The organism is Ruegeria sp. D3 (genome assembly GCF_056534465.1).
The window spans coordinates 448,628-497,578 of sequence record NZ_JBQFPK010000001.1 but is presented as its reverse complement, the minus strand read 5'-3'; the positions used below and the strand labels follow the sequence as shown (position 1 = coordinate 497,578).

At 56.4% G+C, this 48,951-nt stretch carries 40 protein-coding genes and 1 tRNA gene; 23 read left to right on the top strand and 18 right to left on the bottom strand.

Annotation, left to right across the window (positions count from 1 at the left end):
* The coding region (locus ACR0DX_RS02440; protein ID WP_480845045.1) for a YfcC family protein at positions 1–1,199 on the bottom strand (1,199 nt) is incomplete at its 3' end.
* Between the two features lie 188 nt (positions 1,200–1,387).
* On the opposite strand from ACR0DX_RS02440, the gene ACR0DX_RS02435 reads away from it, so the two are divergent.
* From ACR0DX_RS02435 to ACR0DX_RS02420, 4 genes are all read left to right on the top strand, one after another.
* Positions 1,388–4,126: a cation-translocating P-type ATPase gene (locus ACR0DX_RS02435; RefSeq protein ID WP_170354746.1), complete on the top strand. Its 2,739-nt coding sequence runs from the start codon at positions 1,388–1,390 to the stop codon at positions 4,124–4,126.
* A 433-nt stretch (positions 4,127–4,559) separates the two neighbouring features.
* The gene (locus ACR0DX_RS02430; RefSeq protein ID WP_068340474.1) at positions 4,560–5,033 is read left to right on the top strand and encodes a phosphate-starvation-inducible PsiE family protein; all 474 of its coding nucleotides are present in this window, start codon (positions 4,560–4,562) and stop codon (positions 5,031–5,033) included.
* 103 nt (positions 5,034–5,136) lie between these two features.
* A complete protein-coding gene (locus tag ACR0DX_RS02425) occupies positions 5,137–7,269 on the top strand; it encodes an adenylate/guanylate cyclase domain-containing protein (protein ID WP_170354743.1) in 2,133 nt (710 codons plus the stop codon).
* Between the two features lie 272 nt (positions 7,270–7,541).
* Complete coding sequence (locus ACR0DX_RS02420; RefSeq protein ID WP_170354741.1) at positions 7,542–7,901, top strand: group I truncated hemoglobin; 360 nt, start codon at positions 7,542–7,544, stop codon at positions 7,899–7,901.
* A 114-nt stretch (positions 7,902–8,015) separates the two neighbouring features.
* Here ACR0DX_RS02420 and ACR0DX_RS02415 read toward each other — a convergent pair whose 3' ends face one another.
* A complete protein-coding gene (locus tag ACR0DX_RS02415) occupies positions 8,016–8,942 on the bottom strand; it encodes a DMT family transporter (protein WP_170354739.1) in 927 nt (308 codons plus the stop codon).
* Positions 8,943–10,069: 1,127 nt separating this feature from the next.
* Between ACR0DX_RS02415 and ACR0DX_RS02410 the strand changes: the two genes are divergently transcribed.
* Positions 10,070–10,155 (top strand) — tRNA-Leu (locus ACR0DX_RS02410).
* 336 nt (positions 10,156–10,491) lie between these two features.
* Here ACR0DX_RS02410 and ACR0DX_RS02405 read toward each other — a convergent pair.
* Positions 10,492–10,989 carry a hypothetical protein gene (locus tag ACR0DX_RS02405; protein ID WP_170354738.1) on the bottom strand — a complete coding sequence of 166 codons (498 nt, stop codon included), beginning with the start codon at positions 10,987–10,989 and terminating at the stop codon, positions 10,492–10,494.
* Complete coding sequence (locus ACR0DX_RS02400; protein ID WP_170354736.1) at positions 10,982–11,722, bottom strand: helix-turn-helix transcriptional regulator; 741 nt, start codon at positions 11,720–11,722, stop codon at positions 10,982–10,984. The genes ACR0DX_RS02405 and ACR0DX_RS02400 overlap by 8 nt, the downstream gene beginning before the upstream one ends.
* A 599-nt stretch (positions 11,723–12,321) precedes the next feature.
* Here ACR0DX_RS02400 and ACR0DX_RS02395 point away from each other — a divergent pair.
* The 5 genes from ACR0DX_RS02395 to ACR0DX_RS02375 all read left to right on the top strand — a co-directional run bounded on the left by ACR0DX_RS02395 (position 12,322) and on the right by ACR0DX_RS02375 (position 20,944).
* Positions 12,322–14,793: a serine-rich family protein gene (locus ACR0DX_RS02395; protein ID WP_170724387.1), complete on the top strand. Its 2,472-nt coding sequence runs from the start codon at positions 12,322–12,324 to the stop codon at positions 14,791–14,793.
* A gap of 139 nt (positions 14,794–14,932) precedes the next feature.
* On the top strand, positions 14,933–16,870 hold the full coding sequence (locus ACR0DX_RS02390) for a type I secretion protein (RefSeq protein WP_480845040.1): 1,938 nt from the start codon (positions 14,933–14,935) through the stop codon (positions 16,868–16,870).
* A gap of 179 nt (positions 16,871–17,049) precedes the next feature.
* Positions 17,050–19,134 carry a type I secretion system permease/ATPase gene (locus ACR0DX_RS02385; RefSeq protein WP_480845038.1) on the top strand — a complete coding sequence of 695 codons (2,085 nt, stop codon included), beginning with the start codon at positions 17,050–17,052 and terminating at the stop codon, positions 19,132–19,134.
* The gene (locus ACR0DX_RS02380; RefSeq protein ID WP_170354729.1) at positions 19,134–20,486 is read left to right on the top strand and encodes an HlyD family type I secretion periplasmic adaptor subunit; all 1,353 of its coding nucleotides are present in this window, start codon (positions 19,134–19,136) and stop codon (positions 20,484–20,486) included. Before ACR0DX_RS02385 ends, ACR0DX_RS02380 begins: the two co-directional genes overlap by 1 nt.
* Before the next feature lie 80 nt (positions 20,487–20,566).
* Complete coding sequence (locus ACR0DX_RS02375; RefSeq protein WP_170354728.1) at positions 20,567–20,944, top strand: rhodanese-like domain-containing protein; 378 nt, start codon at positions 20,567–20,569, stop codon at positions 20,942–20,944.
* A 75-nt stretch (positions 20,945–21,019) separates the two neighbouring features.
* Here the strand turns inward: ACR0DX_RS02375 and ACR0DX_RS02370 are convergent, their stop codons facing one another.
* A complete protein-coding gene (locus tag ACR0DX_RS02370) occupies positions 21,020–21,778 on the bottom strand; it encodes an alpha/beta fold hydrolase (RefSeq protein WP_170724389.1) in 759 nt (252 codons plus the stop codon).
* 91 nt (positions 21,779–21,869) lie between these two features.
* Between ACR0DX_RS02370 and ACR0DX_RS02365 the strand changes: the two genes are divergently transcribed.
* Entirely contained in the window at positions 21,870–22,244 is a 375-nt protein-coding gene (locus ACR0DX_RS02365; RefSeq protein ID WP_170354726.1) for a hypothetical protein, read from the top strand.
* A 48-nt stretch (positions 22,245–22,292) separates the two neighbouring features.
* On the opposite strand, the gene glyA is transcribed toward ACR0DX_RS02365, so the two are convergent.
* Entirely contained in the window at positions 22,293–23,588 is a 1,296-nt protein-coding gene (gene glyA / locus ACR0DX_RS02360; RefSeq protein ID WP_170354725.1) for a serine hydroxymethyltransferase, read from the bottom strand.
* A 166-nt stretch (positions 23,589–23,754) separates the two neighbouring features.
* Here glyA and ACR0DX_RS02355 point away from each other — a divergent pair, with 166 nt between their 5' ends.
* Positions 23,755–24,516 carry an NAD kinase gene (locus ACR0DX_RS02355; protein WP_234899338.1) on the top strand — a complete coding sequence of 254 codons (762 nt, stop codon included), beginning with the start codon at positions 23,755–23,757 and terminating at the stop codon, positions 24,514–24,516.
* Between the two features lie 259 nt (positions 24,517–24,775).
* On the opposite strand, the gene ACR0DX_RS02350 is transcribed toward ACR0DX_RS02355, so the two are convergent.
* From ACR0DX_RS02350 to ACR0DX_RS02340, 3 genes are all read right to left on the bottom strand, one after another.
* Positions 24,776–26,215, bottom strand: coding sequence for an amidase family protein (locus ACR0DX_RS02350; protein ID WP_170354723.1), 1,440 nt, complete (start codon positions 26,213–26,215; stop codon positions 24,776–24,778).
* 81 nt (positions 26,216–26,296) lie between these two features.
* Positions 26,297–28,189, bottom strand: a complete 1,893-nt coding sequence (gene prpE, locus ACR0DX_RS02345; protein WP_170354722.1) for a propionate-CoA ligase PrpE — start codon at positions 28,187–28,189, stop codon at positions 26,297–26,299.
* 280 nt (positions 28,190–28,469) lie between these two features.
* Positions 28,470–30,743, bottom strand: a complete 2,274-nt coding sequence (locus ACR0DX_RS02340; RefSeq protein WP_170354721.1) for an NADP-dependent malic enzyme — start codon at positions 30,741–30,743, stop codon at positions 28,470–28,472.
* A 185-nt stretch (positions 30,744–30,928) separates the two neighbouring features.
* Here ACR0DX_RS02340 and ACR0DX_RS02335 point away from each other — a divergent pair, with 185 nt between their 5' ends.
* From ACR0DX_RS02335 to upp, 7 genes are all read left to right on the top strand, one after another.
* Positions 30,929–31,597: an HAD family hydrolase gene (locus tag ACR0DX_RS02335; protein ID WP_170527045.1), complete on the top strand. Its 669-nt coding sequence runs from the start codon at positions 30,929–30,931 to the stop codon at positions 31,595–31,597.
* On the top strand, positions 31,572–32,663 hold the full coding sequence (locus tag ACR0DX_RS02330) for a cupin domain-containing protein (protein WP_170354719.1): 1,092 nt from the start codon (positions 31,572–31,574) through the stop codon (positions 32,661–32,663). The genes ACR0DX_RS02335 and ACR0DX_RS02330 overlap by 26 nt, the downstream gene beginning before the upstream one ends.
* An 89-nt stretch (positions 32,664–32,752) precedes the next feature.
* Positions 32,753–33,139 carry a cytidine deaminase gene (locus tag ACR0DX_RS02325; protein ID WP_170354718.1) on the top strand — a complete coding sequence of 129 codons (387 nt, stop codon included), beginning with the start codon at positions 32,753–32,755 and terminating at the stop codon, positions 33,137–33,139.
* A 3-nt stretch (positions 33,140–33,142) separates the two neighbouring features.
* Positions 33,143–34,450 (top strand): thymidine phosphorylase, encoded by a 1,308-nt coding sequence (locus ACR0DX_RS02320; protein ID WP_170354717.1) that lies wholly within the window; start codon positions 33,143–33,145, stop codon positions 34,448–34,450.
* Complete coding sequence (locus ACR0DX_RS02315) at positions 34,447–35,658, top strand: phosphopentomutase (RefSeq protein ID WP_170527047.1); 1,212 nt, start codon at positions 34,447–34,449, stop codon at positions 35,656–35,658. The genes ACR0DX_RS02320 and ACR0DX_RS02315 overlap by 4 nt, the downstream gene beginning before the upstream one ends.
* Positions 35,655–36,641 (top strand): adenosine deaminase, encoded by a 987-nt coding sequence (locus ACR0DX_RS02310; protein WP_170354715.1) that lies wholly within the window; start codon positions 35,655–35,657, stop codon positions 36,639–36,641. Before ACR0DX_RS02315 ends, ACR0DX_RS02310 begins: the two co-directional genes overlap by 4 nt.
* Positions 36,638–37,270, top strand: coding sequence for a uracil phosphoribosyltransferase (upp, locus tag ACR0DX_RS02305; protein ID WP_170354714.1), 633 nt, complete (start codon positions 36,638–36,640; stop codon positions 37,268–37,270). Before ACR0DX_RS02310 ends, upp begins: the two co-directional genes overlap by 4 nt.
* 6 nt (positions 37,271–37,276) lie before the next feature.
* Here upp and ACR0DX_RS02300 read toward each other — a convergent pair whose 3' ends face one another.
* Complete coding sequence (locus tag ACR0DX_RS02300) at positions 37,277–38,290, bottom strand: hypothetical protein (RefSeq protein WP_170724392.1); 1,014 nt, start codon at positions 38,288–38,290, stop codon at positions 37,277–37,279.
* A gap of 148 nt (positions 38,291–38,438) precedes the next feature.
* Here ACR0DX_RS02300 and ACR0DX_RS02295 point away from each other — a divergent pair, with 148 nt between their 5' ends.
* Both ACR0DX_RS02295 and ACR0DX_RS02290 read left to right on the top strand, forming a co-directional pair.
* The gene (locus tag ACR0DX_RS02295; protein ID WP_170354712.1) at positions 38,439–39,374 is read left to right on the top strand and encodes a DMT family transporter; all 936 of its coding nucleotides are present in this window, start codon (positions 38,439–38,441) and stop codon (positions 39,372–39,374) included.
* Positions 39,371–40,030: a sulfotransferase family 2 domain-containing protein gene (locus ACR0DX_RS02290; protein WP_170354711.1), complete on the top strand. Its 660-nt coding sequence runs from the start codon at positions 39,371–39,373 to the stop codon at positions 40,028–40,030. The genes ACR0DX_RS02295 and ACR0DX_RS02290 overlap by 4 nt, the downstream gene beginning before the upstream one ends.
* 83 nt (positions 40,031–40,113) lie before the next feature.
* On the opposite strand, the gene ACR0DX_RS02285 is transcribed toward ACR0DX_RS02290, so the two are convergent.
* From ACR0DX_RS02285 to ACR0DX_RS02250, 8 genes are all read right to left on the bottom strand, one after another.
* Positions 40,114–42,315, bottom strand: coding sequence for a 3-hydroxyacyl-CoA dehydrogenase NAD-binding domain-containing protein (locus tag ACR0DX_RS02285; protein ID WP_170354710.1), 2,202 nt, complete (start codon positions 42,313–42,315; stop codon positions 40,114–40,116).
* Positions 42,312–42,797, bottom strand: coding sequence for a cupin domain-containing protein (locus ACR0DX_RS02280; RefSeq protein ID WP_170354709.1), 486 nt, complete (start codon positions 42,795–42,797; stop codon positions 42,312–42,314). Before ACR0DX_RS02280 ends, ACR0DX_RS02285 begins: the two co-directional genes overlap by 4 nt.
* Positions 42,797–44,008, bottom strand: coding sequence for an acetyl-CoA C-acetyltransferase (locus ACR0DX_RS02275; protein WP_170354708.1), 1,212 nt, complete (start codon positions 44,006–44,008; stop codon positions 42,797–42,799). The genes ACR0DX_RS02280 and ACR0DX_RS02275 overlap by 1 nt, the downstream gene beginning before the upstream one ends.
* A gap of 10 nt (positions 44,009–44,018) precedes the next feature.
* A complete protein-coding gene (locus ACR0DX_RS02270; protein WP_170354707.1) occupies positions 44,019–44,657 on the bottom strand; it encodes a glutathione S-transferase family protein in 639 nt (212 codons plus the stop codon).
* 79 nt (positions 44,658–44,736) lie between these two features.
* Positions 44,737–44,949, bottom strand: a complete 213-nt coding sequence (locus ACR0DX_RS02265; protein WP_170354706.1) for a hypothetical protein — start codon at positions 44,947–44,949, stop codon at positions 44,737–44,739.
* A gap of 53 nt (positions 44,950–45,002) precedes the next feature.
* On the bottom strand, positions 45,003–46,784 hold the full coding sequence (locus ACR0DX_RS02260; protein WP_170354705.1) for an acyl-CoA dehydrogenase C-terminal domain-containing protein: 1,782 nt from the start codon (positions 46,782–46,784) through the stop codon (positions 45,003–45,005).
* Between the two features lie 50 nt (positions 46,785–46,834).
* Entirely contained in the window at positions 46,835–47,236 is a 402-nt protein-coding gene (locus tag ACR0DX_RS02255) for a MerR family transcriptional regulator (RefSeq protein WP_170354704.1), read from the bottom strand.
* A 295-nt stretch (positions 47,237–47,531) separates the two neighbouring features.
* Complete coding sequence (locus ACR0DX_RS02250; protein ID WP_170354703.1) at positions 47,532–47,900, bottom strand: MerR family transcriptional regulator; 369 nt, start codon at positions 47,898–47,900, stop codon at positions 47,532–47,534.
* Between the two features lie 113 nt (positions 47,901–48,013).
* On the opposite strand from ACR0DX_RS02250, the gene ACR0DX_RS02245 reads away from it, so the two are divergent.
* Both ACR0DX_RS02245 and ACR0DX_RS02240 read left to right on the top strand, forming a co-directional pair.
* Positions 48,014–48,433 carry a PaaI family thioesterase gene (locus ACR0DX_RS02245; RefSeq protein WP_170354702.1) on the top strand — a complete coding sequence of 140 codons (420 nt, stop codon included), beginning with the start codon at positions 48,014–48,016 and terminating at the stop codon, positions 48,431–48,433.
* Positions 48,433–48,951, top strand: a complete 519-nt coding sequence (locus ACR0DX_RS02240) for a PaaI family thioesterase (protein ID WP_170354701.1) — start codon at positions 48,433–48,435, stop codon at positions 48,949–48,951. Before ACR0DX_RS02245 ends, ACR0DX_RS02240 begins: the two co-directional genes overlap by 1 nt.

Genomic DNA, 48,951 nt, shown 5'->3' with positions numbered 1-48,951 from the left:
GAAAGCGTGGCCAGCCCTGACGAGGACGGCACCAGGAATGACATCAAGATCTGAATGCCAAACATCGCGTTGATAAAGGCAAACTCGCTCAACCCCGAGACAAACCCCTCGGCTGCAGCAAGGATCGTGTCGGTAATTTTGCCCGCGTCCATAATGACGACAACACCGCGCGCGACGCCAATGATCAGGGCCACGCCCAGCAAATCGCGCGCGCCATCAACGAAGGTTTCCACAAAAGTCCCCTCGTCCATTCTGGACCCTTCATCCGCTTTCCCGACCCACCAAACGATGATGGACATCACCAGGAAGAGACCGGACATTTCGGCCATCCACCACCCCAGCGCGACAACACCATAGATCATAATGGCGAAGGTAATCCCGAACAGGAGCAAGATGGTGGAACGGGTTCGAGTCAACTCTGGCAAAGCGTCATCGCCGGCCGACCCTTTGAGAAAATGTCTTCTGTTTTCCTCGGCTTGATCCGCAACCACAGATGCAGAAGGATCGGCCTTTACTCGCTTTGCGTATCTCATGACAAAAGCGATACCAGCTGCCAGGCAGAGAATGAGGATAATGAACCTCAAAACGATGCCAGTCGTAAATGGAATACCAGCGCCTTGCGAAGCTACGACTGTTGCAAACGCGTTGAAAGTCGAGCCAAGAGTGCCGATTCCAGCACCTAGCATGATCACGGCAACACCGGTCAGTGAATCATATCCCGCGCGTATGAAAACCGGAATTATGAGAGCATAAAACGCCAGTGTTTCCTCAGCCATGCCGTAGCTTGTGCCGCCAAAGGCAAAAGCGATCATCAGAATCGGGATCATTAAAATCTCGCGGCCTTCAAGCCTATGCAGCAACCAACCAATGCCAGCATCGATAGCCCCTGTTTTGGTAACGACCATCAGGAAACCACCAATGACCAGTACAAACATAGCGACATCAATTGCTGCACTTGATGAACTTCCCAGAAGCCCAGGATCATACATACCTGCAATCGGGGCCAGGATGACGGCCGTAAGCCCCTGAGGGTTAGACTCGACTTCGTGATAGGTGCCCGGAACAGGAGCTTCGCTGCCCAGAGCTTCGTTCATCTGACGGTCATACTCACCGGCTGGAATAACCCAAGTTAGCACGGCGACAATAGCGATCAGAGCAAACAAGATTGTGAATGCAGTAGGAAACTTGAATTTGGACATAACTAACTCTCGCGTTGAAGGTACAGCGACGCAAAAAAAACGAGCATGTATCTAGATTCGTTTCAATTTTTGGCGAGCCAAAATGGCTCAACGGAAAGTGAAAAATCGAGGGCAGGAAGTAGACTAGCGATGATTCGCGCTACGTTTGCGCGAAAATCTGCACCCAGATTTAAACGAAAGGGGCTTCTATGCAGCATGCTTTCCATGCCACGGATGACGGAGACACACTTCCTACAGCTCCTTGGGTGATCGAGAAAACTGCGTTAACCGAAACACTAGCTGTAGATCCTAAACGCGGTTTGAGCTCGGAAACCGCAAAGGAACGCCTCTCCCGATACGGTCTGAACCGTCTATCCGAAACCGAGGCTGAACCGGCGTGGAAAATGCTGCTCGTTCAATTTAAGAGCCCACTCCTAATAATCCTTATGGTGGGTGCGGTTATTTCAGCTTTCACCGGACATTGGATCGACGCCGTGGCGATCTTCGTGATCGCGATCTTCAATGCCTTCATCTCGTTTTGGCAAGAGTTCAAGGCAGAACAATCACTCGCCGCACTTCGCGAGATGTCAGCACCTCAGGCTTTGGTAAGAAGGGATGGTGACCAGGTACAAATAGCCGCTTCTGATCTGGTCCCAGGCGACATATTGATAGTTAAAACAGGCGATATCCTTGCCGCTGACATTCGCTTTCTCCAAGCCAACAGAATGCAGGTTGATGAAGCTGCACTAACCGGAGAGTCCGAACCTGTGGACAAACATGATCGCAAGATCAACGACCAGGAGGTCGTTCTTGCCGACCGTCTCAACATGGGTTTCATGAGTACCCTTGTCACTGGTGGAACCGGCGAAGGCGTAGTGGTTGGAACTGGCATGAGAACCGAGGTTGGCCATATCGCGGATCTGATGTCAGCAGCTAAGGAACCAAAGACGCCGCTGCAGCTCAAAATCGAAGCACTTTCGAAGGTACTTATTATCGCGGCCCTTATCGTCGTGGCTATCGTCATTGGTATCGGCGTTATAAACGGCATGGACCTCGCTGAAATGCTAAATACCGCGATTTCTCTGTCAGTAGCAGCCATTCCAGAAGGCCTACCAACTGTCGTCACAATACTTTTGACGCTCGGATCTCAGAACATGGCTTCGAATAACGCTCTAGCCCGAAAACTGTCTTCGGTGGAAACGTTGGGCGCCACTTCTGTTATCTGCTCGGACAAAACTGGAACTCTTACACAAAACCAAATGCAGGTGATGCGCATTTGGGCGGGGGGTGAAACCTGGGAGGTAAGTGGCGCTGGCTTTGATACGTCAGGGGAATTTCTAGACTCGAAAAACGAAGCCACAAAGGTCGAAGAGGGGACATCGCTATGGCCTGTGCTGATGATCTCAGCTTTTTGCAATGATGCCCGGCTGATTGGTGAAGGTGCTGAGACCTCAGTGCAAGGTAACCCGACTGAAGGTGCGCTTCTGGTCGCTGCGGCAAAGGCTGGAATTGATGTCGAAGAACTGAGGGCTCGTCGGAGCGAGGCTCTTCAATCCTTTCCATTTGATTCAACAAGAAAAATGATGTCCGTCTTCGCACAGCTTCCCGACGGGCGGACTGTTTTGGTCGCAAAAGGGGCGCCTGACGTGATTTTGTCGCGAGCGGTTAAGGTCCGTATCGGCGAGGAGGAGCGGCAAATAACGCCTGAACTACGAGCTGATATAGAAGATGTCATTGACAGCTTTGGCGAGCGGGCTCTCAGAACTTTGGCGGTGGCGTATCGCGAAGTTTCCCCAGACGAACTGGATCACGACAACCCCGAACAGGAAATCGTGCTCGCCGGTATCCATGGTATCATGGATCCCCCCCGACAAGAAGTGCCGCATGCCGTAGCAGAAGCCACTGGTGCCGGAATCCGTACGGTTATGATTACTGGTGATCACGCCGTCACCGCCAAGGCTATAGCCGAGCAAATCGGTGTACTGTCGGGTTCACAGCAAGCCGTATTCACGGGTGCTGAGCTCGATCAAATGAAAGATGAAGATTTAAGTAACGCTGTGAAGAACGCAGCTGTGTTTGCGCGCGTGACGCCTGAGCACAAACTTCGCATCGTCAAAGCACTTCAGACCAATGGTGAAGTGGCCGCGATGACTGGAGATGGCGTGAACGATGCGCCAGCGCTTCGCGCGGCTGACATCGGTGTCGCCATGGGGATTACCGGGACACAGGTTGCCAAGGACAGCGCCGCGTTGATTCTTCTGGATGATAACTTCACGACTATTGTCACGGCCGTTCGTGAGGGCCGTAGAATCTTTGACAACCTACTGAAATTCGTCCGGCAAGCTCTGACTGCCAACGTTGCGGAAGTTACCACTATACTTTTCGCTTTCCTGCTAATGGGCGCAGACCCCCTCCTTCCGATCACACCGCTTATGATCCTCTGGGTGAATTTAGTTTCTGATGGCTTACCAGCACTGGCGCTGGGATTTGAAAAAAGCGAGCCGGATCTAATGAGACGCCCGCCACGCCCGCGCGACGAGGACATGTTTGGCGGCGGAATGAAAGAGCGGATTCTGATTAGGGGCAGCGCATTGGGACTTCTGACCTACTACGTGTTTCAAGAGTTTCTCGAACGCGGTGCCTCTCTGGAACACGCGCAAACAGCTGCCTTCATGACGCTCATATTTGCGCAAATCTGGCATGTCTTTGATGCGCGAACTACAACGACACTCTACCGCAAATCGCCGCTTGGCAACACCATGCTCCTAGGCGCAGTTGGCATTTCAATCGTTTTATCGTTGTTGGCAATTTATTCTGCTCCGGGCCATTTCGTTCTGGGCACGGTTCCTTTGCCTCTTTCACATCTGCTGGGAACGTTCTTTGTCGCGGCGCTTCCAACACTCGTGCTTTCCGGCTTCAAGGAAATGTTCAATCTTAAATTCGTTTAAGCGGAATAAGTGTGGTTAAATTGGCTAATCCAAAAATAGTGGTCACGTGTTTTACTAGGAAAGGAGGATCTTACTAGGCTTGTAGATGGAGTGATTTAATCTTTTTTTAGCCTGTCTGATTAGTTTGCGGCGCGTTTTGAAGCGAACTCAGGAATAGTCATCGGCTTCTGCGGATTGGCAAGTCGCGCCATAAACAGATCGAGGTTTCTTTTGTGGTTGGCCGTGTGGATTTCGGATTTTTTTAACCGGGCTAGCGAGCCAGTCCTGCGGGAAAAAAGACATTTGGCGCTAGAGTGACGCTGAAAATCGTCGAGGTGAGCTCGGCTGAAATGAAACACTGATGGTATAGGATATTTCCGTTGGGGAGCAAGCGATGGTGGCGCAGAGAACGCCCGCTTGGTGTCCTGAAGTAGCAAAGAGGGGGAGGTGATAAATGGAACACAAGGATCCATTTGTAGAAAAACTTCAGGTCGTAATTCGGTTCGCCGTCCGTATTCTGGCCGTAATGATGGTTCTGGTTATACTACTTGGCGTCTTGGATGTGGCCTGGACCCTTTATCAGAAACTAATCAATCAGCCTGTCTTCATACTGACAATCTCTGAAATATTAGCGACTTTTGGCGCCTTCATGGCGGTGCTAATCGCTATCGAAATATTCGTAAACATCACAATTTATCTTCGCGACGATGTAATCCATGTGAAGATAGTGGTTGCGACGGCGCTCATGGCCGTCGCGCGGAAGGTCATTATACTCGATACAGAAAAAACTAGCGGACTGGATTTGGTCGGCTTGGCACTTCTAGTGATTGCTTGTTCACTCGCGTATTGGCTGGTTCACGATATGCCGTCCTTTAGCGTTCGGTTTGGGCGAACCAAAAGCGCTGAAGAAGCCAAGGAAGAACAATAGTGCCAATACTTTTCTGTCTTCAGGGGGAAATGCACTCAAGATACTCATTTGTGTGGCGACGAGTGGGTGGACTTCTATTGCTACATTTTGACTAATTGAGGGTATGAAAGTACGTCTTCATATCGGCGTTGCGACGTTATTCACGTTCCTCACCTTAGCCGTAACAACATTGCTTGTTGCCATTCTTTATTTTGGCAACAAAGAACTCGCCATTCGTACCGCGAATGAGCGGATGACCGAGGCCAGAAATCAGTCAGTCGAAGAGATGCTAACCGTAATACGCGGAGCGGGAAATGTCGTATCTTCTGCGTCCGTCTTTCTTTCTAAGTTTACGGAGTATGCTGGCTCAAGTGCAGGTTTGGAAGTGCTCTATTCGCAGATGCAGGGTAATGAGCACTACTATGGTTTATATTTTGGAGAGGAAAAATCCGGCGACTTTTTCCAAAACATAAACTTGCCAAAACATTGGAAAACCTTTGGACCGAGCGCTTTGCCAGTGCCGGAAGGAGTAGACCGCGTCCAACGTATAATCGCCGATCAATCTGGCGAGCGTGTCGAAACTTACTTTTGGTCCAATGCCAATTCGCTGCCCACACCATTTCTTAGTGGAACCACTGTCTACGATCCTCGAACGCGCCCTTGGTATCGCGGGGCGTTGGAGCAAAGCGATATTTATGTTTCACCGCTTTATCAGTTTGAGAGCACAGGACGTCTGGGTGCAACGTTCTCAAAAACCGTGGTCGACAACGAAGGTAAATTGCTTGGCGTCGTCGCGCTCGACATAACAATATCGGCACTTTCGCAAATCCTAGACGATATCAGGATTGGCGATCATGGTTTGGTTTTCATGCTAGATCGCGAAGGTCGCCTACTTTCGTACACCAGCACGCGATCCAAAGGTGGAGAGCCGCGCTTCGTGAGTTCCAATACGAATGGGTCAATTGAAGGCAGTAGCAAAATTATTGACAGTGTCATTGATGAATGGCGAGCAAACCAGCAGGATTTTTTTCGCATAGCTCCAGCATCCGATGGAAGAAGCTATATCGCATCTGTGATGCCAATCCCTGAAGTCTTCGGTGCCCAACCTACGCTCGGGCTTATAGTGCCGGAAGATGAGTTTATCGGAGACATAAAAAGAAATACGACCCGTGCTATGCAATTCGGCGTACTTGCTTTGACCCTGGCCGTCGCATTTACCTTTGTTGTCGCTCGTCTGTTGAGCAAAAATCTTGTGCGCGTGGCAGCTGAAGCAAGAAAAGTCAGTAACTTTGAACTAAGTGAGGACTTGAACCTGAAATCAAATATTCAGGAAGTTGCCGAACTCGAAACAGCGATTGCAAGTATGAAAGCTGGAGTGTCGAGTTTCGGTGCGTTCGTACCAAAGGAGTTGGTGCGCTCTATCCTTTCAAAAGCAGAGAGAATTAGCGTTGGGGGAGAGTCGCGCGACGTTACCCTGATGTTCGCCGACCTTAAAGGGTTTACGCGCCAGACCGAGGGACTTGAACCAGAAGTTCTGATGCCTGCTTTGTCCGAGTATTTCGAAGCAATGGAAAAAGAGATATCTGGTAATCAGGGTACAGTGGATAAGTACATTGGAGATGCCATTATGGCTCTATGGAACGCTCCGCTCGATGATACTGATCACCCTGTTCACGCTTGCCGAGCAGCTTTGGCGTGTTTGCAGGCTGAGGCGAGTCTCAATTCTGATAATGGAGCGTTACCGTTGCGTCCGTTGCAAACACGTTTCGGCCTACACACAGGTCGCGTAGTTGTCGGCAACGTTGGGTCTCTTTCGAGATTGCAATACACAGCACTGGGTGCTGCCGTAAATTTTGCTTCCAGACTGGAGGGGTTGAACAAAGTTTACGGTACAAGGATTCTCGTGTCGTCAGATGTGGCCGTTCATGTCGAGAGCATGTTTTTGCTGCGCGAAGTTGACCATGTTGTGCCTGCCGGAACTAGTTTTCCTAGTCGTATCTTTGAACTAATCGCGGAAAAAGATGATGAGAGTGGCTTTCTGGCAAGCGTAGCCAAGAAACGCGAACTCGAAGAATGGCGTGTATGCTATGACTTGTATCAGTCTGGAAAATGGGCCGATGCATTAGAAGCCCTCCAGACGCATCGAGAAATTGCAACTAACAAGCTTGTTGTAGATGTCTTTATCGAACGTTGCAGCCGTTTCGCGTTTAAACCACCGGCCGCTTGGGATGGCGTTTACCGTTTCGAGAAGAAATGAATTTGCAGCGCATGAAGCAACCATCCTGATGGGTCTCAGGCCAATGATGCGCTTACAATCAAAATGGGCCGGTCAAATCCGACCAACCAAAAAACGGACATTGCTTCAGGTAACGGCGTTCGTCGGTTGTGAGCTCAAAAAAGACATCGCATTTGGTGATGGATTCCGATGAAAAAAATCGCCTAAATGCTATAGATTTGGCGCCAATCAGTGCGGCATGCTAGCATTCACAAGAGATCGAGGTTTGAGGTGAGCCAGACACGGGGGGCACCATGTCAAAGACGCTATATGAACGTTTGGGAGGAACGGATGGTATTCGGCGAATAGTCGACGTTCTGGTGGACAATCACTCTAAAAACCCAGTTGTCGCTGCACGATTTGCGGGAACTGAGATGGAGCACCTCAAACAAATGGCAGGAGACTTCTTCATTACTGGTTCTGGCGGGCCTGAGATCTATACGGGCAAGGATATGGTTGCTGCGCATCAGTACATGAACATCGGCGGAGATGAATTTGTCGCTGTTCTGGACGACGCCATGAACGCCCTAAAGGCCAACGACGTCGGCCAACGGGAACAAGAAGAGGTCTTATACATTCTATATAGCTTCAAGGACCAAGTTGTAGGTATCTGAATTTCGCCACAACCGGGTAGAGTCGGCAATCTTCAAAATCTTCAATCAAAGCTTGTTTTCCCCGCATGGTGGTCGTTCGCGAAATTTAGACCAAAGTCTTCCTTGAGCCCAGTACTACCGCTTCGGTGATTTTGCGAGCACGGTAGATACGGTGCGCGTCTTTCTACTTCTTGTGATCGCGATTGCGCCCAGCACTAAGGCACATGCCAAAGCTTGAGGTAAAGAGATGGCTTCGCCAAAGGCAAGATATCCCACGGCAAACATCGTGGGCAATTCGATGCTTCCGACGACCGCCGTTTGGGAAGCCCCAATGACAGGTGAGCATATCGTGTAGATAAGCTGGGGCACGAAAGCAGTAACCAGACCAATACCAACAATGAAAAGCCAATCGGATTGTTCCCTTGGGAGAAGCTCTCGAACCTCAGCACCAAGGATGAGCGGTGCGAGGCCCAGTACAGACCCCAGAGAAACTGACGCGATACGTGCCAACGGCGTAATCCGTGACAACTTATGTACCAGGACACAAATTCCGAAGCCAAACCCAAATGGGGCGGCAAGGGATAGCAGCAGCGTCGGTAGATGTTCCGCAGCCACTGACGCAGGTGAGCCAGCAATGACAGCTGCCACCACAATCAGGCCAGCGGCCAACACGGCGCGTCGCGTGGGTGCATCGCAAAACACAGCCCAAGCAATAACTAGGGTGAACACCGGATAGGTCATGTAAAGCACACCCACTGTCGATGCGGGCAGTTTCTCCAGCGCTGTTACATATCCGATCCAACCAAGCCCCATTACGGCTCCGGCGGAAAGACCCCAAGTGATCTCTCGCCATTCTTTTCGGTGCACGATGAGAACGGGAAGCAGAAGAAGAGCTGCAACAATGTAGCGGTAGAATGCGACCGCATAGGGTGCAACACCCTGTTCGGTTAGGCTGCGGCTGAAGTAGGGAACCAGCCCGAAACAGATTGAAGCAAAAAGAACACCAACAACCGCAAATGCGTAAGGGATGGGCGTTCGATTTCGCGCAGATGCCGTGGCCATAATCTGGAGCTATCACGCATTTGCTTCTTCGTCTTTAGAGATTCTACGAATGACTGCTTTGTCCGCACAGCGGTCACTAAAGCATGCATCTGCGATTGATCAGATTATATACTTCAATGTTCAAACCTATAAAGCTGGCTCGTTGCCAGATTGATCCCAAAGCTCGTGTCATACTAACGACTATTTTTTTTGAGGGCGTAGCTTTGTTCGAGGTCAAAATTGACTTCTAAATGGTGAATCGTCGTCGCAAGTACACTGCAAGTGCAGGCGAGGCAATTTTGCCACTGGGGGTACTATTCGGGGTATCGTATGGTATGTGTTTATGTTTTATAATTTAAAAATATATATTTACTTTGGTTTGTGTATTCCGTGTGGGGCACCACTTCCCTTGTCAACTCATTGATACACATCGGCTTCTTAAGAAAGCTGCGCAGGCAACGGACATTTCAGTGCCCTTCTGTTTCAAAAAGAACGGCACATACTATTCCGAACTAGGAGTGCCACAGGAACTCTCACACCACTGTGACTCACCGAAAACCACCTACTCTGTGGGGATCCGTTCGGCTTCAGTGGCAACCCAACGTGAAAGACGGGCTGCGGAACAACTGGACGAGTACGGGTCCCACTTGCGGGTTCAGAGTGTGGATCGGCCCAGGAAGCATCGTTTGAGGGTTGCCTTGGGCGGTTAAGCTGGGGAAAACCCACCGCCCGTGAGAGAGACTATGAAGCTCTCGGGCACAGTAGGCATCTATGGCTTGTTTTCAGTGCGTTGCCGACTACGCCCCGATCAATTCCTCGTCTATGTTGCCATCCATGCATTGTAGGCTTGCTTAGTCCGTCGACCGACGATCAAGTTTGTGGTCTTCGTAAGTGGAGTTTCATCTCTAAACCGAGATTCATTTGCCGAGATGGACAGCACAAAGGGCGTTAGCAAACGAAGAGAGCGGTCTATTCGAGTGCGCAACTTGAAATTCTTTGCCTAGTCAAATCGATTCAGATTGCGAGATGTTTGAAACAATATTCTTGAGGTTGCGTTTTTTAACACTTCAGGTCGCCGAAAGCGCATTGTACTCATAGCCTTGTGGCCGTATTGAGATTTTCAGGACCGAGTTAGGCCCGACACGCTCGCCCGCGTGGTGGAATGGTAGACACAAGAGACTTAAAATCTCTGGGCCGGAAGGCCGTGCCGGTTCGAGTCCGGCCGCGGGTACCAACTTCTTAGGCGACAGCAAGATTTACGCATGCCTCAGAATAGCCTGAGGCCTTTCGCCTCGCTGTAGTAAATCTGGGTGCCCGATGGATGGTCCTCGGCCAGCCGGTGCACTGTCGCCTGAGTGAGTTTCGTGGTCATCTTTGATCGCCGCTATAGGCCATGTTTCGATTGAATCCTGAGAGACCTCAGGACGTGCTATGAGACGACCAGTTTTGTTTTCTTGACTGCGCGGACCTTCGGCAGGTGCTATTAAGTCATAGAATGATTTAACAACAGAGACTTAAAATGCATCTCCCTAAGGCTTTCGGGCTCGATCCCAGCCATCCGCACCATTTGTCATACCGGAAAGCCAAGCTGCCCAATAAGTCGCCAGATATCGCGGTTGGCTTCGGATAATTGGGTGACAACTTTTTCAATTTCCTGCATGGCCTCGTCATCGACTGTGTCTTCACGTCCCAGTCTGATGTCGGTTTTTCGGTCAGCGATGCGCATAAGAATCGTTTTTGGATTCCCGCTGTCTGGATCGAAGGAATAGATGCAGTGATTATACCGATTCCGGATGCCAGACAGTTTAGACAGGCGGTGTGTGTGCTCGAGTATCGGGTCCCGTATTTCGGCAGGCCGCCCTTCCATTTTGGCCAGACGTTCTACAAGGTCGATGCGCGCCCTTGTTGTATTCAAGGTTAAAAAGATGATGACGGCTGTGTCTTTGGGCGTGCCAGACAGGCCGGCGATTAAATGGATCAAAAGGCTTTCGGTGTTGGTCCACATATAATTCAGCCTGCCGACAAGCAGGATGAGACGATCGAAACGGGCTTCAAAATCTTCAGTCAATTGTCGTGTGCTGCGCCTCTTGCGGGGCGACCTCAAAAAAGAACTGTGCCGCCGCGGTTCGATTGCTGACACCGATTTTTCCCGCGACATTGTGTATATGCAACTTCACCGTATGTTCAGTGATCCCTAGATTTGATGCAATAATCTTGTTGCTTTGACCTTTTGAGACCAATCGCAACACCTGCTTTTCCCTTCGCGTCAGTTTGGAATAAAGCGGGTGCGGGTCTGTCGACTCAACCGAATGTTTCTGCGTTGGAGAGGTTGTGTTGCACACTGAGTTGGCGAGAAAACTGGGAAGATAAAGCTCTTCATGTAAGAGAAGGCGAAGGATCGACCGCCACGCGTCGGGTGCAATATTCATTGGAAGGTAGCCTATGTCCCCATGTGCACCGGGATCCCAACGGTCAAATACAAACCGAGCCGCATCCTCCTTGCGATACGCAAATACGAGGCTACCTAGCCCTGCACTGTCCTTATAGTGTCGCGGACGGGCTAGAAAATCTTCTGTCAACATCTGGTCAACAATCAGAATTCTTCCGGGACCATTGTTTTCCGCGCCGTAAATTGGCAGGGACGCAATCGATTCGAAGCGATGCGTAGAGACACCAAATTCAGATTGAACACTTTCGATGGTCTGCTCTGAATAAAACAGTTCCTTGCCGATGAAATTGATTGAGAACTCTTCCAATAAATATTGACTATTCAGGGTATTATCCTGAAGCGGAATGTTCATAACCTCCCCCTTATCACTACCACGCCACACAAGCGGCGAAATCATTAACTGAACATTAGATTAATATTAACTGAAAATTAACGCACTTGGGGAGATGACCATAGAAGAAAGTAGAATTTTCTTCCGTGTCCGGTCGTTCAATTGTGAAGAGTTCTAGAACTTTCGGATAGGCGTCATCGGTGCGGTTTTCCAAATTAAATCTGGATATTTGCGGGAAGTAACTTGCAGGTTTTAAACCAATTTTTTGTTTCGTCTCGACTGCTCGCTGATGGCCGATCGAAATTTTTTCATTATAAAATATAGAGTTAACCGTTCTAGCGCTTACGGCTAGCTATCCAGATCACCTTACTGCTGCAACCATGATTGCACTCCAATTTGCGGAGTTGAATTTCCTATTGCGTCTGCTCATCGCGCATTTTCGCGACGTTTTTCTTCAGACGTAGTTTCGGCTTGGCCGAGAAAGGAGGGTGGGAGAGGAATCACTGAAAAGACACGCACCCATGCGCGGTTTGCGCCTGCGTGCCTCATTGTTTCAACGCGCCAGTCACCGTTTTGGAGATGAATGACGGTCCGTGCGCTCAGTAAGTGGAATTATTGATATGAGTAAACGTCAACAACCGCATAACAGCATCACTGACATTGATGAAGTTAACATCGGTACGGCATATGTTCCCGTGGACGCAGATGTTCACGTTGATGACGCCTATATTGAAGCTGATCTGACTGATCAGGACACCAATGTCGAAAATGAACAGGGTCAAGGCCAGGATCAAATCCAGGGTCAGGCGACCGTGGTCGAGAATGGACAGGGTCAGGATCAGGGACAGGGCCAGGATCAGGGCCAAGGCCAAGGCCAAGGCCAAGACCAGGGTCAAGGTCAGGACCAGGGCCAGGGTCAAAGCCAGACCAATGGCAACAATGATAATTCGAACTGGGTCAACATCGACTTTGGCGATGCCGAGCCTTTGGGCCGTGACGACGATCTGGTCGACGTTGACGTATCCGGCGGGTCGTCGATTGATGATGTGATCACTGTTGGAAACGATTTCGACTACGATCCGGGCGACGATTTGAACCTGGATATTGATCTGAGTGGTGAGGGCAACGACATGTCCGCCATCAACCACCAGTACGCCAACCTCAGCGACGATGATCATCTGGGATCGGCTGCGGTAACCAATACCGGTAGCTTTGACCAGAACGGCAACGCGCGCGGCGGCTCAGCGACAGCCGATGAGGGCATCAGCACGCATTCCGACGGCGGCAATTCGGGGCAAGGTGGCAGCACCCATGCGGGGAATGCCTCGGGCAATACGACTGGCGGCGATGCATACGCACTGGGTGGTCACACCGGTGATGCCGATGGTACCGGTGTCGGTGGTGACGGTGGTAACGCGGGTGATGCGTCTAATGTCGGTTTGGGCGTGGGCTTGTCTGGTGCGGAATCCAACGGCAGCAGCAGTGCAGGCGCAGGTGGTCAAGCTATCAGTGACTCGGCCGCGCATAACAGCGGCGCTTCGGTTTCCGATGGCACCAGCGTAGCCGGAGAAGGCGGTAATGCGGGATCCGTCGGCTTGGGCCTGGGCCTGGGTCTCTCGGGTGCCGAGAACGGCGGTCTGTCCAGCGGCGGAGATAACGTATCGCATGCTGGTGCGCTGGGTGCTGGTCAGGGGACCAATGACTCTGACGCAAACGGTGCAAATGGTGGCGACGGTTATGCCGACACCGATGGTGTCGCGATCAACGCCGGAAGCAGCGAGACCGAGGCCAATGACGCAGACGCCGGCAATCTGGGCCTTGGGCTTGCAGGAAGCCTGGCTGGCAGTGCAGCCGATGCGGATACCGGGAATGGCACAGGTGCAAGTGGCACCGGTGGCAACGGTAACGGCAGTGGCGGTACCGGCGGCAACGGCAACGGTGCAACCGGAACGGGCGGCAGCGGTAATGGTGCAGCTGGAACTGGCGGTGCCGGAACTGGCGGCGCGGGTACCGGTGGTGACTCGGGTCAGGTTGACGCAGCTCTGGCAGCTTTGAATCAGCAGAATGGTCTGATTGGACTGAATGCTGGTCATGCTGATGCCAGCAATGGTGGCGGAGACACAAATCACGGTAATCCGGGCACCGGTGGCGTTGGTTCGGGCGCAGTCGGCTCTGGCGGCGATGGCACAGGTGCCTTCGGTTCGGGTGGCGACGGAACTGGCGGTGGCGCTGGTGGCGGTGACGGGACCGGTGGCGTTGGTTCGGGCGGCGATGGCTCGGGCGGAATGGCAACCGGAGGTACCGCGGGTGCGACTTCTGGCGCGCAAGGCGTTGGCGATCAAACCACGACTGGCCCGAACGTCACCCAATCGCCCGGCGATGTGAACGGAACCGCGAGCCTGCCGCAGAACAACAGCGGTGACGGTGGCGCGGCCGGTAGCAACACCACCGACGGGTCGGCAACAGGTACCGGTACCGGAACCGCGACTGCCGATGGTTTCGGTGGCGGTGGCGGCGCGATCCAGCAGGATGCGATGTCCAGCGGCACAGGTGCGGGGTCTGCTGATGCAACCAACACCGCAGGCGAGGGCGGCGACTCTGGTCTGTTCTCGGTCGCGGATACGGACGGGTCTGCAGACAGTCTGGCAAGTGCCATTGCAGGGTATGGCGGTGACGCGATGTCCGACAATGACGCAACCTCGACGGGCGCGGGCAGCGCGACCGGGTCGGCCATGTCCGGCTTTGGTGGTGGCGGCGGCGCTGGTGCTGGTAACGGCGGAACCAGTGGCGACGCGATCGGCACTGCGACCTCGGGTGCGACGACCGGCGCAATGGTCAACGGCGGTGACGCTGCGGGTGCCTATTCGGGTGCTGGCGGGACCGGTGGCCATGCAGGCGAGTGGGGCTCTGGCAACGGCGGAGACGGCATTGTGAACGGCGAGTCCTATGCCTCGGCGGCTGCGGTGGTCGACACTTCGGCGTTCAACCAGTCGATTGTCATGGGCGCCAACGTTCTTGGCAACTCGGTCGACACAACCATGGTCGGTGGCTCGATGACCTCCAGCTTCGCCAGCGACGACGCCGACGCGTAACTTGCGTGGTGGCCGGGTCAGAGCTTGGGTTTCCAGGCTCTGACCACTTCTGAAAAACTGTCGGGGCCAAGGACAGATGGCCCCGACTCAACTTAACCCAAGGCAGTTGATTTTGAACGCCGCGGGAAAGGAAATTGAAATGTCGTTTGATAGTATCAGTGAGACGATTGCCCATTTCATCGGAACTTTTGATCTAACGACCGAGCAAGCTCGGTTGCGAGATCAATATCAGGAATTTACCGCTCTCAGGCGCAAGGCTGAGATGGAAGAGCTGGAAGAAGGTGCTGCCGTGAAAGTACGGGCAGACCTTAACCTTGACCCTGGAAAATACGACGCTTTGCCCTATCCGCCATCGGTTAGTCACACTGACATTCCGTTGGCTCCAAACCCGCAACCGTTGGGGCCGATTCCCGATGGTCCATTGCAGGCTGGCCCGGGTCCCGATCAAGTGCTTCCCGATGTGGCGATCGCGTCGACCTCGATACCGATCTTAGTCGCAAAACCGGTTTTGATCCCCGAACTGATCGGCTCGGCCGTCACCTATGCGATTCAGACATTGGACCTGAACGACAACGACACCATCGGTCAGGGGGATTTCCGCGATGTGGACTCATTGGTGCAGCAAGGTCAGGAACTGGCTGATGTTGCGCTTTCTCTACACACGGTATCGTCCCCATCCTTTAGTATTTCCGATTATCAGTCGATCGAGCATCTCGAATCGATTGTTGCCGAGATGCAGGCCCCGTTCGAAGCCCCGTCTGAGGATGTGACTGTCCACCAGTTTCAAGGCGAAGAAGCCATGGGAAAGATTGTGAACGGTGAACATGTCGAGGAACTTCCGGATTTTCTGGAATTGGTGCCAAGTCACCATCTTCCTGATGAAGAAGACGACAGTGACTACCCTGATTTGTTGCCAACTGAGTGGGATCAGTCAGACGATGGTGATTTTGGCGATGGTCACACCGTTATCGCGGGGGGCAACCTAGCGATAAACGAGGTCGCCATTACCGTCGGTTGGGTCGATGCTCCGGTAATTGCGGTCGCCGGGCAGTCGGTCAACCTAACCGTTGTAAGCCAGGTGGCGATTGTCTCGGATGTCGACGAAGGGCCCGAGGATAGTCAAAGCGAAACCACGGTGGTTCAGTCGTCAAGTATTGCAGTGGAATCCAATGAGGCGTCCTGGCTTGATGATAATGTCTCGGAAGAGGGACAGGATCCTCTTGTCGCGATCACTTGGATTTCGGGTGATCTGTTCGTCACAAACTTCGTAAAACAAGAAATCAACGCCACTGATATCGACCATATTGAAACCCAGATCGACGCCACAACCAGCCTGTTTGTGTTGGGTGACAACGATCTGGTGAATGAGGTCAGCGTCGTTCAGCTCGGCAGCTATTACGATCTGGTTTTAATCGGCGGAGACATGGTTTCGGTGGATTTTGTCCATCAGACGATTGCGTTGGTCGATGACGATGTGGTCTCGGGGGTGGTCGCCGAGGAAGACAATGACAACCTTGTCATGAACCACGTGGAACTGACGACCATTGGGGAAGACACTCATGAAGAGTTGTCGGAAACGCTGGCCGAAGTTTTACCTCTGCAGGAGATGGATACTGACGCTTTGGAAGATGCACTGCTGAACGATCCTCAATTTGCGGGGATGGAGCAGGTGCGAGTTCTGAAAATCGAAGGTGATCTGGTGCAGGTCAACGCCGTCGAACAGGTGACTACCCTGCAGGACCAGGATGATATTCACGTACAAGGAGGGAATGGTGCCATCGCTTCAGCGCTGGGTGCTGGAAATGCGGTGCTGAATGCGGCGAGTATCTCGACCGTCGGAGTGGACTCGGTCGTTATGGCATCGGAAGGCGAATATTCGGACGTCGTTCTGCATCAGGCGAGCCTGATTGACACCCAAGACGAAGATCTGGGTACAGAGCTGGCCAATGAAGCCATCGCGATCCTGATGCAGGAAACATCTGGACCGGGTAAGTCAGACCTTGCCCCGGGGCACAACAAACTGACGCCCTCTGAAATGGCCAGCGTGGATGATGCGCTGTCCTCAATGTTAGCTTAATTTCCCAGTTTTTTTACGAGTGAACCGAAAGTCTGAGTATGTCGAGAACGTTTTCGTCGCGTCGCTCTCTCTTTGCCAGTCCTATGGACGGCGGGGGTGGGGCCAATCCAGTCAAATCAGTTGCCGCACGAACGGCGACGGCGTCCGGCATATTGCCCGAATTACGATTAAGCGAAGACATGCGTGTGCGGCCTTTGAAAAAAGGACCCGAAAAACCGGAAGCAAACAAAATCAGAGTGGACCCCGATCAAAGGTCCGAAACTGACGAAATTCAGAAACGCGCTGAATATTCCCTTCGGCGCGCTACGTCGCAGCCTGATAAAGGTCACGGTACTAAGGGCTGCGATGCTGGGGTGGCCGATGCTGAAGGGCTCGGTCCTGAAACCGCCAGAAAGGAGACCGCGCGGGTCCCCCCCCTGTCGCGCTCCAAAGGCGGTGCGAGTATTGGCACCACTATCGAGGCCAAGGCGAACCTACCTTTGCCGTTGAAGAAAAGCGGCGGCGGAGATGGTAATGGGCCACCCCAGACCTTTCACAAACGCACCCCGCCCGAGGATTTTCAGCGTACCCTGCAAGTCTCGCTGCGTGCTATTCTGCGCAACCTTGCCTTTGTACTGGTCCTGACCTGTGCGACGAATATCCTTATTCTGGCGATCCCGATTTACCTGTTTCAGATCAGTGACCGCGTGCTGACCAGTCGATCGCTGGATACGTTGATCATGCTGACCGCGATCGTGGCTGGCGCTGTCATCTTTCAGTCGGCCTTCGATGCGGTGCGTCGCTTCATGCTGATGCGAACTGCGGTCGAGGTTAATGCGCGGCTGGGTGCTCCGATCCTCAGCGCGGCCGCTCATGCTTCGTTGCATGGCACAGGGCGCGAATATCAGACATTGGGTGATCTTCAGCAGGTACGAGGTTTTCTTGTATCGGGGACTTTGATCTCGTTTCTGGACGTGCCATTTGCACCGTTGTTCATCCTTATGATCTTTCTGGTTCATCCCCAGCTGGGTATGATCGTGATCGTGACGGCGCTTTTGTTGATGGTCATTGCCCTTATCAACCAACGTATGACCGCCGGACCCTTTGCCGAGGCCAACCGGGCGCAATCCATGGCCAACCAGCATTTGGATTCGATGTCGCGCAACAGCCAGATTATAAATGCTCTGGCCATGATCCCCGAGGCCGTGCGTATTTGGGGCCGAGACACAGCGCAGTCACTGACGTGGCAAGTGCGGGCACAGGACCGGAACGTTATTTTCGCCGCTATTTCGCGAGCGGTGCGTTTGCTGACACAGATAGCCATTCTGGGGTGGGGGGCATTCCTGGCCCTGCAGGGCGAAATCACGGGCGGGATGGTGATCGCGGCGTCGATCATTGCCGGGCGGGCTTTTGCGCCCATCGAAGGCTCCATCGAAGGGTGGAACGGTTTCCTGCTGACACGTGGGGCTTACGGGCGGATCAAGAACTTGCTGTCCAACTCGGCGCTTCAGTTCGAGAAACTGCGTTTGCCGCGGCCAGAAGGGCGGTTGGATGTGGAACGGTTGCTTTTTGTCCCCGGCGGCACCAAGCGCGTTGTATTGAACGGGATCAGCTTTGCGCTGAATCCGGGTGAGACTCTGGCGATCATTGGCAACTCGGGCGCGGGTAAGACCACGTTGGGCAAAACACTGGTCGGATCGATTTTGCCGACATCCGGCAGTGTGCGTCTGGACCTGATGGATATCCGCAACTGGGATCCGCGCCAATTCGGCGAAAGCATCGGCTATCTGCCGCAGGATGTGCAGCTGTTTCCGGGCACCATCAAGGACAACATTGGCCGTATGCGCGAAGATGCAACGGACGAACAGATCCACGATGCTGCCGTTCTAGCCGATGTCCACAATATGATCGCCACGTTGCCCCAAGGGTATGAGACTGTTGTAGCCGCCGATGGCTCGCCACTGTCTGGCGGTCAAAAGCAGCGGATTGCCCTTGCGCGTGCCTTCTTTGGAAATCCGCGGCTTGTGGTTCTGGATGAGCCGAACTCGAACCTTGATGTGGCCGGAGATCAGGCGCTGGCACGGGCCATCGCTCAGGCCAAGGAAAACAAGATTACGGTCGTGGTGATTACGCAGAAGCCAACGCTGTTGAACGTGGTCGACAAGATCATGCTGCTGACGGATGGACGTGTTGCTTTGTTCGGGCAGCGCGAACAGGTGCTGCAACAATTGAACGGCCCGCGCAAACAGGCTGGGATTGAAGGCCAGCAGAAAGGGGATGCGTAATGAATGATCTCGTGCCGGTCAATAATGACCCCAAAGACCCAACTGTCTGGTACGCTGAAGTACCGCGCTCGATCAACCGATTGGTCGTAGTTGGTTTAGTCATGCTGGTCGTCTGCTTTGGCGGCTTTGGCGTCTGGTCTTTCAGCGCACCGCTAGCTGCTGCGGTGATTGCGCAGGGAAGTTTCGTGGCCACTGGTCGCAACAAGATCGTACAGCATCTTGAGGGCGGGATCATTGAAAACATCAAAGTGATTGAAGGCCAGTCGGTTCAGGCGGGGGAAGTGTTGATGACGCTGGACCAAACTTCGGCCGAGGCCAATGAACGAGAACTGTTCATTCGCAAAATCCGCTTGCAAGCCATGTCTGAACGTCTTGAGGCCGAACACAATGAGATGGATCAGTTGGAGTTTTCCGCCGAGTTGCTTTCGGCCACTGACGATGTCGAAGTCATGACCATTCTTGATGGCCAGAAGATCAGCTTCGAAGTATCCCGCAAAACCCTGCTGAATGATATCGCATTGTTGGAACGCAACATGGAGGCCCTCAGGATCAGGTCCAGCGGGTTTGAGGCGCAACTGGACAGTATGAAACGTCGCGCGGAAATCCTGCAGGAAGAATTTGAAACCAAAAAGGCGTTGTTTGACAAAGGCTTGGTTCGAAAGGGAGATCTGAACACGATCCGTCGCGTGCAGGCTGAGGCGGAGGGACAGCAGGCGAGGCTCGCGGCTGAGACGGCGGAAATCAACCAGATGTTGCTGAAGTATGACGAACAGATCACGCGGACACGTTCGGCCTATCGCGAAGCCGCGTTGGATGAGTTGGGTGTGATTGCAGCCGATCTGGAAAGTGTCCGCGAAAAGGCACGTCAGGCGCGCAGTGTTCTGGATCGTGCCGTTGTTCGCGCACCAGTCACGGGGACTGTTGTAAGGCTTCACTATCACACACCTGGGGGCGTGATCGAAACTGGCGAGCCTATTGCTGAAATCCTACCTGCCGATGCGCCCCTTATCATCGAGGCGCAAATTCCCCGAACCGAAATTGACAGTGTGGGCAAGGGCCAGAACGCTACAGTGCGTTTGGTGGCGCTGAACCAACGCACGACGCCAGTACTAAGCGGTGAGGTGTTCTATGTCTCGGCGGATGCTCTGGTCGAAGACTCGTCAGGAACGCCTCAAGAAGTATACTTGGCCCGGATTTCACTGGCCCCGGACGAGATTGACCGGGTACGGGGCTTTATCCCCACTCCGGGTATGCCTGCCGAGATCATGATTCAAACCGAAGAACGCACTTTTGCTGCTTATATCGCCAAACCGGTGACGGACAGTATGTCGCGTGCCTTCCGCGAGCATTGATTACGGGTGTAGGGTCTTCAACCTACACCTTCCAGTTTTCGCATGTTATCTTGTCGGGAACACCAACAGGAGAAACGCCTATGTCCTTAACCGTGAAAGAGATGATGGAAGCCGCGAACGCCGCTGTTGAACGGATAGATATGGCCCGCGCGGCCGAGGTTCTGGGGCAGGGTGGTTTACTACTGGACGTACGTGATGGGGCTGAATTGCAGAAAACGGGTCGGGCTGCAGGCGCGCATCACATCTCAAGGGGGATGTTGGAGTTTCATGCCGACGATGCGTTGCAATCTCATGACCCCGAGCTGCGTAAGGATCGTCCCATTGTTCTGTATTGCGCAGCCGGAGGTCGCGCGGCGCTGGCGGGCAAGTTGTTAAAGGATATGGGATACGCGCAGGTTTATAACCTGGGTGGATTCAAAGACTGGGTTGAAGGTGGCGGCGACGTCGCGGGTTCCTGAAGCGAATGACTTGAAGCAGAATGTCAAAGGATCCACGCGGTAACAGCCGCGCCGGTCGCTTTTGCGGACTTTCTCCTAGGCGTTCAGGAAGGCCCGAACCGAAGCCTCGAATTCACGCGGTTTTTCGGCGTGCAACCAATGTCCCGCACCGGGTATTTTGGCGAAGCGCGCAGTAGGAAACAGCGCCCGGATCGCGGGGCGGTATTTGGGCAGCACATAGTCAGATTCAGCCCCGGAAAGAAACAGGGTCGGTTTGTCCCATGTGCCTGTCAGCTCGGGAAAGCCCATGATTTTCGGCATCTCGGCAGACAGAGTATCCAGATTCAGCAACCACCGCTGACCCTTAATGTCCAGCGATTGGGTGAAAAAGCTCTGTAAGGCTTTCTCGACACCTTGTTCGGCCAGTTGCTGTTCGGCATCTGACCGACGCGTGACAGATGACAGGTCAACGGCGCGCATTGCCTCGATGAACTGGATCTGGCTATGCGTATAAGTAACGGGCGCGATGTCAGCGACCACCAGCTTGCGCAGATTCTCGCCATGCAGCAAGGCCAGCGTCATGGCCGCCTTGCCGCCCATCGAATGACCGAGCACATCCGCCTGTCCACCAAAATGATCAATCACCTCTGCCAGGTCATCGGCCATGCTCGGGTAGTCATGTTGTGTCGTCCACTTACTGTTGGAGTGGTTTCTCATGTCGACGGCCACGACCTGTCGCTCATCAGACATTCTGCGTGCAATGACACCCCAGTTTCGACCCGAGCCATATAGCCCATGGGCAATCAGCAAAGGCGGGTTTGAAGTCGGTTCACCATGGATGATCGTGTTCAGCATGTCCGTGTGATACCTGTCGTGCCGACAAACAGCCAGCCCCATTGTGGCGCGTGTCCGGCCCGGATACAGTGCCGCGGCAGGAGGCCCCGATATGGCGCAAAACCCCGACATCCAAACTCAAATCGCGCAGACCGTGCAGTTGTTGCGCGACAAGTTGGGTGTGCAGGACAAGACTCTGACGGCCTCGGTCAGAAAAGCCAAACGTCAATTGCCCCGGCGCATTTACAAACAGGCGCTGCTTTTGGCCGATGCCGAGCAGATGGCGGCCCATCCCAAGCTGAGGCTGGTGCTGGACACGCGCAAACTGGCCCGCGCGTCAGAAGAGGTGCAGGATCATCTGACCGGCATAAATCTGGCCGACCGCAGGCTGGGCTGGTTTCTGGGAATGCTGGGTGGGTTGGCTTTCAACTTGTTGGCCCTGTCGGTTCTGCTTCTTTTGTTTCTGCGGTGGCAGGGCTTCATATGAAAAACGGCGCCGCTGGGGCGCCGTTCAACTTTTTGATATCCTGACGTTCTACAGGTTCGGATAGATCGGGAAGCGCGCGCACAGTTCGGCCACTTCGGCCTTGACCTTGGCTTCGACCGCGCCGTTACCTTCTTCGCCATTAGCGGCCAGACCGTCGACCACTTCGATGATCCAATCCGCGATCTGGCGGAACTCGACCTCACCAAACCCACGAGTGGTTCCTGCGGGCGAGCCCAGGCGAATGCCCGACGTGATGGTTGGCTTTTCGGGGTCGAACGGAACGCCGTTCTTGTTGCAGGTGATGTGCGCACGACCCAAGGCTTTCTCGGTCGCGTTGCCCTTAACGCCTTTGGGGCGCAGGTCGACCAGAACCACATGGGTGTCGGTGCCGTGGGTGACCGTGTCCAGACCGCCTTTGATCAGCTGGTCCGACAGCGCCTGCGCGTTGGTCACGACCTGTTGGATGTAGGTTTTGAACTCGGGGCGCAGCGCCTCACCAAAGGCGACAGCTTTACCAGCGATGACGTGCATCAGCGGGCCGCCCTGAATGCCGGGGAAGATGGCCGAGTTCACTTTCTTGGCGATCGCCTCGTCATTGGTCAGGATCATGCCACCGCGGGGACCGCGCAGGGTCTTGTGGGTGGTGGTGGTGGCCACATGCGCATGCGGGAAGGGGCTCGGATGCTCGCCTGCTGCAACCAGACCGGCAAAGTGCGCCATATCCACGTGCAGGTAAGCGCCGACCATATCGGCAATCTCGCGCATGCGGGCAAAGTCGATCTGGCGCGGGATGGCCGAGCCACCTGCGATGATCAGCTTGGGCTGGTGCTCTTTCGCCAGCGCCTCGACCTGATCATAGTCCAGCATGTTGTCTTGCTGGCGCACGCCGTATTGAACAGCCTTGAACCACTTGCCGGACTGGTTCGGGGCTGCGCCGTGGGTCAGGTGGCCTCCTGCGTCCAGGCTCATGCCCAGAATGGTGTCGCCGGGCTGGATCAGCGCCTGGAACACACCCTGGTTGGCTTGGCTGCCCGAGTTCGGCTGAACGTTGGCAAATCCGCAGCCAAACAGTTCTTTGGCGCGATCGATGGCCAGATTTTCGGCGACATCAACGAACTGGCAACCGCCATAATAACGACGACCCGGATAGCCTTCGGCATATTTGTTGGTCATCACCGAACCCTGCGCTTCCATCACCGCGGCAGACACGATGTTCTCGGATGCGATCAGTTCGATCTCGTCGCGCTGACGTCCCAGCTCGGATGTAATCGAGCCGAACAGCTCGGGATCACGGTCAGCGAGGGATTGGGTGAAAAATCCGGTATCACGAAGATTGGCGTTCATGGGGGCTCCACATACTGGGGGGTAATTTGCGGATTTCCTATCGGAAACTGGCAAGCGGCAAAAGGCTTAAAGCGACGATTTGGCCAACTGCGGCGTCAAGACTGGCCTATCGGGGAAAGGTATGGTTGTTTCGGAACCAAATGTGCAGCACCGGAAACCGCAACAGATGATTCAGAGAATCGCTTTTCTTGCCAGCGACGCCAAAGTGGCGCAAACCGCGCGCGACACGCTGGTAAGGCGTTATGGCAACGCAGCGCCGCGTGATGCGGACGTGGTCGTTGCGCTGGGCGGCGATGGCTTCATGCTGCACACGCTGCACAACATGCAGCATCTGGATACGCCTGTTTACGGCATGAACCGTGGCACCATCGGATTTCTGATGAACGAGTTTCATGAGACTGACCTGATGGAACGCCTTGATGTAGCGATAGAAGAGGTCATCAATCCACTGGCCATGCGCGCGATGGACCAGTCCGGCAAGATGCATGAGGCGCTTGCGATCAACGAGGTATCCCTGCTGCGGGCCGGTCCGCAGGCCGCACGGCTCAAGATCAGTGTGGACGGACGGGTTCGCATGGACGAGTTGGTCTGTGATGGGGCGCTGTTGTCTACGCCTGCGGGGTCCACGGCCTATAATTACTCGGCCCATGGTCCGATTCTGCCGATTGGGTCCGATGTTCTGGCCCTGACCGCGATCGCCGCGTTTCGCCCGCGCAGGTGGCGGGGTGCTTTGTTGCCCAAGATCGCCAAGGTTCGGTTTGATGTGCTGGACGCGGATAAACGCCCGGTCATGGCCGACGCCGATTCTATCTCGTTCCCGGATATCGACTGGGTCGAGATCAGGTCCGAGCCTTCGATCCAGCATCGCATCCTTTTCGACCCCGGTCATGGGCTGGAAGAACGGCTGATCTCGGAACAATTCACCTGATTTTGCATGTCGATGGCAGATTTTTCGCTCTTATGTGAACCAGTTCACAGGAGATTGATTAACCATGGATTAATGTGAACTTGCCCGGAGACACATCAACGGCGGGAGTGAGTGGCCGCCAACGGTGTTTTCGAAATGAACGCGCAGTTTTCGCGCTGGCAAGGGTAGGTGGTGCTACGCTTGTTATCGGATCTCCGGGCATATTTTAGAAAGTGGGCCCCGGGTACAAAACCCCGGGGTCAATTTCTTTTGGCAGGGGTCAGTTGACCTGATCCATCCTTTCCCACAGCGGTAGGCACATCTGTCCTACCCGTGCTTCGATCGCGGCGGCGGCATCTACGGCCATATCCTCGCGCCAGCGCGCTGCAGCAATCTGGACGTTTATCGGTTGTGGCCCGTTTGGTAGATCGGCCAGACGCGCTGGAACACTGGCGGCGGGAAGGCCAAGGAAATTCATCGCGTAGGAATAGACCGCGCAGCCCAGAACTTCGTGGACGCCTTCGGGGCCTTCGGTGTCACGGTCGGGGCCGAAAAAGGGTTGCGGCAGAAACGGTGACAGAATCAGCGGATAATCCAGCATAAATAATGCCCATTCCCGCGCGTACTGTGTTCGCTTGGCCAACATACCGATCAGCTCGGTTCCGGTGATGGGCGGAAATTCCTGGAAGTATACTTCAAAGATATCGCGGATGGTTTGCGATCCGGCGGCCTCTATATCTGTTTTCAACAAGGTCAGAACTTCACCCATCAACGCGCGATACCCACCGCGCCCGCATTCGAACACGTCGGGTGTGTTCACCTCTTGCACGTCATACCCCGCGTCCATCAGCGCGTCACGGGCGGTGTCCAGCGCTTTGTCGACCTCGGGGTGTAAATCATAGCCGTAGGTGTTCTTGGTAAAGGCAACCTTGATGGGCCCGACGGTCTTGTCCCCGCGCCACGACATGGCAACATGAAACGGATCGCGGGGATCAGCCGCGATCAGGCTGGGCATCGACAGGTGCAAATCCGCAACCGAACGGGTGATCAGCCCTTGCACTGACATGGATTGCGCAAGCAAACCCCGCTCGACCTTTTGACTTGGGTTAAAGGCGGGTACGCGGCCCAGACCTGGCTTCACGGTCACCGCACCGTTGGCGGCCGCTGGAAACCGCAGGCTGCCGCCGATATCATTGCCATGCGCCAAGGCCCCGATCCCCGCCATCACCGCCGCACCGGCACCACCCGAAGATCCACCCGGCGAGATATGCCGCCCCCACGGGTTATACGTGCGGCCGTGCAGTTCGTTATCCGTGTCGGCACGAAACGAGAATTCGGGTGTATTGGTACGGCCGATCACAATAGCACCTGCGTTTTGCAGATTTCTGACGACCGGGGCATCATCGGGTGCAATCACATCCTTTAAAGCGACGACGCCGTTCGTGGTTGCATGCCCTCTTTGATCGACGTTGATCTTTATGGTGACAGGCACGCCGTGCAGTGGGCCGGGTTCCGCGCCCCCGGCGACTGCATTGTCCAGTTCACGCGCATGGCTGACGGCCTCGGTTTTGAGGTCTTCGACGACGGCATTGAGGTCGGGATTGACCTGATGCATCCTGTCGATCGAGGATTTTATAGCGTCTTCCGCGCTGATCTCGCCCTTGCGGGTCAGGTTCGTCAGGTCGGTGGCGTTCAGACGCCATAAGTCACGTATTGTCATGGGGCCTCACTGTCTTAGTCAGACTGTAGAGGCCCCAAGGCGGGTTGCAAGGGCAGGGGTGCAGCAGCGCTGCACTGTGCTCTATTTCTGGGCGTAGCCGAGTGTTTTCAGGGCGTCTGTGATCTCGTCCAGAATGGCCGGATCGTCGATGGTTGCGGGCGTTTTGTAGTCCTTGCTGTCGGCAATCGACACCATCGTCCCGCGCAAGATCTTGCCCGACCGCGTCTTGGGCAGGCGATCCACCACAACAGCCTGTTTGAAGGCTGCGACTGGGCCGATCTTGTCGCGTACCAGCTTAACCACATCCTGCACGACCTCACCGTGGTCACGATCACAACCTGCATTCAGGCAAAGGAAGCCAACCGGCATCTGGCCCTTCAACTGATCGGTTACGCCGATCACGGCGCATTCCGCTACGTCGGGGTGAGAGGCCAGAACCTCTTCCATACCGCCAGTAGACAGGCGGTGACCCGCGACGTTGATCACGTCATCGGTGCGGGCCATGATGTATAGGTACCCGTCCTCATCGATCATGCCCGCGTCGCCGGTTTCATAGTAGCCGGGGAAATGCTCAAGATATGCGCTTTTGAACCGTTCTTCAGCATTCCACAGTGTTGGCAAAGTGCCGGGGGGAAGGGGAAGCTTTACTGCGATGGCGCCCAACTCTCCGGCTTTCATGGGGTGGCCGCCTTCGTCCAGGATCTGCACGTCATAACCAGGCATCGGCTTGGCGGGTGACCCAAGTTTGATCGGCAGTTCCTCGATCCCAAGCGGGTTTCCTGCGATGGGCCAGCCGGTTTCAGTTTGCCACCAATGATCGATCACCGGTACTTTCAGTGCATCCTGCGCCCAGACGATCGTGTCCGGGTCAGCCCGCTCACCGGCAAGGTAAAGCGCGCCCAAATGGGACATGTCGTAGTTGTTGATCAGTTCACCTTGCGGGTCCTCGCGTTTGACCGCACGGATCGCTGTTGGTGCGGTGAAAAAGCTTTTGACCTTGTGTTCGGAAATAACGCGCCAGAACGTACCGGCGTCGGGTGTGCCCACCGGCTTGCCTTCGAACACGATCGTGGTGTTTCCGTGGATCAACGGCGCGTAACAAATGTAAGAGTGACCCACGACCCACCCCACGTCGGATGCTGCCCAGAACACGTCACCGGGGTCCACATTGTAGATATTCTTCATCGTCCAGTTCAGCGCCACCAAATGGCCTGCGGTGGGGCGAACGACACCTTTGGGCGCACCTGTCGTACCCGAGGTGTAGAGGATATAGGCCGGGTCGTTGCCGGCGACCGGAACACACTCGGCCGGTTCGACACCGTATTGGAAGCCATGCCAGTTGAAGTCGCGACCTTCAATCAGTTGTGCAACCTCTTGCTCGCGTTGGAAAATAACGCAGAAATCGGGTTTGTGCTCGGCCAAATCGATGGCCCCGTCCAATAGGGGTTTGTAGTGGACAACGCGCCCGGGCTCCATCCCGCACGAGGCGGCGATGATTGCTTTGGGTTTCGCATCGTCGATCCGAACAGCCAACTCGTTGCTGGCAAAGCCTCCAAAGACCACCGAATGTACGGCCCCAAGACGGGCGCAGGCTAGCATGGCCTCCAACGCTTCGGGGATCATGGGCATGTAGATAATGACCCGGTCGCCTTTTTCCACGCCCTTGGCCCGCAATGCACCGGCCAGCATCGCGACGCGATTACGCAGCTCGACATACGAGATCTCGCGCTTGGTGTGGGTGATAGGGCTGTCGTAGATTATTGCCGTCTGCTCGGCGCGGCCGTTTTCCACGTGGCGATCCACGGCGTTCCAGCATGTGTTGACTTGGGCGTCCGAGAACCATTCGTAGATCGGAGCGTTGTCGTCGAACAGGGCTTTGGTCGGTGGACGCACCCAGTCGATGCTTTTGGCGGCCTCCATCCAAAATTCGTCCGGGTTGGATTTCCAGCTGTCGAAAACGTCCTGGTAAGCCACGATGATCTCCTCCGATAGTTCAGTGCGCTTTGTGTAAAGTGGCCGAAGGGTAACGGACAAGCGACGCTTAAGTCGGAGCGTCACTTTATCGCAAAATATTTGCATATCTTTGGAAGTTGAGGTGCAAATTTTTGCAAATGCACTTTTTGGGCGCAGTATGGTGGGTATCGTGGGGAATTTTTGCAAAGTTGCAAAGAGGGCTGAGCAAACAAGTCTCAGAATCATACCGGGCGCCTTAGCTGGCGCCCGGTTCGAATTATTGAGAGATTAGGTTACACGACTACCCGTAGTGGGTAACGGGCGTACCCGCTATTGCGGCCATGTTCAGCAACCCACGCGCGGTGATTGATGGCGTCACGATATGCGCCTTGTTGCCCATCCCCATCAGGATCGGCCCAACCTCCAGCCCGTCCGCTTTCATTTTCAGAATGTTTCGCACGCCACTGGCCGCGTCAGAATGCGCGAAGATCAACACATTCGCGGCACCCTCCATGCGGGAATTCGGGAAGATGCGCGAGCGCAGCTCGGGGTCTAGCGCAAGGTCAAGATTCATCTCGCCCTCATAGGTAAAGTCACGCGGCTCCGAGTCCAGAATATCCAGCGCCGCCCGCAGACGTTTGCCTGACCCTTCCGCCTGATTGCCAAACTGGGATTGCGAGCAAAAGGCGATTTTGGGTTCAAGCCCAAAGCGGCGCACGTGACGCGCTGCCCCGATTGTGCTTTCAGCCAGTTCCTCGGGTGAGGGCAGTTGCCGAACATGGGTGTCAGCAATAAACAACGGCCCGTCTTCCAGGATCATCAGCGACAGCGCCCCGTGCGGACGTAAGTCTCCGTCGCTCAAAATTTGTTGCACATAGTTCAAGTGCCAGCGGTACTCGCCAAAGGTTCCGCAGATCATACTGTCTGCATCGCCCCGATGCACGGCAATCGAGGCAATAGCAGTGTTGTTGGTCCGCATGATCGCCTTGGCCAGATCAGGCGTAACGCCACGGCGCTGCATCAGTCCGTGATATGTATTCCAATAATCATAATAGCGCGGGTCGTCTTGCGGGTTTACGATCTGGAAATCCTCACCCGGCCGGACGGTCAGACCCAGCCTTTCGCATCGGGCATCGATTACATCGGGACGACCGATCAGAATCGGGGTCTCGGTAGTTTCTTCCAAAATAGCTTGGGCTGCGCGCAGGACGCGCTCGTCTTCGCCCTCGGCAAAGACGATCTTGCGGGACGCGGCCGAGGCGGCCTCGAACACCGGTCGCATGATCAGCGCCGATTTGAAAACGGTTTGGTTGAGCTGTTCTTTATACGTTTCGATATCGGCAATCGGGCGTTTGGCCACACCGCTCGCCATAGCGGCCTTGGCCACCGAGGATGACACCACGCCCACAAGGCGCGGGTCAAAGGGTTTGGGGATCAGATAGTCGGGACCGAAGGTCAGTTGTTCACCCTTGTAGGCGGCAGCAGCCTCGGCACTGGTGGTGGCGCGGGCCATTTCGGCGATACCGTCGACACAGGCGATCTGCATCTCATCGTTGATCTCGGTTGCGCCAACATCCAGCGCGCCGCGGAAGATGAAGGGAAAGCACAGGACGTTGTTCACCTGATTGGGAAAGTCGCTGCGGCCCGTGGCGATGATTGCATCCGGCGCAACCTCGCGCGCGGCATCGGGCAGAATTTCCGGGTTCGGGTTGGCCAGCGCAAAAATGATCGGGCGGCTAGCCATTTTCGCGACCATCTCGGGCTTGAGCACATTCGGCCCACTAAGGCCAAGGAACAGGTCCGCATCCCCGATCACGTCATCCAGCGTGCGCAGATCGGATTTCTGTGCGAACTGGTCCTTGTGCGGATTCATATCCTCGGCGCGGCCCTCGTAGACCAGACCGTGAATATCGCACAGCCAGATATTCTCGCGCTTGACGCCTAGCTTGACCAACATGGACAGGCAGGCAATCCCCGCCGCCCCGCCGCCGGTCGAGACGACTTTGATATCTTCGAACGATTTGCCGGCAACGTGCAGCGCGTTCTTGGCGGCCGCCCCCACAACGATGGCAGTGCCGTGCTGGTCGTCGTGAAAAACGGGGATATTCATCCGCTCGCGGCAGATTTTCTCGACGACGAAGCAGTCGGGGGCTTTGATGTCTTCAAGGTTGATTGCGCCAAAGGTCGGTTCCAGCGCGCAGACGATATCAGCCAGCTTCTCGGGGTCAGGCTGATCGACCTCGATGTCGAAACAGTCGATACCCGCGAATTTCTTGAACAGGACGGCCTTGCCTTCCATCACCGGTTTTGAGGCCAGCGCACCGATGTTGCCCAGCCCCAATACTGCCGTCCCGTTTGAGACTACCGCCACAAGGTTGCCACGCGCTGTATAAAGCTCGGCATTTTGGGGGTCGGCCTTAATTTCAAGGCTCGCTTCGGCCACGCCGGGTGAGTAGGCGCGCGCCAAGTCGCGACCGTTGGCCATCGGCTTAGTTGCTTTGATCTCTAGCTTTCCGGGCTTTGGATGGGCGTGGTAGTCAAGCGCGGCCTGCCGCAGGCTGGGGGTGTCAGACATTGGCGATTTATCTCCGTTCCGAAATTTGATTGACCGTTAAACCATTTTTTCCGGCTTGGCTACGTTACGTCATTTTGCAGCATGTTTTCGGCGACATGAGCGCGTGAGTTGCATTTCAATTCAAAGTAACTAGTTTCGAGCATCTTCGAAAACCTGTCTTTCAGACGCAAGAACAAAGGCCAGACATGAGCTTTAATGAGGATCTCCGGACTGGTTCCAAAGGGCATATTTACTTTGGGCTTCCTGCTGCTCTGGCCGCAATGGCGCTTGTGTTGGTCGTTATCTCTATCTGGCCGGAACAGGCATCGCGTTTCAACCAAGAGGGCGGCTTGATCGAGACTGGCTCGGCTTTTGCTTTGCTGGCGGCGGGCTTTGCAGCGTTTTACCGCTTTCCCGGCGTCAAGCGCCTGTACATCGGCGTCGTGTGTCTTCTGTTGGCCGAGCGCGAGCTTGAAGCGGATGTCTACTCGGTTGGAACCTTTCCTCATACGATCCTCAGTGGTTTGGACGTGATGCTGGACATGACTGCCGTGCGCATAGTGCTGGCGGTGATCGTGTTGGGTGGGTTGATTTGGCACGGAATTCCGACGGGTTGGCGTGCTTTGAAGGCACGCGCGCCGTTTTTGCTTGTGTTTTTCCTGGCGGGGATGTCGGCGGTGGTCGCGCAACTGCTGGAAGAGGTGTCCGGGATGATGGGCGCGGATATGTCTCAGACCATGATACTGCGCCTGTTTGTGCTGGAAGAAACGCTTGAGATGTTCTTTTCGATTGGCATTCTGGCCGCTGTTCTGATCGGATGGCCGAAAGCCAAGACCGAAGAGACAGTGAATGACCAACAACCAGACCAAAGCTGAGATTCGTCTGCCCACGCAGGAGCTGCGCGACGATATCCCCTTTTTTACCAAGGTGCTGGGGATGCGGATGGATATGATCTATCCCGCCGATGACCCTCGGGTGGCGGTGTTTTCCGGCCATGGGCTGCGGTTGCGTGTCGAAAAGGACGCGCCGGAAAGTCCCGGAACTCTGCGCATACTGACCGATGACCCCGACAGCTTTGCCGACGGGCAGCGCGGCCTAGTGGCCCCGAACGGCACAAAGATCGAGATTGATGAGCTGAATCCGCCCATGGTCATGCCCGACACCGTTCATTCCTTCGTGGTGCGCAGGCTCAAGGATCAGGCCCCGTGGATCATTGGTCGCGCCGGCATGCACTATCGTGATCTGGTGCCTGACCGGCTGGGCGGATCGATCATCGCCAGCCATATCCGCATTCCTGATGGCGGGCCTGTGCCGGACATGGTGCATTTCCACAAGGTCGGGTTCCAACTGATCTTCTGCATCTACGGCTGGGTGGATGTGGTCTATGAAGATCAGGGCGACAAGATGCGCCTGACCGCTGGTGATTGCTTTATCCAGCCACCCGAAATCCGTCACCGCGTGCTTGAGGCCTCGGACAATGTGCAGGTGATAGAGATCGGCGTGCCTGCCGAACATGTCACCGAGATTGACCACGACATGGACCTGCCCACTCAGCACTACCGCCCCGATCGTGAATGGCAGGGGCAAAAGTTCGTCTTCAATCGGGCCGAAGGCGCGGATTGGGTGCCGTTCCGCCTGCCGGGCTATATCTGCCGCGACACCACGATTGCGGAAAACACCAAGGGCGTGGCCGGGGTGCAGGTCGTGCGCAAAGGGCAGGGTGATCCGCAATGGGCTGCCCATGACACAGATATCCATTTCACCTTTGTAATGAACGGCGCGGTCACGTTAGAGGGTGACGGGCGCGAGCCATACCCGCTGGAACAGGGCGACGCGTTTGTGATCCCTCCGGGGATGCGGACGCGCCTGTCGGACCCGTCGGATGATGTGGAACTGCTTGAAGTAACGCTGCCCGGCACGTTCAACACACGGCTGGAGTAAGAATTGCGGCGCGCGGGGCTTCACCTTGGTGCCTTGTTTCACTAGAACAGTATTTTTCTGACCAGATGATCAAAAATTGGGGAATCGCCATGAGCCTGAAAGACGCAGCCCTCTTAGTCCGCGAAAATGCCTATGCACCCTATTCGAACTTCAAGGTCGGAGCGGCGATCCGATCTGCCTCGGGCGAGATTTATTCCGGATGCAATGTCGAAAACGTGGCCTATCCCGAAGGCACCTGCGCTGAAGCAGGGGCGATTGCCGCCATGGTTGCCGCAGGTGAGCAGGAACTGACCGAGGTTTATGTGGTTGCCTCATCGCCTCAGCCCGTACCGCCCTGTGGGGGGTGCCGTCAGAAACTGGCTGAGTTTGGCAAGCGCGAGGTCAAGGTGACGCTGGCCTCGGTCGAAGGGGCTGAAATGGAAACCAGCATCGGCGATCTGCTGCCGGGGGCCTTTGGCGCCTCGCATATGGAGTGAGCTATGGACGCCCGTTCGATCAACGCCAAGCTGCGCCGTGGTCAGGTGCCCACGGCCGAAGAACTGCGCTGGTTCGCGCAAGGTCTGGCTGATGGTGGCGTCAGTGATGCGCAGGCTGGGGCTTTTGCGATGGCCGTCTGTATGGGCGGTCTGGGCGCGCAGGGCCGCGCTGACCTGACGGTTGCAATGCGCGACAGCGGCGACGTTCTGACATGGGACGTGGATGGCCCGGTGATCGACAAACACTCGACCGGAGGGGTGGGAGATAGTGTCAGTCTGGTGCTTGCGCCTGCACTGGCTGAGATGGGGGCCTATGTCCCGATGATCTCGGGTCGTGGGTTGGGCCATACCGGTGGGACGCTGGACAAGCTTGAGTCGATTCCGGGCGTGACCACTCAGATCAGCGAAGATCGTCTTGCGCAGATTTTGCGCGAAACCGGCGCGGCCATAGTTGGTGCAACGGGGCAGATCGCCCCTGCGGACAAGCGGCTCTATGCGATCCGCGATGTGACGGCGACCGTGGAAAGCCTGGACCTGATCACCGCTTCGATCCTGTCCAAGAAGCTGGCCGCCAGCCCTGATGCTCTGGTGCTGGATGTCAAGGTGGGCAGCGGCGCGTTTATGAAAACCCACGAAGATGCGCGCAAACTGGCACAGGCCCTGACCCAGACCGCGAATGCTGCGGGATGCCGCACCTCGGCGGTGATCACGGATATGAACCAACCTCTGGCCCCGGCGCTGGGCAACGCGTTAGAGATCTGCGAGGTCATGAAGGCCATGACCAACGGGCGCAACACGCCCTTGGCCGAAATCTCGGCCGAGTTGGGCGGCGTTTTGCTGGTTGATGCCGGGATGTGTGCGACCTTGGATGAGGGGCGCAAGAAACTGGCCGAAATTATCCGCTCTGGCCGTGCGGCCGAAAGGTTCGGGCGCATGATGGCCGCGGTCGGCGCGCCACTGCATTTCGTCGACAACTGGTCGCGGTACTTGCCCGAGGCCAGCGTGATTCTTGAAGTTCCTGCGCCAAGCACGGGCTATGTCACTGCGATGGATGGCGAAGCGTTGGGGCTGGCCGTCGTTGCGCTTGGCGGCGGGCGGCAAGTTGAAAGCGACGTGATCGACCCCGCCGTTGGAATTTCCAATATCGTCCGGCTGGGCGACAAGCTGGACAAAGGCGCGCCGTTGGCCATTATCCACGCCGCGCGCGAGGACGCGGCGCAACAGACGGCGCAGGCCGTCCTGCAGGCGATCAGCCTCGGGCCGGACAGCCCCTCGCTGCCGGGGATCGTGCATGAAAGGATCACCGCATGACCCGCGCGTTTCTGGTCGTGATGGACTCGGTCGGCATCGGCGGCGCGCCGGATGCGGATCACTTTTTCAACGGCACGGTGCCCGATACGGGGGCCAACACGCTGGCCCATATTGCGCAGGCCTGCGCTGACGGGCGGGCCGAGGATGGGCGCTCGGGCCCGCTGCACTTGCCTCATCTGGACGCTTTGGGGCTGGGGGCGGCGACCCGTCTGGCCTCGGGCGCGGATACGCCGGGGCTGCGGGCGGAACCGACCGGCCTATGGGGCTGCGCGCGGGAACATTCGCCGGGTAAGGACACGCCCTCGGGCCATTGGGAACTGGCCGGGCTGCCGGTGCCGTGGGACTGGCATTACTTTCCGGATACGCAGCCAGCCTTTCCTGCCGACCTCAGCCGGGCCGCCGCCGAGGCTGCAGGAACCGACGGCATATTGGGCGATTGCCACGCCTCGGGTACGGCTATCATTGCAGACCTGGGCGCCGAACATCTGCGCACCGGCTGGCCGATCTGCTATACCTCGGCTGACAGCGTGTTCCAGATCGCGGCGCATGAGGAACATTTTGGCCTCGACCGCCTGCTTGAAATGTGCCGAACTCTGGCCCCACGCCTGCATGAGATGAAAGTGGGCCGGGTCATCGCGCGACCATTCGTGGGAACGCCGGAACAGGGCTTCACCCGCACCACCAACCGCAAGGATTTCGCGATCCTGCCGCCCGCGCCGGTTCTGACCAATTGGGCGCAGGATGCGGGGCGGCGCGTTCATGCGGTGGGAAAGATCGGTGATATCTTCTCGATGCAGGGGATCGACGCATTGCGCAAAGGCTCGGACGCGGAGCTGATGCGTCACCTCTCCGATCTGGTCGATGAGGCGGAAGAGGGCAGCCTGACCTTCGCCAATTTTGTCGAGTTCGACAGCCTGTACGGCCATCGCCGCGACATCAGCGGCTATGCCCGCGCGTTGGAATGGTTTGACCGTGAAATCGGCGCAATCATCGCCCGTCTGCGGCCCGGAGACTTGGTGCTGCTGACCGCCGACCACGGCAATGACCCCAGCTGGATCGGCACCGACCATACGCGCGAACAGGTGCCCGTTCTGATCGCCGGGCGAGGCGCGGGCCAGGTCGGCGCAGTGAATTTCACCGATATTGCGGCTAGCATCGCACACCACCTGAACATCCCGGCGCAGGGGCCGGGGCGGAGTTTTCTATGAGCGTCGCAGACCTTCCCAAAATCGAATTGCACCTGCACCACGAAGGCGCGGCCCCGCCTGCCTTTATCCGGCAGTTGGCCCATGAAAAGCGCATCGACCTGAGCGGGATTTTCAAACCCGACGGCAGCTATGATTTCCGCGATTTCGCCCATTTCCTCAGCGTGTATGAGGCCGCCTGCGAAGTGCTGAAATCGCCCGAGGATTTCCGCCGCCTGACACTGGCCATCCTCGAAGAAAGCGCGGCGAACGGAGTGGTTTATTCGGAAACCTTCCTCAGCCCCGATTTCTGTGGCGGCGGCGACCTGCACGCCTGGCGCGACTACCTGACCGCCATTCGGGACGCGGCGGATGAGGCCGAGCGCAAATACGACATCACCCTGCGTGGGGTCGTGACCTGTGTGCGCCATTTCGGTCCTGAAAAAGCAAAGCTCAGCGCCCATTGTGCAGCGGAAACCGCTGGTGATTGGATCACCGGCTTTGGCATGGGCGGGAACGAGGCTATGGGAGCTCAGGGGGACTATAAGTGGTCCTTTGACTGCGCCCGCGAGGCTGGTCTGCGCCTGACCACGCATGCCGGAGAGTTTGGTGGCCCCGAAAGCGTGCGTGATGCTATTCGAGACTTGCGTGTGGAACGTGTGGGCCACGGTGTACGCGCCGCCGAAGACCCAGACCTGGTCCGCGAGATTGTGGACCGCGACATCACGATTGAGGTCTGCCCCGGCTCGAACGTGGTACTGGGGCTTTTCCCCGATTTCGCGGCGCATCCGATTGCCAAATTGCGCGATGCGGGTGTGAAGGTCACAATTTCCACGGACGATCCGCCGTTTTTCCACACCACAATGAGGCGTGAATATGAGATGTTGAGCAAAGCGTTCGGCTGGGATGCTGAAGTTTTTGCCGCGCTGAACGAAACCGCACTGAACGCAGCTTTTTGCGATGAAGAGACCCGCGCGCGGGTCAAGACAAGACTGGAGAGAACATGAGCGAACACCTGACCGTCGTTGACCACCCGCTGGTGCAGCACAAACTGACGCTCATGCGGGACAAGGGCACCTCGACCGCCAGCTTCAGGCAGTTGCTGCGCGAGATCACTCAGCTGCTGGCCTATGAGGTCACACGTGAGATGCCGCTGACCACCCGCCATATCGAAACTCCGATGGAGGAGATGGACGCCCCCATCCTGGCTGGTAAGAAGCTGGCGCTGGTGTCGATCCTGCGGGCCGGAAACGGGATGCTGGACGGGGTGCTAGAGCTGGTCCCCTCGGCCCGCGTGGGTTTTGTCGGCCTCTACCGCGATGAGGAAACGCTGAAACCTGTTCAGTACTATTTCAAAGCGCCCGAGGGGCTAAAAGACCGTCTGGTCATCGCGGTTGATCCGATGCTGGCCACCGGTAACAGTTCGGCCGCCGCGATTGATCTGCTGAAAGAGGCGGGTGCCACCGATATCCGATTCCTGTGCCTGCTGGCTGCCCCCGAAGGCGTTGCGCGGATGAAAGAAGCGCATCCGGACGTGCACATCGTCACGGCGTCACTGGACCGAGAGCTGAATTCAAAAGGCTATATCATGCCCGGCCTCGGCGACGCGGGCGACCGGATGTTCGGAACCAAGTAAGTCGGATCATCCGCCGCAGATATTCTGCAGCCGGACCCAATCGCGGTCCGGCAGGACCTGCTGTTGGGGACGGCCTGCCATTGGGTCAGCCTCGATCAGGCCCAACACCGTCTCACCGGTTACATCCTTGGCATAGGCAAAAGGTGTCGAGGGCAGAGCGGCTTGGGCAAAGACCTCCAGCAGGTCATCATCCGGCAGGGAAGGGCGGGGCTGTGACAGGACCTCTTCGGTATAGGCATCCACGATGTCGGGCGTCAGTTCGCCGGTTGTCAGCAGTCTAAAGGCAGTGCCCGCTCCGGTGCGGTTCAGCAGATCCTCAAGCGGATCCTGTGCCTGCATTCGTGCGCGTTCTGCAATGATGTACCCGGCGGCAACCGAGGGATCCTCGTGATCTTCGACTAGCGCCCGGTTTAACAACACGATCCCGCCCGGCAGGCTGAGACTGCTTTGCACGCCCGCCGGAAGGATGACGACTTCGCGTACACCTGTGCGTGCGGCCATTTGATCTAACGCTTCTTGGGCGTCTTCGGACGTGCACGCCCGCCCCGATACGCGCTCGATCCGGTCAAGGATTGCACCACCGATATCATGCCGTTTGATCTCGGGAACAACCGAGACCACGTGGTTCTGAAGCGCAACCGGAACCCAAAGCAAAAGCAAGGCCAGAACAGCGACAATGACACCCGCAACGCTGAGCCACCGCAAACGCCCGGGATGTGGGCGCGCGCGGTCGATGGCGCGTTGCAAACGGTCTATCGCCTCGATCATGGTGGTTTCGGTTTCTTCCAGCTCCAGCGTCTCGTCCGGGTCGCCATCGGGATTGAAGACCGCTGGATAACCACCCGGATTCTGTCGTTCCAGCGCCGCCAGGGACCAATGTGTCAGCGCCTTGTCGTTGAAATCCGAGATCGTCAGTGTGGCTTCGCCGATGGAAACCACGACTTCGCGCCGTTGAACGTCGGGCGAAGGACGCCACAGACCGGTGGCCTCGATCCGTTGGTACTGTTTCAGGGCCGTCATCACGGTGGGAACTGCTCATTATTGATTGAGGTCAGTTTAGCACGCAAAAATCCAGTGGCGCAAACCTGTTGCGCCTGGTTCTGTAAATGTGCTGGATGGTGCAGGGCCTTGGGGGCAAGGCTTTATTGGTTTAACAACAAGGCATACCATGTCGCCCGACACGCAGACCTCACCGATCTTGGCCTCGATCCTGATGATAAGCTCGATGGCGATCATTGGGGTGGTGGATAATGTGGTGATCTTGTTGGCCGAGACGATCGGCCTTTGGCAGTTCCACCTAAGCCGCGCCGCGTTGATGCTGCCGTTGATCGTAGGATTGTCGCTATTGGGTTTCGGGAAGTTGCGCCCAAATCGTCTGGGGCCTGTGATGTTGCGCAGTGTGCTGATCACGTTGGCGATGTTGTTCTATTTTGGTGCGTTGGCCCTGATGCCCATTGCACAGGCCTTGGCGGGGCTGTTTACCTCGCCGATCTTTGTGCTTCTGATATCGACGCTGGCGCTGGGGCAAAAGATCGGGCCCTGGCGTATTTTCGCTGTTTTTTTGGGGTTCACCGGCATTTTATGCGTACTGCAACCGAACCCGTATGAGTTCGATGTAAAGGCGCTGCTACCTGTCGCCGGGGGGCTGTTCTATGCACTGAGCGCTGTCATCACGCGCAGTCACTGCGCAGGGGAAAGCACCGTCGCTCTATTAGCGGCCATGGTCGTCACTTTGGGGTTGGCGGGGGCAACGGGTGTGATCGCCTTGACGGTGTTTCCGCTGACATCGCCCGAGGGGCCGGATGGGTTCGTCACGCGCGGATGGGTTTGGCAGATGCAACCTGCTATCCCCTGGATCGTCGTTCAGGCCGTTGGATCGACAATCGCCGTTTTCATGCTGATCAAAGCCTATCAGATCGGAGAGCCGTCCTATGTCGCGGTATTCGAATACTCGATCATGATTTTTGGCCCCCTGTTCGCCTGGCTTGCCTTTGGCCAGTCGATCGGCGTCATGCAGATCGCAGGGATTGCCCTGATCGCGACGGCGGGCGCCGTATTGGGCTGGAGAGCCGGGCGCACATCCCCCGAGAGCGCCATCGCATGATCATTTCCAGGGGTCGGCGATACGTGTTTGTTCATATCCCCAAAAGCGGAGGGACATCGCTGTCTTTGGCTTTGGAAGACCGGGCTATGAAAGACGATATCCTTGTGGGCGATACACCCAAGGCGCTGCGACGCCGCAAGCGGTTAAAGGCGATGACGGGCGCAGAACGTCTCAGGAAACACGGCGTTTTGTCTGATATCGACGGGATAGCATCCGCGGACGAACTTCGGTCGATGTTCACCTTCACTCTGGTTCGGAATCCTTGGGACCGGATGGTCAGCTACTACCACTGGTTAAGGCATCAAACCTTCGAACACCCAGCAGTCGGGCTGGCTCGCAAACTGCCGTTCACAGAGTTCGTTCTGCACGCTGACACAGCGCGGTCTTTCGCAGCCAACCCGGCGCGACGCTATATGACACTGGCGAACGGGGTCGAGCATTGCAGCGCGTATATCCGTTTGGAACAGTTCGAGAAAGACGCCGAGCCTTTGTTCGAACATCTCGGGTTCAGGCTGTCGCTGCCACAATCGAACCGTTCAGACCGTGTTGCAGATTACCGAGGTTATTTCACGCCAACGACACGCGCCGCTGTTGCTGCGACGTGTGCCGAAGATATCGAAAGGTTCGGCTACGGCTTTGATGATTTCGGGATATGATCACGGGTTGATTTGACGTCAACATTGCGCCAACCCGCAGACAGGAAAACTGGCGCATGCAGAACATGCGCCAGTTTTTTAATTCAGGCTGCTTTCGCTTCGGGGTCGAAGCGGCCGTAGAAGGTCTGGCCTTTCTCGGCCATCTCGCGCAGCAGCGGCGGGCAGGCGAAGCGATCACCGTATTTCGCCGTCAGTTGGTCGCAACGCTCGGCCGCATAAGGTGCACCGATGATGTCGACCCAGCTGAGCGGACCACCGGACCAGGGCGCAAAGCCCCAAGCCAGGATCGCGCCAACATCGGCCTCGCGGATGTCTTCCACTACGCCTTCTTCCAGCGCACGGACGGCTTCCAGAACCTGAGCGAACATCAGGCGTTCCTGAACTTCGATCAGATCTGGCTGGTCCTCGGCCAGCGGGAATTTGTCCTGCAGACCTTTCCAATATCCCTGACGCTTGCCCTTTTCGTCATAGTCAAAGAAACCGGCCTTGGACTTACGGCCCAGACGCCCCTGTTCTTCCATCCAGAAGATCAGATCGTCGGCGCTGCTTGCCGGATAGGCATCGCCCATCGCGGCCTTGGTGGCGCGGGCGATCTTGGCCCCCAGATCGATCGAGGTTTCATCGGTCAGGGTAATTGGTCCCACCGGGAAGCCCAGCTGACGTGCGGCGTTGTCGACCAGCACGGGGCTGACACCTTCGGTCACCATACGGGCGCCTTCGTTCAGGTAGGGGATGATGCAACGGTTGCAGTAGAAGAACCGCGCGTCGTTGACCACGATGGGCGTTTTGCGGATCTGGCGCACATAATCCAGCGCTTTGGCAACCGCACGATCACCAGTTTCCTTGCCCTTAATGATCTCGACCAGCAGCATCTTCTCGACCGGCGAGAAGAAGTGGATACCAATGAACTGATCAGGGCGCACGCTGGCCTTGGCCAAATCGGTGATCGGCAGGGTCGATGTGTTCGAGGCAAAGATGCAGTCGTCCGAGATAATCGCCTCGACCTTTTTGGTCATGTCGGCTTTGACGGCGGGGTCTTCGAATACGGCTTCGATGATCAGATCGCAGCCTTTCAGCTTCTCCAGATCAGGTGTCGGAGTGATCAGGCCCAGCATGACGTCTTTCTTGTCTTCTGAGATCTTGCCCCGCTTGACCGACTTGTCCAGATAGGTCTCGGAATACGCTTTCCCTTTGTCCGCAGCAGCTTGGTCGCGGTCAATCAGGACAACCTCCATACCGGCTTGGATCGAGACCAGCGCGATACCGGCCCCCATCATGCCTGCACCCAGAACACCGACTTTCCTGACCGACTGATCGGGGATCCCGGCAGGGCGCACGGCGCCTTTGTCCAGTGCCTCTTTGTTCAGGAACAGCGAGCGGATCATTGCACCTGATGACGGGTTCATCAGCACAGTGGTGAACCAGCGAGCCTCGATCCGCAGGGCGGTGTCGAAATCGACCAGCGCGCCTTCATAAACCGCGCTCAGCAAAGCCTTGGCTGCTGGGTAAGCACCCTGAGTTTTGCCGTGCACCATCGCAGAGGCACCGACGAAGTTCATGAAACCGGCTGGGTGGTAGGGGGCACCACCGGGCATCTTGTACCCTTTGGCGTCCCAAGGTTTGACCAGATCAGTCTCCTTGGCGTTCAGAACCCACTCTTTCGCGGCGGCCATGGGGTCGGCGGCGATCTCGTCGATATAGCCAGCACCTTTGGCTTTTTTGACGTCCAGCATCTTGCCTTCCAGCAACAGCGGCGCTGCAGCAATCGTACCCATCTTGCGGATCATGCGCGTGGTGCCGCCTGCGCCGGGGAAGATGCCGACCATGATTTCCGGCAGGCCGTATTTGGCTTTGGGATCTTCACCGGCAAAGATGCGGTGGGTCGACAGGGGCAGTTCCATGCCGATCCCGGCGGCGGTGCCGGGCAGAACGGCTGCAATCGGCTTGCCGCCCTTCTTGGTTTTGAAGTCCATGCCTGCCAATTCAATCTTACGCAGCAGGGCGTGAATTTTCATCGTGCCTTCGAACAGGCCTTTGGCGGGATCGTCACCGGCCTCTTCCTTCATCACGGCCAACAGGTTCAGGTCCATGCCGCCGGCAAAGGAACCCTTCTTGCCCGAGGTGATGATGATGCCTTTGATCTCGTCATCGGCCAGCGCCTGATCGATACAGGCGTCCAGTTGCGTCAGTCCGTCAAAGGACATCACGTTCATTGATTTGCCGGGAACATCCCAGGTAATCGTGCCGACGCCGTCGGCGTCTTTGGTCAGGGTAAACTCGGTCATCCGTCGTCTCCAATCTGGTCAGCCGTCAGCGGGCTGCCGTCTTTCCGGGTGAAGGATTCGCCATCTGCGTCGTCCTTCACCATCATGTCGATATCGCTATAAAAGCCGGTCTCGGTCGGGGTCCGCGTGCCCACCACCAGAAAGGTCGCGGGCGCATCGGTTTTGTTTACAAGGTGGTGGCCGTTGGGCTCACCTGCGGGCCAGGCCGCACAATCACCGGGCTGCATCTCATGCTCACCATCGTCGTCGATCAGGGTGCAGATGCCGGAAAGCACAATGGCGAACTCGTCCTGCTCCATGTGGTAGTGCCGCAGCGAGGACATCCCCGCAGGCTCCAACCGCACGATGTTGACCCCATATTGGGTCAGACCGCCCGCATCCCCCAGCCGCTGAACGAAACGACCTGCAGTCGCCTCGGCCAGCTTGCCAGGATAGGACGATCCCCCAATAAACGGGATCTGAGAGAGATCCAGCTTGGGCATCAGACCCGCTCGATGATGGTCGCGGCACCCATGCCCGACGCAATGCAGAGCGTGGCCAGACCGGTTTCTTTGTCCTGCCGCTCCAGCTCGTCCAACAGAGTACCGATGATCATCGCGCCAGTTGCACCCAGCGGGTGACCCATCGCAATCGAGCCGCCATTGACGTTAACCAGCTCTGGGTCCACATCAAATGCTTGCTGGAACCGCAACACGACCGAAGCGAAGGCTTCGTTCACTTCGAACAGGTCTAAATCCGAAATCTGCATGCCGTTGTCGGCCAAGATTTTCTGGGTCACCGGAACCGGGCCAGTCAGCATGATAGTCGGGTCCAAACCGATCTTGGCAGTGGCCTTGATCCGTGCGCGCGGTTTGATGCCGTGCTTTTCACCGAATTCCTTGTTGCCGATCAGAACGGCCGCAGCCCCGTCCACGATGCCCGAGCTGTTGCCCGCGTGGTGGATGTGGTTGATCTTTTCCAGGTGCGGGTATTTCAGCAGGGCGACTTTGTCGAAGCCCGGCATCTGCTCGCCCATCATCTGGAAGGCAGGGTTCAGGCCGCCGAGGCTCTGCATGTCGGTGCCGGGGCGCATGTATTCGTCATGGTCCAGAATGGTCAGGCCGTTGCGGTCTTTGACGGGGACAATCGACTTGGCAAAGCGGCCTTCTTCCCACGCCTGCGCGGCGCGGCGCTGCGACTCCATCGCCAGCTGGTCTGCCTGATCGCGGCTGAAGCCGTATTCGGTCGCGATGATGTCCGAGGAAATCCCCTGCGGCACGAAATACGTGTCCATCGCCAGCGACGGATCAACGGCAATCGCCGCACCGTCCGACCCCATGGCCACGCGGCCCATCATCTCGACGCCGCCGGCGATGTAGCCGTCACCGGCACCGCCTTTGATCTGGTTGGCAGCCAGATTCACAGCTTCCATGCCCGAGGCGCAGAAGCGGTTGATGGCCAGACCGGGGATCGATTCATCCAAATCCGATGCCAGAACTGCAGAACGGGCCAGACAGCCGCCCTGTTCCATCACCTGCGTGACGTTGCCCCAGATCACGTCTTCAACGGCGTGGCCTTCCAGGTTGTTACGCTCTTTCATTGCGTTAAGGGCGACGGCGGACAGTCGCACCGAGGTTACCTCGTGCAGGCTGCCATCCTTGCGGCCCTTTCCGCGCGGTGTGCGCAGGGCGTCGTAGATGTAAGCTTCGGTCATGATGCTCTCCTTAAGCTCGATCCGGCACTTGGCCGGGCATCAGGTCGTAGGGGTGTTGCCAACCCGGCTGTTCAGACAGCCGCGTCAGCCATTTGTCGATATTGGGCCATTCGGAACGGTCAAAACCGAAGGGCTCGGGGTAATACAGGTATCCGCAGCAGCTGAGATCGGCGTTTGTCACGCCGTCGCCCACGATCCAGTCGCGGCCATCCAGATGTGCGTTCAGAATTTGATAGGCCGACTTCAAACGGCCCTGATTAAAGGCAATGACGTCAGCATTCCGATGCTCTGCGGGGAGGAAATTCATCAAAAATCGTGTCATGCCAGCTCCTGAGCTGAGCTTGTGATTGTCCCACAAAACCCAGCGCAGAACTTCGTACCGCTCCGCGTGAGAATTACCACCAAACTTTCCGGTCTTTTCGGTCACATACGCTTGAATGGCTCCAGACTGGCTGGTGCTGAAATCACCGTCCACCAAGACGGGTGCTTCGCCCATCGCGTTGACATTCGCCCTGTATTCCGGTGTGCGGGTCTGGCCGTTAAAGAAATCAACTTCGATTGGCTCCCAGTCCAACCCGGACATCTCCAAAGCCAGCGCAGCTTTGTACGAGTTTCCGCTGACGCTGAAACAGTGCAGTTTGATGGTCATCCTTAGCCTCCCTTGACGTATGCCCGACCGAATGGTGCCGTTGGCTCTCGCCCGCCCTGTGTCGGGCGGTTGCGGTTCTTTAACGTTTGCGCGCTTCGAGTTCCGAATTGAAGATGCGCAAGCGGTGCGTCAGGTTCTCCTCGTGAATGACGCTGTTGAAGTTTTCAAACAGGAAAGACAGTGCTTCGCCTTCGTCCAGACCGGCCTCGCGGGAAAAGGCCCTGAGGCGGCGATATCCATCTTCGGTCATGGCAACCGGAAAACGGCGGGTCAGTCGAAAACGTTTCGGCATGTCTATCCTTTCGAAAACCCGGCTGCGGGAACAGCCCCGCAGCCGGTTTCAGATCAGAAGCTTGCCGCCTCGAGCGCCATGACGGTGTCGGCACCGGTCTGAATGCGTGCAAGGTGCAGCGCAGTAGCCGGCAGGCGACGGGCCATGTAGAACTGACCGGTGGCAATCTTGGTCTGGTAGAACTCGGTATCCGAGGTGCCGCCGTCAAGGGCTGCATAAGCCGCTTTTGCCATTTGTGCCCACATCAGGCCCAGGCAGACATGGCCGAACATGTGCATGAAGTCGTTCGAACCGGCCAGCGCGTGGTTGGGGTTCTTGGCGCCGTTCTGCATGAAGTACATGCCAGCTGCCTGCAGATCCTTCGAGGCCGCCTTGAGCGGTTCGATGAACGCCTTGTCCAGCGCTTCGTTCTGGCCACCGTTTTCCTTGCAGAAATTCTTGACCATCTCGAAGAAGGCCATCACGTGCTTGCCGCCATCCGTGGCCAGCTTACGACCCACAAGGTCCAGCGCCTGAACGCCGTTTGCACCCTCATAGATCATCGCGATGCGGGCGTCGCGGGTATACTGCGACATGCCCCATTCCTCGATATAACCGTGGCCGCCGTAGACCTGCTGTGCCTTGACGGTCATGTCATAGCCTTCATCGGTCAGGAAACCCTTGATGACCGGCGTCAGCAGCGAGATCAGGCCGTCCGCATCCTTGTCATGCGAGCGATGCGCCTTGTCGATCATCGTAGCCCCCCACAGGGCAAACGCACGCGCGCCTTCGGTAAAGCTTTTCTGATCCATCAGGCTGCGACGGATGTCGGGGTGGACGATCAGCGGATCGGCCGGACCATCGGGGTTCTTGGCGCCGGTTACATCACGACCCTGCAGACGGTCCTTGGCATATTCTACCGCGTTCTGATACGCAGCCTCGGCCTGTGCCAGGCCCTGCATACCCACACCCAGACGCGCTTCGTTCATCATTGTGAACATGGCACGCATACCTTTGTGCAGGTCGCCCAGCAGGAAGCCGGTGGCTTCGTCATAGTTCATCACACAGGTCGAGTTGCCGTGGATGCCCATTTTCTCTTCGACCTTGCCGACCGAAACGCCGTTGCGTTCGCCCAGCGAGCCGTCTTCGTTGACGATGAACTTGGGCACGATGAACAGCGATACGCCCTTGATGCCCTCGGGGCCGCCGGGGATTTTGGCCAGAACCAGATGGATGATATTGTCGGCCATGTCGTGGTCACCGGCCGAGATAAAGATCTTCTGACCCGACACCTTATAGCTGCCATCGTCCTGCGGTTCGGCCTTGGTGCGCATCAGGCCCAGATCGGTGCCGCAATGCGGTTCGGTCAGGTTCATGGTGCCGGTCCACTCGCAGCTGACCATGTTGGGCAGGTAGGTGGCTTTCTGCTCGTCGGTGCCGTGGGCCAGAATGGCCGAGGCCGCGCCATGGGTCAGGCCCTGATACATGGTGAACGCCTGGTTCGAGGATGAGAACATCTCACCCACCGCGCTGCCGATCACGTAGGGCATGTTCTGGCCGCCGAACTCTTCGGGCATGTCCAGACCGGTCCAGCCACCTTCTTTGACTTGCTCGAAAGCGTCTTTGAACCCTGTAGGGGTGTAAACGACACCATTTTCGTGGCGAACGCCTTCAGTATCGCCAACCACGTTCAGCGGATGCAGAACGTTTGATGAAATCTTGCCTGCTTCTTCCAGCACGGCAGCGGTGAAATCCGCGTCCAGTTCGTCGTAACCGGGAATGTCCGATCCCGATACGTTCAGCACTTCGTGCAGGATGAATTGCATGTCTTTGGTTGGCGCGTTGTAGACGGGCATTTGAAGCTCCCTTTAAAATTCGAATGTCCGGTGATTGGGACCGCCGGGATTTACTCGGCGGCCTTTTTGTCGTTTTTCATCGAGGCGATCACTTTCTCGCCCCAACGCAACTGTTCTTTCAGATCGTCGATCGCCTGGGTCAGTTCTTCCCGGCGTGCTTCCATGTCGGCTAAGCGTTCACGGGCGATCTCAAATGTGCGGGTCATCTGGGTCATCTGCTGATCACCCACATGATAAAGGTCCAGCAACTGCCGGATTTCCTCGAGGCTGAACCCAAAACGCTTACCGCGCAGGATCAGTTTCAGACGGGCGCGGTCACGTTTGGTGAACAGACGTTTCTGTCCTTCACGGATCGGGAACAGCAGTTCCTTGGCCTCGTAAAACCGCAAAGTTCGCGGCGTGACATCATAAGTCTCGCACATTTCACGAATGGTCATCAGATCTTCGGTCATGGCTTCAGCACTCTTGTTCACTGGCGTTGATGTGGTTCAGTTGCGCAGTTTGTGCGCCACTTACAACACGGAGATGGCGTTCGCGTAATCCAAACGCTACGTCACAAATAAGTTGACGTAACTTCCGTTTGCGTCAAGTGGATTTGAGGGTGGGCGGCCGTAACGTCACGTCACGAATAGTGTCGGAAACAACCAGATTGGGGCGTGGAGGCGCAACAAAATAACCCTGCCAGTCAACAGCGCGACAGCAGGGTCGAAAGGAATAGCACTATATCGAAGGGCTGGGTGGCCGCGATCAGTTCAGGGATTTCGCGGTCTGATCGCGCATCTGTTTCAGGGCGTCGATCGCATCGTCAAGCTGTTGTTTCTGTGAATTCAGCTCGATCAGTTGAAGGTCAGCCATCTCGACAAACGTCTTCATCTGCGCCTGATTCCCCTGATCTTCATAGATCAGCAACCACTGCCGGATGTCTTCCAGAGGGAACCCGTATTTGCGCCCCCGCATGATCAACGTCATACGCGCACATTCGCGCGGACCGTAAAACCGCGAGCGGCCTTCACGATCGGGCTGCAAAAGCTCGATATATTCATAGTAACGCAGGGTGCGCGGGGTCACATCGAACTCGGCACACATCTCTTTGAATGACAAACGATCGTCGGACATTCCTGATCTCCTCTGCGGCAGCCTATGACCTGTCGGCTTCAAGCGCAACAGGCGGGCTTGCTCTTTTGCGGGTCACACGCTCATAAAGGGATAAATCAAGAGGACACAAGCAGATGGTCGACAAAGCCGCTATCGCGCGCCAGTTCATCGAAGCGATTCCGCATGCTCGCGCGTTGGGTATGAAGCTGAACAAAATCGGGAATGGCGAGGCTGAAATTACGATGCCGTACAATGCCGAACTGGTCGGCGATCCGCGCACTGGCGTCATTCACGGAGGTGCGGTTTTTGCGGTACTAGACACGTGCTGCGGAGCCGCCGTCATGAGCCATCCTGCCGCCCCCGGCGGTACGGCTACGATTGACCTGAGAATAGACTATATGAGGGCTGCGACGCCGGGTCAGAGCATCACGACCCACGCCACATGCTACCACTTGACCCGCAATGTCGCCTTTGTGCGCGCGACCGCGATGGACGAGGATCAGGAGTTGCCTGTTGCCACAGCCTCGGGGTCTTTCACGGTGGAGGGTTTGTGATGGCGCGGCAACGTCCCGAACCCATGCAGGTGGTCAAGCAGAGGCGCGATGCGGCGCTGAACGCTATTGTCGATGGTGTCCCCTACATCCGGTTCCTCAATATTGCCTTCGACCGGCGCGGGGACGAGCTGACCGGTGTGCTGAATTTTGACGAAAAGTTGATCGGAAATCCCCTGCTGCCAGCCCTGCACGGCGGGGTCACTGCCGCTTTTCTCGAAGTGACGGCCGTCATCACGCTGAGTTGGGAGTACTTCCTGCCCAGTATCGAAAGCGGTGAATTGGACGCCGATGCAATCGTCAAGGACGAGTCGATCCGGTTTCCAAAAACGGTCGACTTCACGGTCGACTACCTGCGATCGGGTTTGCCGCGCGACGCCTATGCCCGCGCTTTTGTCAGCCGATCGGGGCGGCGTTATGCATCGGTTCGGGTCGAAGCGTGGCAGGACAACCACGCGCGTCCCTATGCGCAGGCATCGGGGCATTTCCTGATGCCGCAACCTAAGGCCAAGGATAGCTAG

Excerpts from the sequence above, each read along its gene's own strand:
- ACR0DX_RS02420 (WP_170354741.1), top strand. The coding sequence starts at position 7,542 with ATGTCAAAGACGCTATATGAACGTTTGGGAGGAACGGATGGTATTCGG.
- ACR0DX_RS02290 (WP_170354711.1), top strand. The coding sequence starts at position 39,371 with ATGATCATTTCCAGGGGTCGGCGATACGTGTTTGTTCATATCCCCAAA.
- ACR0DX_RS02285 (WP_170354710.1), bottom strand. The coding sequence starts at position 42,315 with ATGACCGAGTTTACCCTGACCAAAGACGCCGACGGCGTCGGCACGATT.
- ACR0DX_RS02320 (WP_170354717.1), top strand. The coding sequence starts at position 33,143 with ATGGACGCCCGTTCGATCAACGCCAAGCTGCGCCGTGGTCAGGTGCCC.
- ACR0DX_RS02370 (WP_170724389.1), bottom strand. The coding sequence starts at position 21,778 with ATGCTGAACACGATCATCCATGGTGAACCGACTTCAAACCCGCCTTTG.
- ACR0DX_RS02300 (WP_170724392.1), bottom strand. The coding sequence starts at position 38,290 with ATGACGGCCCTGAAACAGTACCAACGGATCGAGGCCACCGGTCTGTGG.
- ACR0DX_RS02310 (WP_170354715.1), top strand. The coding sequence starts at position 35,655 with ATGAGCGTCGCAGACCTTCCCAAAATCGAATTGCACCTGCACCACGAA.
- ACR0DX_RS02255 (WP_170354704.1), bottom strand. The coding sequence starts at position 47,236 with ATGACCGAAGATCTGATGACCATTCGTGAAATGTGCGAGACTTATGAT.
- ACR0DX_RS02245 (WP_170354702.1), top strand. The coding sequence starts at position 48,014 with ATGGTCGACAAAGCCGCTATCGCGCGCCAGTTCATCGAAGCGATTCCG.
- ACR0DX_RS02325 (WP_170354718.1), top strand. The coding sequence starts at position 32,753 with ATGAGCCTGAAAGACGCAGCCCTCTTAGTCCGCGAAAATGCCTATGCA.
- ACR0DX_RS02265 (WP_170354706.1), bottom strand. The coding sequence starts at position 44,949 with ATGCCGAAACGTTTTCGACTGACCCGCCGTTTTCCGGTTGCCATGACC.
- ACR0DX_RS02315 (WP_170527047.1), top strand. The coding sequence starts at position 34,447 with ATGACCCGCGCGTTTCTGGTCGTGATGGACTCGGTCGGCATCGGCGGC.
- ACR0DX_RS02415 (WP_170354739.1), bottom strand. The coding sequence starts at position 8,942 with ATGGCCACGGCATCTGCGCGAAATCGAACGCCCATCCCTTACGCATTT.
- ACR0DX_RS02335 (WP_170527045.1), top strand. The coding sequence starts at position 30,929 with ATGAGCTTTAATGAGGATCTCCGGACTGGTTCCAAAGGGCATATTTAC.
- ACR0DX_RS02350 (WP_170354723.1), bottom strand. The coding sequence starts at position 26,215 with ATGACAATACGTGACTTATGGCGTCTGAACGCCACCGACCTGACGAAC.
- ACR0DX_RS02340 (WP_170354721.1), bottom strand. The coding sequence starts at position 30,743 with ATGTCTGACACCCCCAGCCTGCGGCAGGCCGCGCTTGACTACCACGCC.
- ACR0DX_RS02240 (WP_170354701.1), top strand. The coding sequence starts at position 48,433 with ATGGCGCGGCAACGTCCCGAACCCATGCAGGTGGTCAAGCAGAGGCGC.
- ACR0DX_RS02375 (WP_170354728.1), top strand. The coding sequence starts at position 20,567 with ATGTCCTTAACCGTGAAAGAGATGATGGAAGCCGCGAACGCCGCTGTT.
- ACR0DX_RS02260 (WP_170354705.1), bottom strand. The coding sequence starts at position 46,784 with ATGCCCGTCTACAACGCGCCAACCAAAGACATGCAATTCATCCTGCAC.
- ACR0DX_RS02355 (WP_234899338.1), top strand. The coding sequence starts at position 23,755 with ATGATTCAGAGAATCGCTTTTCTTGCCAGCGACGCCAAAGTGGCGCAA.
- ACR0DX_RS02395 (WP_170724387.1), top strand. The coding sequence starts at position 12,322 with ATGAGTAAACGTCAACAACCGCATAACAGCATCACTGACATTGATGAA.
- ACR0DX_RS02390 (WP_480845040.1), top strand. The coding sequence starts at position 14,933 with ATGTCGTTTGATAGTATCAGTGAGACGATTGCCCATTTCATCGGAACT.
- ACR0DX_RS02385 (WP_480845038.1), top strand. The coding sequence starts at position 17,050 with ATGCGTGTGCGGCCTTTGAAAAAAGGACCCGAAAAACCGGAAGCAAAC.
- ACR0DX_RS02250 (WP_170354703.1), bottom strand. The coding sequence starts at position 47,900 with ATGTCCGACGATCGTTTGTCATTCAAAGAGATGTGTGCCGAGTTCGAT.
- ACR0DX_RS02275 (WP_170354708.1), bottom strand. The coding sequence starts at position 44,008 with ATGACCGAAGCTTACATCTACGACGCCCTGCGCACACCGCGCGGAAAG.
- ACR0DX_RS02270 (WP_170354707.1), bottom strand. The coding sequence starts at position 44,657 with ATGACCATCAAACTGCACTGTTTCAGCGTCAGCGGAAACTCGTACAAA.
- glyA (WP_170354725.1), bottom strand. The coding sequence starts at position 23,588 with ATGAACGCCAATCTTCGTGATACCGGATTTTTCACCCAATCCCTCGCT.
- ACR0DX_RS02365 (WP_170354726.1), top strand. The coding sequence starts at position 21,870 with ATGGCGCAAAACCCCGACATCCAAACTCAAATCGCGCAGACCGTGCAG.
- ACR0DX_RS02425 (WP_170354743.1), top strand. The coding sequence starts at position 5,137 with ATGAAAGTACGTCTTCATATCGGCGTTGCGACGTTATTCACGTTCCTC.
- upp (WP_170354714.1), top strand. The coding sequence starts at position 36,638 with ATGAGCGAACACCTGACCGTCGTTGACCACCCGCTGGTGCAGCACAAA.
- ACR0DX_RS02400 (WP_170354736.1), bottom strand. The coding sequence starts at position 11,722 with ATGAACATTCCGCTTCAGGATAATACCCTGAATAGTCAATATTTATTG.
- ACR0DX_RS02330 (WP_170354719.1), top strand. The coding sequence starts at position 31,572 with ATGACCAACAACCAGACCAAAGCTGAGATTCGTCTGCCCACGCAGGAG.
- ACR0DX_RS02295 (WP_170354712.1), top strand. The coding sequence starts at position 38,439 with ATGTCGCCCGACACGCAGACCTCACCGATCTTGGCCTCGATCCTGATG.
- ACR0DX_RS02430 (WP_068340474.1), top strand. The coding sequence starts at position 4,560 with ATGGAACACAAGGATCCATTTGTAGAAAAACTTCAGGTCGTAATTCGG.
- ACR0DX_RS02380 (WP_170354729.1), top strand. The coding sequence starts at position 19,134 with ATGAATGATCTCGTGCCGGTCAATAATGACCCCAAAGACCCAACTGTC.
- ACR0DX_RS02435 (WP_170354746.1), top strand. The coding sequence starts at position 1,388 with ATGCAGCATGCTTTCCATGCCACGGATGACGGAGACACACTTCCTACA.
- ACR0DX_RS02280 (WP_170354709.1), bottom strand. The coding sequence starts at position 42,797 with ATGCCCAAGCTGGATCTCTCTCAGATCCCGTTTATTGGGGGATCGTCC.